The organism is Cognatundibacterium rugosum, from assembly GCF_014284365.1.
Lineage (GTDB): Bacteria > Pseudomonadota > Gammaproteobacteria > Burkholderiales > Burkholderiaceae_D > Undibacterium > Undibacterium rugosum.
In genome coordinates this window covers 1-41,550 of the sequence record NZ_JACOGG010000023.1, presented here as the reverse complement: position 1 = coordinate 41,550, position 41,550 = coordinate 1, and the positions used below count along the sequence as shown (strand labels likewise).

Genomic DNA, 41,550 nt, shown 5'->3' with positions numbered 1-41,550 from the left:
GTAAAGCGAACCCGGAATTCGATGCGCATATATACAAGCAACGCCATTTGGTGGAGAACCTGTTTGCCAGACTGAAGCATTTCCGCAGCATTGCGACCCGCTTTGAGAAACTGGCGCGGAATTTCAAGGCGATGCTTTTTATTGCCTGCACTCTCATCTGGGTTAAATTGAAATGAGGACACGCCCTAGCTCTTCTAAATTTAAGTTTGGTGTCTGCCAAATAGTGTCGTCTGAATCGACAGACGTATATCCGATATTGAATGCGGGAGACTATGTGAGCCGGTATCTTGGAAAGAGCATGGATTTTAGTAATAATCCTGATGGGAGCTTGCGGAAAGACACAACTGTGCGTGTTATTAAACAACCAAAGCATGGTAGATTGGGGCAACCATTTCCAAATGAGAATCGGTTTATAAAATATGACTATAACTACATCCCGGACTTAAAAGAAGATTTTGTAGGAAACGATCAGTTTATAATTGATGTAAGTGCTGACGGAATTACGGTCAGAATTTATTACACTATGTCAGTGGATGTAGGACAACCATATCAACATTTGAACGAAAAAGGTGAAAAAGTTGTTGATGCCCACCGTTGTCCAAAAGATCGGTGGAAAATCTCCTCGAACCTGCCAACGGGCACAGATGACTTCACCAACTGGCAAACCACAGCCAATCTAAACGCCATGCTAGCCAACGCCAGCGGGTCACTGATTAACTTCAGCGACCTGGCAGGTACAGCAGTAGGCCAAACCACAGGCACTGGCAACACCGCCCAAATCACCCTCGACACCAACGCCGCAGGCCACGGCTGGTTCATCGACAGCACGCCAGATCAAAACGACGAGTTCTTGCCAACCTCGAACCCGGATGTCTGGATCGCCAAATCAGGCTCCGCAGCCGATGGCAAGATGGATATGTTCTCTGTGCTCTTGCATGAATATGGGGATGCTTTAGGAGTAGACCACAGCGGCGATGATGGAGATTTCATGGCCACCAGTTTGCAGCCGGGCGAGCGTCGTTTGCCTGGCTCAGAAGAATTGAGCTTGCTGCCAGCCATGTTATGTCGGGTATTTTGTTGAAGAAATAGTTGTTCGGCCACGCAACAAAAAAAGCATAAATGATAGAGAAACACAAGGCGGTAAATCACATGAACAGAGTTTGTCGAGATGTACTGCCAACAGCGGATTGCATCTAAGCCCATTGTTCATTGGCGGTAGCGTTGCATGCTTGCCTTGATCGGTGACCAAGCAATTTTGAAAGCAAAAAAGAGGCATCACTGCCTCTTTTTTTTGTTGCTGAGTAAGCTGAGATTACTTCACAACTGCTTTTTTCAGCAGGGATTGCTGGTAAGCCTGTACTTTTTGCTGTTGCAGGCCGCCGACGATTTGCTGTTTCAACTCTTCCAGGGATGGGAATTTGATTGGGCGTACGTCGTCTACTTTGATGATGTGGAAGCCAGCATCCGTTTTAACTGGCGCTTCTGTAAACTGACCTTTTTGCATGGCGCTCAGAGCCTGTGCGAAAGCAGGTGGGAAGCCAGCTGGTACTGCCCAATCCAGGTCGCCACCGCGGGAAGCAGAGCCAGTATCCTTAGACTGTTTTGCCAGTTCTTCAAATTTAGCGCCGGCTTTCAACTTAGAGATGAGCGCTTTCGCGTCGTCTTCTTTGTCAACCAGGATGTGGTAGACATGGTATTCCTTGTCGCCAGCCTGGGTTTTTGCTTTGTCGTATTCGGCCTGGATGTCGGCATCAGTGATAGGGCTCTTTTTCAGTTGCTCTATCATCAGGGCGCGGATGATCAGGTCCTGGCGTGACATTTCTAATTGTGCTGCGACATCTGCATTTTTAGTGATGCCAGACTTGTCAGCTTCTTGCAGGAATACTTCACGTGCGATCAGTTGTTCTTTGACTGCGGCACGTAATTGTGGCGAATCCTGTTGACCTTGTGCAGTGAGTTGCTTGACAACTGCTTCGATGCGTGCTGCCGGGATTGCTTTGCCATTGACGGTGGCCAGGGTTTGAGCCATCGCTGGCACAGCTGTTGCGAGAAGTACTACCAGCAAATGAGCAGGTTTAAAAGTCATTGTCTGTTCCTAAAATAACAAATATTGAATTGGATGAATAAATGAACTGCTTAGGTCGGTATCTCTGACGGAGCAAGCGCGACTATCGCCAGCGCGTGAACTTCCGTATGCATCATATCGCCAACGGCATCATACACCAGACGATGACGGGATACGCGGTTTAAGCCTTCAAATTGCTGACAAATTATTTTGACACTGTAATGACTGCCACCACCAGCAGCACCGGCATGGCCAGCGTGGGCAGCTGAGTCATCCTGCAAATGACATTCCAGTGGCTGCAAAGTTTCGGTCAGTTTGCAACGGAGCTTTTCAAAACGTGTCATGCCTCAGTATCCTCGATGTATTTAGACAAGAACAGGCTTTGGCCTATGATAAACGCAGGCATGATGCCGACCAGTGAGACCAGCTTAAAGGTGGCCCAGGTAGAGGTGCTGAATTGTTGCGCCACAAACAGGTTAGCCAGCCCCATTAGCGTGAAGTAGGCGATCCAGACCAGGCCCAGTTTGCGCCACACGGTTTCAGGTAATTGCACCTGCGCGGACATCGCCGCTTTAATCAGATTCTTTTTGAACATGAACTGGGACAATAGTAATGCGCCGCCATAGCACCAGTACAGCACGGTGGGTTTGAGCTTGATAAAGGTTTCGCTGTGGAAGTAGATAGTCGCACCACCGAACACCATGATGGTGATGAATGACACCCACAGCATTGCATCGACTTTCACACGTTTCAGCAGCAAATAACTGATTTGTAAAATGGATGCCAGCAAGGTGATTGCAGTGGCAAAGATGACGGCTGCCACTTCTGCAGGTGCCTTGCCGTCCGCGATAAAGCCAGACAGGAAATGCTGCACCCATTCCTGCGCCATAGCCGGGTTGCTTTCACCCCATTTAAACGCGATAAAAAAAAGTAGAACTGGAAATACGTCAAAAAGAAATTTCATGCAATGCTCAGGGTAACGGATCAAAAGTTAAAGAGGCAGAGTTAATGCAATAGCGCAAACCTGTTGGTGGCGGACCATCCGGGAAAACATGACCCAGGTGGGCGTCGCAGATGTTACACAAAATCTCAGTGCGCGTCATGCCAAATGAGTGGTCTTTCTCTTCTCTCACATTGGCTGGGTTCAGCGCACGGAAATAGCTGGGCCAGCCACATCCTGAATCAAATTTAGCATCGGATGCGAATAAGGGCGTCTGGCAGCAAACGCAGGTATAGATGCCAGCTTCATGGTGATCCCAGTATTTGCCAGTGAACGCACGTTCCGTCGCTGCGTGTCGGGTGACCTCAAATTGCATGGGGTCGAGTAAGGCCTTCCATTCGGCTTCAGTTTTTTTGATTTTCATCGTAGTCCTCCTTGTTATTGGGTTCAGGCATTCGGTTCAGGATGAGCAACTGACCTCCAGGTCTGCGGCCCAGTCCGGTGGCAGGGCGGCATAGTGTTCAAATTCTGGCTGTTCTTCAAATGGTGTTTGCAATACATGCAGCAGGTGCTGGATTTCTGAAAAATCCCCTTGTTGAGCCTGTTCTATCGCCTGTTGAGCCAGGTAATTGCGTAACACATACTTAGGGTTAGTCGCGCGCATAGCCGCTTTCCTTGCGGTCTCAGACCGGGTTTCTGCAGCCAGGCGATGACGATAGCGCAGCAGCCACTGCGCCAGGCCGTTGCGGTCAATGAACAGATCACTTAATGGGTGATCAGCCTCACTGGTTTGCAGATTCAGATGGCTCAGTGCTCTGAAGCTATTGGTCATATCAGCATGATTGGCCTGCAATAACTGGAAGAAGTCATCCATCAGAACTTTGTCCTCAGGCTGATTGGACGCTAATCCGAATTTTGCACTGCTCAGTTTGATCCAGTGTTGCTCGAAGCTTGAACGGTAGCTGCTGAGCGCTTGCTCGGTCTGCTCGACCGAACCGATCAGTGGCAGTAAAGCCTGTCCCAGTGCGTACACATTCCAATTGCCTATGCTGGGCTGATTGCGATAAGAATAGCGGCCCTGCTGGTCAGTATGGTTGCAGATATGGCTTTCATCAAAGGCTTCCATGAATCCGAATGGGCCATAATCCAATGTCAGGCCCAGGATCGACATATTATCGGTATTCATCACGCCATGCATAAAGCCGACTGCCTGCCAGTGAGCGATCATTTCAGCAGTGCGTTCACACACTTGTATTAACAACGCCTGATACGGGTTCTCAGCTTGTAGGCAGGCTGGGAAGTAATTTTGTATGACGAAGTCTGCCAGTTGTCTCAGCTCGTCGAAACGGCGCTGGTAATAAAAATGTTCAAATGAGCCAAATCGTATAAAGCTGCTTGCAGTGCGTGTCACGACAGCACTGGTTTCTGGCGTTTCGCGATAAACGCGTTGTGGCGAACCTGTAAGGCAGAGTGCGCGTGAGGTCGGTATGCCTAGTGCTGCCATCGCTTCCGAACATAGAAATTCACGTATCGACGACCGTAACACGGCACGACCATCGCCAGAGCGCGAGTAGGGTGTCAGTCCTGCGCCTTTGAGTTGAATCTCGGTTTCTTGTCCTGCGTTGTCGCGTAGTGCTCCCAGCAGGATGGCTCGGCCATCACCAAGCTGTCCGGCCCAGACCCCAAACTGATGTCCTGAATACACGGCGGCCAGTGGCTGTGCCTGCGCCGGCGTCTGATTGCCAGAGAGCAGGCTGAGGCTGTCTTCGTCTCGCAGCAACTGCTCCGCTATACCTAATTCCTGTGCCAGTTTGCTGCTGTGTGCGATGTAATAGGGCTGGGCTAGTGGTGTGGCTTTCAGTCGCGTGAAAAAAGCATCGCCTAGTTGCGAGAACTGACTGTCCTGTAAACGTTCGCTGAGTCGGGTCATGTCATTTGGGTGAGGTGCGCTCATGGTGGCTAGTGCAGAAGTGAAGCGCATATTGTGACAGACTCAGAAAAAACTGGCTGATGTCGACCAGAAATGAACAGCCCCCTGGCGGAGCAGGGGGCTGGCTCAGACTGATGAGGCTGACAGATCAATCAGGCGGTCATCATTTCGCGCACTTTGCAACCATCGATCAGGAAGGACAGGCTGATCACGAGTACCAGTTCGCCTTCGGCTGAACGTGCAGTTCCGGTAATGCCTGGCGTGGAAATACAGGTCAAAGGCTTAATCACCAGATCTGCTGTGCCATCCACTGCATCCACACTCAGAATGTATGGATTCGGTGCGGCGATGACGATACCAACCCGCTCAGAAGATGGGGTGTAACCCAGTATCCGACCCAGTGATTTCACTGGTAATGGACGTCCCAGATCGCGCAAGACCGGCTGTCCGCCCACACTTTCAAAGGTTTCGGGCAGTTCAACCACGCGCTGTACTGTCGCCATCGGCAAGGCCAGTGATGCGCCGTCGGTTCTGACCAGCATGGTGGGAACGATAGACAACTCGATAGGCAGGCGGATCAGGAAAGTAGTGCCCTTGCCCAGTTCAGACGAAATCCGGATTGCACCACGATGCCGTTCGACCGCAGTTTTGACCACGTCCATGCCTACACCGCGCCCGGAAACGCTGGAAGCAACTTCCTTGGTCGAAAAGCCTGGCAGGAAGACCAGTTGGAAGGCTTCATCATCAGTGCGCGCATCATGGGAATTGATGAGGCCTTTAGAAATCGCCTTTTCACGCAAACGCTGCGCATCCATCCCTTTGCCGTCATCGGATACTTCGATCATGACGCTGCTGGCTTCTTGCCAGGCTTTCAGAGAGATCGTGGCGCGTGGCGATTTGTTGGCACGCAGACGTTCTTCTGAGGTCTCAATGCCATGATCCAGCGCATTCCGCAGCATATGTACCAGCGGATCATATAAGCTATCGACCACAACGCGGTCAACTTCGGTTTCCGCACCGGTAATGTTCAGGTCTACATCTTTACCGAGATCGCGCGCCAGTTCACGCACCAGTCGTGGGAACTTCTGAAACAGACGGCCAACTGGTTGCATGCGCGTTGCCAGCGTTGCGCGTTGCAATTCGGTGGAGTAGCGCGAAGCGCGTGTCAAGGTCTCGGTCAGTGCCGACATGATCGGTGCAGCCTGACCATCAAATTTAAACTGCGCTAATTTTTCCAGCAGCACGGCAGCCTGATTGGCAGCCTGCACTGACTCCCCGGCGACTTCAAGTAAGACGTTAAGCTTAACGGCGTCAATACGGATGCTTTCCTCTTTTGCCGGTGCGTTTTGCTTGATGTCTGCTGCCGACAGCGAAGTTTTGATCGCCTCGGCTTCTTCTTTAATGGAGGCAGGTGGCGCAGCGGTTTCGTTGCTTACCACTGGTGCGGCGGCAACGGCTTCCGGCAGGGTGCCGGGGGGCGTTACGGCGCGGAAGTACGATTCCCAGTCAGGTTCACCATTTGCACCGACGGGCGCTGTGGCGGTGACAGGCGCCGCGACTGCAGTCGGGGCGGCCGCTGCAACTGGTGCTGCTGGCGCTGGCTTGGCAGGCTCTGTTTTTTTGCTGCGCGCACCGCCTTCAATGGCATCGGTCAGCATTTTTTCCAGCGCCTTAGGCATGGTTGAAAGCTGCTCAGGAGGTGTGCCATTATTGAGCGCGGTGAGCTGATCAGCCACGAAGCCACTGGCTTCCAGCGCCGCTTCTATCGCTTCCGGCGTAACCGCTGCCTGCCCGGTACGCAAGGCGTCAAACAGATTTTCAGTCAAATGGCAGGCGGATACCATTGCGGTCAGGTTCATGAATCCAGCACCACCTTTGATGGTATGGAATGAACGGAACACCGCGTTGAGCGTATTCATATCGCCCGGGTTGCGCTCGAGTGAAAGCAGATGTTCTTCTACATTTGTTGCGAGGTCGAGCGCCTCAACAACAAATTCTTTGAGCATGTCATCCATTAGAATCCCAGGCTATCAAGAAGATTGTCGACGTCATCCTGTTCCAGTGCCGCGTTAGGAACAGATGGACCCTCCATCAATTCAACTGCTTTCTCTTTCAGATCAGATGGCGCGTTGTCGAGCAGGATTTGCGCCAGTTCACGTTCTACCGCTTTGTTGATCGCAACTACTTTTTTAATCAGTTGCCCAGTCAGATCCTGGAAGTCCTGCGCCATCATGATATCAAGCAGGCGGGCTTTTTCAGCGTCAGTCGACGTGAGCACAGTATTGGCGAATTCTTTAGAGTCAGCGGCAAGACTCTTGAACTCTTCGACACTCATTTTTCCGTCGAACAAATCGGTCCAGCGCTTGTCCATGGATTTGGCCTTCTTGGCCAGTTCATCCTGTTCAGGCATGCCGAGGTCAGTCGCATTGAGTACTTTATTCGCCGCCTGCTCGGTCAGTGTTGCCACATATTCGAGGCGATCCTGTGCATCTGCAACCTGAATAGCGACATCAGACAGTGAACGGTCGTAGCCAAGTTGACGCATGGAATCATGTAGCATCCTGACAACATTACCCAGGCGGTCGAACATGGGCCGGTTGGCATCCTCTTCAGAACTGCGCAAATTTAATTTGGCAGGCTGATCGCTGACTTGCAGTGTGGCTGGTGTGGTGGATTCCGCTTCCTGGGCGACAGGTGCAGGGGCAACTTCGCTGTCCTGGCGCTGGTTCGCCATTTCTTCAAATAAGGCTTCCAGATCGTCTGCTGAGTCGGTCATTTATTTATTCTCCATAATCGCTGTGACTTTTGTGCAATTTTTCCACAAATATCATGGGCTGGTATTAATTTCTGGCAAAGGGAAAGCAAACTGAGGGCGCCATGATCCTGGATTGGGTTGGAGTCATTCTTTGTCCTTATCGAATTCAACAAGTATGGCGTTCAAGCAAAATAATCTTCACATCATAGTAGCAGGAGTTTATGACAGAGTAACCTACAGCAACAAAAATTATCATGCTTTTGTTGAATAAATACAGTTCAGTTGAGATTTTCCAACCTGCTTTGCAGATATTGCTCAGGAGTTTCGATAGAAAATAGTCCCATTTTGCGTACGCGTTTGGCTAATTTAAGCAGCGCTTTATCTTTAGTGATCAAAACTTTGGCCGCACCATCACGAGCCGATTCAAGAAATTTCTGATCATCTTTATCCTTGCAGACTGGCAGCACAATCTGCGGTGCACTATCTGTTTCTATGATGTGAATGTGCTGATCAAATGCTGCAAGGATGTTGGCGCGGGTGTCTTCAGTAATCGGCAAATGGGGATAGCGTAACACCGCCAGCCATTCATCCTTGCATTCTTGCCTGGCGATCGCCTGAACCCGGTGTGACACCAAATCATCCAGTAAATCCTGCCAGCGCGGATCGCGGAATACAAACAGGTCCAGACAGACATTGGTGTCAATGACGATGCGCTTAGGTATCATGTCGCTCATTTTCTTAATTCAATAAAATTATGTTGATCGTATTATCGCCTGCAAAGAGTCTGGACTTCGAAAAAAAAGCACCTGTCGCGACCATGACTGAACCTCTGTTGCTGGATCAGGCAGAATTGTTGATTCGCCGTATGCGTGAAGTATCTGCTTTGGAATTGCAGCAGTTGATGGCAATTTCCCCGGCGCTGGCCGCATTGAATGTGCAGCGCTTTCAAGATTGGCAGGTACAGCCTGACCAGGCGCGCATTAAGCAGGCCGTGTTTGCGTTCAATGGGGATGTCTATGATGGTTTGTCGGCGGCAAGCTTGCCCGCAGCACGTATGGATTATCTGCAATCGCATGTTCGTATCTTATCTGGCTTATACGGTGTGTTGCAGCCCTTCGATGCATTGCAGCCTTATCGCCTGGAGATGGGAACTGCATTGCAGAATGTGCGTGGTCGCAATCTGTATGCGTTTTGGGGTGACCGTGTCAGTCAGCAGATCAACCACCAGCTTGCACAGCTCAAACTGAAGACAGTACTTAATCTCGCCTCTGAAGAGTATTTTAAGGTCATAAAAAATAAGGCTTTAGACGCAGATGTGCTGACGCCGGTGTTTCAGGACTGGAAGGGCGGGCAGTATAAAGTGATTTCTTTCTTCGCTAAGCGTGCCCGTGGTTTGATGGCGCGTTACTGCGTAGAGCACCGCGTGCAGGATGCGATTGCCTTGCGCGGATTTGATCTGGATGGCTATCGTTTTGTGGAGGAAGAATCCTCTCCGTCACGCATGCTGTTCCGGCGTAAGCGTGATGTTTGAGCGCGCTGGAGAGCTGATGCTGCTTACTGAGTCTGTTATGGTGCTGAAATAAAAATGGCCAGCGGTATTGCTGGCCAATTTTTCTTGTATCAGACGGAATTACCAGAATTTCCACCACGCGGAGCGGTTTTTTGCGTTGCCGGTCAGATAGGCACTTTGTGGAAAGTTCTTCAGGAAGACACGATTAGCATCGTCACGCAGGTCTGTCATGCCTAAAGAATCGTAGGATTTCACCAGAATAAACATCGCTTCTTCGATGGCGGGCGCGTCTGGATACTCAGTAATGGCTGACTGAGCCCGGTTTGCAGCTGCCAGATAGGCGCCACGGCGGTGGTAGTAGCGAGCAACATGTACGTCATACTGAGCGAGCGCATTGACCAGGTACTTCATGCGCGACAGTGCATCCGGTGTGTATTTACTATCCGGGAATTGCGTCACTAACTGTTTAAATGCATCAAACGAATCGCGTGAAGCTTTAGGGTCGCGCTCAGTGATGTCCTGGTTAGCCAGGAAATTCAGCAAGCCTAGCTGATCATTGAAGGTAATCAAGCCACGCAGATAGTACATGTAATCAAGATTGGCATGATTTGGATGCAGCTTGATAAAGCGCTCCACCGCGGCTAATGCCTGGGCCTGATCGCCCTGCTTGTAGTACGCGTAGGCAGTATCCATCTGTGCCTGTTGGGCATAAGTGCCGAAAGGGAAGCGTGATTCCAGCTTTTCAAAGTACTGAATTGCTTTTTCATACGAGCCACTCGCCATTTCATCTTTGGCTTCAGCGTATAATTTTGCTGCTGACCAGGTTTTGGTCTCGTCACCCTTATCACCCAAGGTACCACACCCACTGACAGCCAACGACGTGGCGAGCGCCAGAACCAGCATTTTCAAAGATTTTATGTGCATAAATTTGTGCATGAGCAGGAAAACAATTTACGGATTATAGCCGATGGCAAAAAATGTGAAACAAACTACGACAGTCATTTTGACAGATTCTTCGCTCAATTCCTCTTTTATTGAGGCGATTGAACTCGAAAATGATGAGGAGCTGTCTGCAGACCCGGATGCGGTTGCTGAAACGATAGAACTCAAACTGACTTCAGATGCATGCGGCGAACGCTTGGACAAGACCATCTCTAAACTGGTTCCTGAATATTCGAGAAGTCGTATCCAGCAGTGGATAGAAGCGGGCTTCGTCAGTGTTGACGGGCAGCCTGGTAAAACCAAGATGACCATGCTGGGCGACGAAAAAATCCTGATTCAGCCACAGGCCGCCCCCGATGAGCATGCCTATGCGCCGGAGGTAATTGATCTTGATGTCGTATATGAAGATGAGGCGCTGATCGTGATTAATAAGCCGGCAGGGATGGTGGTGCACCCGGCTGCCGGAAACTGGTCGGGTACTTTGTTGAATGCCTTGCTGTATCGCTGGCCGCAGCTGGCGGGGGTGCCACGTGCCGGTATCGTACATCGACTGGATAAAGACACTTCAGGTTTGATGGTAGTCGCAAAAACGCTTATCGCACACACCGATTTGGTGCGTCAGCTGCAAGAGCGCACCGTGAAACGCGAATATTATGCACTGGTGTGGGGTACGCCGAATTTGTCAGGCACAGTTGATGCTGCTATGGCAAGGCATCCACGTGACCGCATTAAGATGGCTGTCTCGAAAAGCATCGTTGCCAAACCAGCGATTACCCATTATCAGCGCATAGGCGTTGGTATGCTGGAGAAGTTTCCGGTCAGTCTGGTCGCATGCCAGCTTGAGACGGGCCGTACGCATCAGATACGGGTGCATATGCAGTCTTTGGGCTTCGCGCTGGTCGGTGATCCTTTGTACGGCAAACAGCATTTGGCGCGATTCTTTTCCCGCCAGGCGTTGCAAGCCCGCCGCCTGGGTCTGATTCATCCTGTCACCGGTGACGATTGCGAATGGCAAGTCCCTGTCGCTGAGGATTTCTCAGCGTTACTGACACAGGCTGGCATCTCTCTGCCTGAGTAAGACCATGGATATCCTGCGTGACGATCTGATTATTCCTGCATGGCCAGAATTACCTGCTCACATCACCGCGTTCAGTACAACCCGCCGTGGCGGCGTCAGTCTGGGTGCATATAGTGATGTTGCGGGGCAGGGGGGGCTCAACCTGGGTGACCATGTTGGTGACCAGCCCCATGCTGTGATTGAAAACAGAAAACGCCTTTCTGCACATTTTTCATCTGATGTCATATTTTTATCACAAGTTCATGGCATCATTGTTGCTGAAGCGGAATTGTTGCAACCCGGAATGCAAGCCGATGCGGTTATTGCATCGACCAAGGGGCAAGTTTGTGCGGTGATGACGGCAGATTGTCTGCCAGTGTTGTTCTGTGATCAGGCCGGAGCGGTTGTGGCTGCGGCTCATGCGGGATGGCGTGGTCTTGCTGGTGGCATATTGGAGAGAACCGTTGTTGCGATGCGGCAGAAAGGGGCTGGCGACATTTCAGCCTGGTTGGGGCCAGCCATAGGTCCACGCGCATTTGAGGTAGGTCAAGAGGTTGTTGACACATTTACTTTTAAAAATGATCATGCTATACATTGCTTTACTGAAATTTCTCATGGTCCCACTGGACGTAAATATGTAGCCGATATCTACGCACTTGCCCGTCTGGAGTTGGCGTGTAGCGGGGTGAAACAGGTCGCAGGTGGCCAGTGGTGTACGGTTGAAGACGCCGGTCATTTTTATTCTTACCGGCGTGACGGGGTGACTGGGCGGATGGGAAGTTTTATTTCTATCGTTTAAGTACTTATTAAGTGCTTAATTAAGTGTTTAAGGGGGACTTTTACGACGAATGGAAATTGCCATCTTTTTTGTGCTCCGCGGAAATTCTTTGCTGCATTGCAGCTATTCTTTGCTCCTTGGTACGCTTGCGTTGTGGTGAGCGCATCAGGTATAAAAGGATAGAAAGGGGGACAACGCAGTACATGATGAAGGTCATGATGCCGGCGACTATCGATGTCTCCGTCATCGCCATCAAAAGAACGACGTAAATCCAGGCAATAGAAATGATATTGAGCACTGTGTTGTATCCGGAAGCTGAAAATTTTTTGTCGAACATTACCCGAAAATCAGGAGTCACGCATGAAGACCTTTGATCCTCAAGCTATGTACTCCGAATGGATGTCACAGCTAGCGAACCAAAAACCTTGGCAGGAGTGGGTGAAGCCTGCGAATTCATTGACAGATCTGCCTGTCATGGATGTTCTGAAAGAAGCCGGCGCAAAGATAGATCCCGCGTTATTCACCAAGTTGCAATCCCAGTATATGCAGGAATTCGGGCAGCTGTGGCAAGATTTTACGCTGTCTAAGCTCCCGACTTTAAATGACCGTCGTTTCTCAGCGGCAGACTGGCAAAATCATGCAATGCATGCATACAGTGCAGCCAGTTACTTACTGAATGCGCGATTTTTGCTGGCCTTGGCAGAGGCTGTTGATGCGAATCCTAAAACTAAGCAGAAAATAAATTTTGCGGTACAGCAAATGATTGACGCGATGTCGCCCGCCAATTTCCTGGTGACGAATCCGGAAGCGCAAACCAGGCTGATAGAAAGTAAGGGTGAGAGTCTGGCAAAAGGCATCAGTCAGATGTTGGCAGATATGCAGAAGGGGCGCATCTCACAGACCGACGAGTCGGCATTTGAGGTGGGTAAAAATGTAGCGACTACGGAAGGTAACGTCGTCTTTGAAAACCGCCTGTTTCAGCTGATTCAATACACACCGCTGACCAAGACGGTACATCAGCGTCCTTTGCTGATGGTCCCGCCATGCATCAATAAATTTTATATTCTTGATCTCCAGCCTGAAAATTCAGTGGTGCGTTATGCCGTCGAGCAAGGGCACACCGTGTTCCTGGTTTCGTGGGCAAATCCCGATGAACATCTGGATCAGGTGACCTGGGATGACTATATCGAAGAAGGAGCCATCAAGGCTTTGGAAGTCGCATGTGCGATCAGTAAACAAGCTCAGGTCAATGCATTCGGTTTCTGCGTAGGTGGGACTATCGTTTCAACCGCACTGGCTGTGTTGGCTGCGCGAGGCGAGCATCCGGCCAGCAGCCTGACTTTGTTGACGACCTTGCTAGACTTTTCCGAGACCGGTGTGCTGGATGTTTTCGTTGATGAGATGCAGGTCGCGATGCGTGAGCAGACCATAGGTAAGAAAGGTTTGTTGCCAGGACGCGATCTCGCCAGTACCTTCTCCAGCCTGCGCGCAAATGATCTGGTTTGGAATTATGTGCAGTCGAATTACCTGAAAGGTGAGGCGCCGCCGCCATTTGATTTGTTGTACTGGAATTCTGACAGTACCAACTTGCCAGGCCCTATGTTTTGCTGGTATCTCCGCAATACCTATCTTGAAAACAAGCTAAAAGTGCCAAATGCTTTACAGGTCGCTGGTGAACACGTCGATTTAGGTTTGATCGATACCCCATGCTTTATTTATGGTTCGCGTGAAGACCACATCGTGCCCTGGCAGGCAGCGTTTGCTTCTTTAGCCTTACTCAATCCGGCTCAGCGTGAACGCAATGTTTTTGTGTTGGGCGCATCGGGCCATATCGCCGGTGTGGTGAATCCTCCGGCTAAAAAGAAACGTAGCTATTGGCTGAATGAAGATCGTCAGCAAACTGTGGCGGATGCATGGTTGGCTGCCGCAACGGAACATGCCGGCAGTTGGTGGCCGGTTTGGGCAGAGTTTCTGTCTACACATGGTGGCAAGATGGTTAAAGCGCCAGTTCAGCCAGGCAATACGCAATTTAAAGCAATTGAGGCAGCGCCAGGACGTTATGTCAAAGTCCGGGCGGCGTAGGTCAGGGTAGCTATTTAGTGGATGTTTGAGAATTTTATTTATTCAGGAGAACAAAAATGACAAAACGTATTGCGTATGTAACTGGCGGGATGGGTGGGATTGGTACCTCGATTTGCCGTCGTCTGTGTCGCGAAGGTTTTACAGTAGTCGCCGGATGTGGTCCAAATTCTCAGCGTCGTGAAAAATGGCTGGCTGATATGCGCGCCGAGGGGCTCGATATTCATGCGTCTGAAGGAAATGTTTCCGACTGGGACTCCACCAAGGCGGCATTTGATTTGGTAAAAGCGGAAATCGGTGAGATCGACGTGTTGGTGAATAACGCTGGTATCACACGCGATGGTCAGTTCCGCAAGATGAGCAAGGCAGATTGGGATGCGGTGATGGACACTAACCTGAACTCGCTGTTCAACGTCACAAAGCAAGTGATAGAAGGCATGGTAGATCGTGGTTGGGGCCGTATCATTAATATTTCTTCGGTCAATGGCCAGAAGGGACAGTTTGGTCAAACCAATTACTCCACAGCAAAAGCCGGTATTCATGGCTTCTCTATGGCGTTGGCGCAGGAAGTGGCAACAAAAGGTGTGACAGTCAATACTGTTTCGCCTGGCTATGTGGGTACCGATATGGTGCGCGCAATTCGTCCTGACGTACTGGAAAAGATCGTTAGCGGCATCCCGGTGAAACGCCTTGCTGAGCCGGAAGAAATCGCTTCTATCGTGGCGTGGATTGCATCTGATGAGGGCGGCTACGCAACTGGCTCAGACTTCTCCATCAATGGTGGTTTGCATATGGGTTAAGCCTATTGCGGTGTCGCCGCCTGAGTTGTTGTCGTGGCACCGCAGTATGTACGTATATTTTTACAGGTAGTTTGTTGCAATGCGGTAAAATAAGTTAACCAGGCCAATCCGGTGCTGTTGCGCCAGATTGGCCTGACTGAGAAATTTATTTTTTTTAAAAGAATCATAATTTAGGGGACAAACAGAGTGGGCTAGGTTGTGGCAGCTACTCTGCTTGCTGAGTCAAATCCGGTTTCGTTGCAAATGACCGGGAGCCGTTTTATCACTTGAGATTTCAATGAACAGCGCAAAAAAAACCACGCAGCATTTGATCAAGAAATATCCTAACCGCCGTTTGTATGACACACAAACCAGCAGCTATATTACCTTGGTGGATGTTAAGCAGTTTGTATTGGAAAACGATGATTTTGCAGTGGTTGATGCAAAAACCGGTGAGGATTTAACCCGCAGCATATTGTTGCAGATTATTCTGGAGGAAGAGGCCGGTGGTCAGCCTATGTTCTCGAGTGCCGTGCTGTCGCAAATTATTCGCTATTACGGCCATGCCATGCAGGGGATGATGGGATCTTATCTGGAAAAGAACGTACAGGCTTTCATCGATATTCAAAATAAACTGGCGGAAAATTCCAAGGGTATTTATGAAGGTAAGCCGTTCAGCCCGGAAATGTGGACCCAGTTTATGAATGTTCAGGGGCCAATGATGCAGGGCATGATGGGTAACTATATCGAGCAAAGTAAGCACCTGTTCATCCAGATGCAGGAGCAAATGCAGAGTCAGGCCAAGAATATGTTTAATGCATTTCCTTTCAATCCTGAAGACCCAAATAAAAAGTAAAGTATTGGAGTCAGCCCTTAAGCTGCTGATTTTTCAGGAAAAACAGCTCCTGAACGGGTAAATAAATGCGGTAACAGGTACAATAGCGGATTCGCTCTTGTACCTTTTTTGTTTTTAAAGCATTTATGTCTATCACTGAAATTCGTCGTCAGGACGCCGCGTCCAGCCCTAAAGTGGGCTTTGTTAGTCTGGGTTGTCCGAAGGCCTTGGTCGATTCTGAACAGATTCTTACTCAATTACGTGCAGAGGGTTACGATACCGCGAAGTCCTATGACGGTGCTGATCTCGTGATTGTCAATACCTGTGGCTTTATCGATGCTGCGGTTCAGGAGTCGTTGGATGCGATCGGTGAGGCGTTGGCTGAGAACGGCAAGGTGATCGTTACCGGTTGTCTGGGTGCCAAAAAGGATGCAGATGGCAAGGATATGATTCAGTCTGTCCATCCTAAGGTATTGGAAGTTACTGGCCCACACGCTGTGGGCGAAGTGATGGCTGCCGTCCACAAGCATTTGCCTAAACCGCATGAGCCATTTATCGATCTGGTGCCGGCGCAGGGAGTGAAGCTTACGCCTAAACATTTTGCATATCTGAAAATTTCTGAAGGCTGCAACCACCGTTGCAGTTTCTGTATTATCCCTTCTATGCGTGGCGATCTGGTCTCGCGACCTATTGCTGACGTGATGCTGGAGGCGGAAAACCTGTTCAAGGCGGGCGTCAAAGAGTTGCTGGTAATTTCTCAAGACACCAGCGCGTATGGCGTGGATGTGAAATTCCGTACTGGCTTTTGGAATGGCAAGCCAGTTAAAACCCACATGACCCAACTGGTAGAGGCACTGGGTGAACTGGCTAAACAATATGATGCCTGGGTGCGCCTGCATTATGTTTATCCTTACCCACATGTGGATCAGATCATTCCATTCATGAATAATGGCCATGTTTTGCCTTACCTGGACGTGCCTTTACAACATGCCCATCCCGATGTGCTCAAGCGCATGAAGCGTCCGGCCAGTGGTGAAAAAAATATTGAACGCATCAAAGCCTGGCGTGAGATGTGTCCTGAAATCACCATACGCTCGACCTTCATCGCGGGCTTCCCAGGTGAAACGGAAGAAGAGTTTCAATATCTGCTGGATTTCCTGAAAGAAGCGCAAATTGACCGTCTCGGCTGTTTCGCTTACTCCCCCGTAGAAGGTGCAACGGCGAATGAAATCGCTGATCAGTTACCAGATGAAGTACGTGAAGATCGTCGCCGTCGCGTGATGGAATTGCAGGGAGAAATTTCCAAACAACGCTTGCAGGCCAAGGTCGGCAAGACTGTGCGGGTGCTGATTGATGCACTGGATCGTAGTGGCGGTATCGGCCGTAGCGCAGCCGATGCGCCGGAAATTGATGGCGTGGTCTATGTGAAGCCACCATTTGAACCGCATCGTAAGTTGAAAGTCGGCGAATTTGTGGATGTACGCATTACGGCTGCAGATGCGCATGACTTATGGGGTTCAGCGATTTAATGATGCGGGTCATAACAGTCGCTCTTGTGCACCGTCTTTGCGTGCGCCTGATTCTGGGTATGAGTTTCAGCCTTAGCCTCAGCGCATCCGCAATGCCAGCTCAGGCCGCTGCGCCTGAAACTGCTCCGGTCGCCGCAACCGTGCAGCATCCTGTATTCAAACATGCCGTAGAGTTCAGCGGCATGTTGGGGAAGCAAGTGGTACATGTCTTTCTGCGACCTAAAAAAGATGAAATCGATGGGCTGGAAGGGTATTACATTCTGAATTCGGGCAGCAAGACACCAGCAAAACGCATATTGCTGGCTGGTGAGCTCGCTGGTGATCGTATCAGCTTGGAAGAGTCGCAAGATGGCACGGAGGTATCCGGGCAATGGGATGCTGAGCTCAAAGGAGGGCAATTGACAGGAAACTGGTTGTCCGCTGACGGGAACACCAGCCTGGATTTCGTGTTGAAATTACGTAGCCCGCGTCCCGCACGGCAAGTTACAGCCAAATAATTCTGCGGCTGTCGGCGATATGCTTGTCGCAGTTCATTTTTTTTAAATATATCGTCGTTTCTCTTACAGTTTACGCGGATATTGCCGTAACTCCAGATCATGTAGGCGATCTGGAGCTTATGATGCACATTCTCACCTCGCAGGTGGCGCTCGCCACCAGTCAATCTTCCAGCCGTACTGAAGTGCTGCTATCACGTAATGGTGCCAGCGTCAGCGCGCAGGCCGTGCAGAGTCAACAGGCTTTTGCAGCATCAACGGTCCAGATTTCCGATTCAGCACAACAGCTCGCGCAAGCCGAGGCAGGTGCGGCCGCATTGAGCAGTTCTGCACTGGACCCCCATTTGCAGACCATGATTGCGTTATTACGCGAAATGTTCGGGCAAGAAGTGAATTTGCTGCAGCCTATGCAGGCAGTGGCTGCGCAACATGCCAGCTCCAGCCAAAGCTTGCAGGCATCCCAGGGTGTTCGTCAGCGGGTAGAAACGGTTGCTATCCGCGAGACCACAAGTTTGCAATTTGAAGCCAGCGGACAGGTACAGACCGCAGATCACCAGACAATACAATTCCGGTTTTCCTTTGCCTTGCAAACTGAAACCGAGTTGGTCAGGACAGTAAGGACACGTGCTGAAGCAGGTATGCGCGATCCGTTGGTACTGAATTTTTCTGGAAATTCGGTCAGCCTGAATGGCCAAAAATTAAATCTGGATTTATTCAATGATGGTCAGCAAAAAGCGATACCTATGCTGAATAATGGCGGCTATCTGGCGCGTCGCTCACATGCGTCTGATGAGATCAGTAAGGGGGCGCAGTTATTTGGCCCGGCTACTGGCGATGGATTCGCTGAACTCGCCATGCTTGATGCAGATCATAATCAATGGATAGACGCCGCAGATCCGGCTTTTGCCGAGTTGGGCATACTGAGTGCTAATCCGCAAGGAAAAGCACAATTCACACCTTTACAGGAAGCCGGAGTAGGGGCTTTATATCTGGGGCGGCTTGCAACCGAAAAGCTAATCGAGACACCGGATCAGAAACCGGCAGGTAAGCTGGGTGCCAGCGGTGTATGGTTGGGCGAGCATGGGCAGCTTGGTAGTTTGCAGCATATTGATCTGTTGGTTTAGTGCTGCTCCCACAGGTGGTTTGCAGTACAGGCATGCCATGTGTTGCAAGTGCTGTGTCCTACTCGTCTTGCTGTTTCATTTACCCGGCACATACCAGAGCGTTGCATCATTCAATGGCGCGCTTTTCGGAAGCGTTGGATTTTCCAGGCGGATCAGGCGGCGGTTTTTCAGATTCAGTCCATCTATTGCTGCTTTATGGTGTTTGAGGAAAATGGCATCCAGACTGCCGTCTTTTTGCATGATATGTAGACCTAAAGTAATCCGGTTTCTGAGTTCCTTATCCTGATGATTGAAGAAGAAATAATAAGGAAATGGGTAGTACAACAGCAAATTCTTTTCTATCGTCAGGTCAGGATGGTCGCGTTGCTGCACTTCCATTTCCCCAAGAATCTCGCCTGCGCCGCGCGGGAAGGCATCAAAGCGCCGTGCTTCCAGCATTTTAAATAACTGACCGTACGGCCCCTGAATCACGGGTATACCATGGTAATCATAGATTTGGTTATCCACCCAGCCTACACCCTGACCAAATTTCAGGTGTGTCAGATCTTCCAGATTGTGAATCCGATCAAATTTTGCCTGCTGATCTTTACGTATTATGAGTATGCGGTAGCCTAGTAGTCCTTTACGCAAGGGAATGCGGATAGGGTCAAATTCTTGCTCCAGAGCGTGGGTGCTGGGGCTCCAAATGATATTGATTCGTCGCTCATCCTGCGCCAGTTCTTTTAAATAGCGTTTTTTTGGCATCGCAATCACGCTGGGATGGCATTCGTAATCGCCAAAGCGGTAGCGGGTTTTTTCCAAAGCTACCGTTAAGATCTCGATGACATCGTTAAAGCGCGGATCATTAGGGGTTTCACCTGCAGGATAAGTGACTTGTGTGATGGCTGATGCGTACGCTGTATAAGCAGCGAACAGGAATGCGAGCAGAATAGAGATGCCGTTTCGCAGAAAAAAAAGAGGCATAAACACAGTCTGTCGTTAAAAGTGCGGGCGATGGTGGAGTGACACGGGAATTGTGAATGTAAAAATCATTGTTCTTGGAATGTGAATGCCGTTCGACTCTGAATCTGCACTAAAGTTTTAATTATTTTAAGCGGAAATCACCTACACTAGGCTTAAAAAATATAGTTCTGCGGCAATCAGAAATTTTGTCGTTTGGTAAGGGGGAGCGGCACGCGCTCTGGTGCGCGTGTGCGATATCCGGATTTATCCAGCATATAAATAATGATAGAGGAAGGTGGAATATGGATGATCAACATGAGCATGGTACCAATACCCGGCTGGCGCATACCGAATACCAGGCACCCCAGGGATTTTCTGCATTTTCCTGTGGTATACACCATGCGTCGACGGTATTGTTTAAAGACGTAGCAGCGATGCGGGCCCGCAGTTGGCAGGAAAAGACTTCGTATACGTATGGCCTGCATGGAACACCGACCAGTTTTACGCTTGAAGCAAAACTGGCTGAAATCGAAAGCGCTAAACATTGCATATTGGCTCCCAGCGGGTTGGCCGCGATTACCTTGGTCAATTTCAGCTTTCTGAAGCAGGGGGACGACGTACTGATGCCGGACAATGTGTATGGGCCGAATCGCGATCTTGGGATTTGGATGCATAAGCAATACGGCGTGATGGCCAGATTTTACGATCCTATGATAGGCGCTGGTATCTCAGATTTGATACGGGAGAATACGCGCCTGATCTGGGTTGAGGCGCCGGGTTCAGTATCGATGGAAGTGCCTGACGTGCCGGCGATTTGCACTGCTGCACATGCACGTGGCGTGTTGGTTGCACTCGATAATACCTGGTCGGCTGGTCTGGTTTTTCCTGCGTTCGAACGTGGTGTTGATATCGTGATGCAGGCCCTAACTAAATTCCAAAGTGGTGGTTCCGACGTATTGATGGGCGCGGTATTGACGCGTGATGAAGCCTTGTTTCAAAAACTGCAGACCACACATATGCGGCTGGGCTTCGGTGTTGGTATGGACGATGTTTATCTGGTATTACGTAATTTGCCTAGTATGAAGTTGCGGTTTGATGCGCATGACCGCAGTGCACGTGAACTGGCGAGCTGGTTGCAAGCCCGTCCTGAAATCCAAAAAGTATTACATCCTGCCTTACCATCTTGTCCTGGTCACGATGTGTGGAAACGGGATTTCCATGGTGCTGCAGGCTTGTTTTCCGTGCTGTTTGATACGCGTTACAGTGAGGAGCGGACCGATCGCTTCGTCGACAGTCTGAAGTTGTTTGGTATTGGCTTTAGCTGGGGTGGGGCACACAGTCTGTGTATTCCATATCGCATAGAACAGATGCGGGATCGTTGGAAAGAGAAGGGCAATTTAGTCCGTTTTTATGTCGGACTTGAAGATACTCAGGACCTGATCGCGGATGTGGAACAGGCCCTGGCACAGTTGTAACTGATTATTTGCTGGCTGCTGCATCGGATGCGGCAGCAGCTGGCGGCGTGACAACAGGTGCTTCAGCGCTGGCGCTGGCTGACGCTGAATGGACTTCAGTCGGATTGTGTGCACCTGCTTCGCCTTGCATATCGACCTTATCGCCCGCTTTGAAAATCAGAAACAAAGCAGCTGCTGCAAAAACGATAAAACCAACCAGAATTTTCCACATAATAGTCTCCGTATCAGGATATTTGTTCATTGCCCTATCTTGCAACGACACTTGTTGCAAGCGCATGAGTCCAGACTATCCTGAGTTCCTTACAGCTTCCTTGCAACTTGAAAAAGCATATTTGTCAAAGATGCTTATCTCATGCAGCTTAGTCAGCGTAGATGCATTCGTTCGTGAGTAGGTGAAGGATAGGCTTGTCGCTTGGGCATTATCGGTAGCGGCGAAAAAAAACCTCCGCATCGCGGAGGTTTTTAAACTGATATATGAGGCCAATCAGGCGGACAGCAATTGACGCAGGACGAATGGCAGAATACCGCCATGTTTGTAGTGGTCCACTTCAATCGGTGTATCGATGCGCAGCAGAACTTTCACTTCTTGCTTGTCGCCGTTTGCGCGGGTGATCACCAGTGTGACTTCCTGTTGTGGCTTGATGTCGCTTTCTATACCTTTCAGGTCGAAAGTTTCATTGCCAGTGATGCCCAGGGAGTCAACGCTGTCGCTGCCCAGGAATTGCAGCGGCAATACACCCATACCGACCAGATTAGAGCGGTGGATACGTTCGAACGACTTGGCGATCACTGCTTTCACGCCCAGCAATTGCGTACCTTTAGCAGCCCAGTCACGGGAAGAACCGGTACCATATTCTTCGCCACCGAAGATCATGGTTGGTGTACCTTCAGCGATGTATTTCATCGCTGCGTCGTAGATCGACATCTGTTCGCCAGTTGGCTGGAACAATGTTTCGCCGCCTTCGACGCGAGAGCCATCTTCACGCGCAGGTATCATGAGGTTTTTGATACGTACGTTAGCGAAGGTGCCGCGCATCATGATCTCATGGTTGCCACGACGGGAACCGTAAGAGTTGAAGTCTGCTTTCAGTACGCCATTTTCTTTGAGCCATTTACCGGCTGGGCTGGATTCTTTGATCGAGCCTGCTGGGGAGATATGGTCAGTGGTGATGGAGTCGCCGAATACGCCCAATGCACGTGCGCCGGAAATGCCATTTGCCGCTGCTTTTGGTTCCATCGTGAAGTCAGCAAAGAATGGTGGCTCTGCAATGTAAGTGGACGTTGGCCAGTTGTAGACTTCGCCTTCTGCCACGCCTTTGATGTTTTCCCACAGCTTGCCTGGTGCGCCTTTCACATCCGCGTAGTTCTCTTTGAACGTTTTGGAGTTCATCGCGAATTTCATGAGCTTGTTGATTTCTTCGCTGGTTGGCCAGATGTCGCCCAGGAAAATATCCTTGCCTTTGACGCGGCCAACTGGCTCAGTCATCAGGTCTTTTGTGACATTGCCGGCGATCGCGTAAGCAACGACCAGTGGTGGCGATGCCAGGAAGTTGGAGCGGATATTCGGATGAATACGCGCTTCAAAGTTACGGTTACCGGACAACACAGCAGCTGCCACGATATCGTTAGCAACGATCGCTTCGTTCATCGCAGGCGTCAGATCGCCCGCGTTACCGATACAGGTGGTGCAGCCGTAAGCTGTCACGCCGAAGCCCAGTTTTTCCAGGTATGGCAACAGGCCAGCTGCTTCCAGATACTTGGTTACCACGCGCGAGCCAGGAGCCAACGATGTTTTGATATGGGTCGGTACTTTCAGACCGGCTTCAACAGCCTTCTTAGCGACCAGACCTGCTGCCAGCAAGACGCTTGGGTTGGAGGTGTTGGTGCAGGAAGTAATCGCAGCTATCAGTACGTCGCCGTTTTTAACTTTGATACCGTCCGCATTGGTGTATTCTTTAGCCAGATCGTCAGCATTTTTGTTGAAGCCGTTTTCTGCTACCGGTTTAGAGAACAGGTCAGCGAAAGTAGATTTCACATTGCCGATTTCAATACGGTCCTGAGGACGTTTCGGGCCCGCCAGGGAAGGTGCTACTGTGGCCAGATCCAGAGACAATTCTGTGGTGTAGTCGATGTCGCCTTTTTTCGGGATACCGAACATCTTCTGGGCTTTGAAATAGCCTTCGAATGCGTCGATTTCTGCCTTAGTGCGGCCCGTGCCTTTGAAGTAGTCGATCGTTGCTTCATCAACCGGGAAGAAGCCCATGGTTGCGCCGTATTCAGGTGCCATGTTAGCGATGGTTGCGCGATCTGTCAGGGACAGGGAGCGTGTGCCTTCGCCGAAGAATTCAACAAACTTACCAACGACTTTTGCTTTACGCAGTAATTCTGTGATTGTCAGTACCAGATCGGTTGCCGTTACGCCTTCACGCAATGCGCCGGTCAGGTTCACACCAACTACGTCAGGTGTGAGGAAGTAAACTGGCTGACCCAGCATACCGGCTTCCGCCTCGATACCACCAACGCCCCAGCCGACTACGCCGATACCATTGATCATGGTGGTGTGGGAGTCTGTACCGACCAGTGTGTCGGGATAGTAGACGTCGTTTTTCTTCGCATCTTTAACTTTGTGTACGCCACGTGCCAGGTATTCCAGATTGACCTGGTGGACAATACCGAAGCCTGGGGGAACCACGCCGAAAGTGTCGAATGCCTGCATACCCCATTTCATGAACTGATAACGTTCATTGTTACGGGAGAATTCCAGTTTCATGTTCAAGTCCAGCGCTTTCTTTTCGCGGAAATGATCGATCTGAACGGAGTGGTCAACGACCAGATCAACTGGAACCAGTGGTTCGATATTTTTTGGGTTTTTGCCTTGCTTTGCTGCGACGTTACGCATCGCTGCCAGATCTGCCAGCAGAGGAACGCCGGTGAAGTCCTGCAGAACAACGCGGGAAACGACGAAAGGAATTTCGTCAACACGGGCAGCAGTAGCGCCCCAGTTGGCTAATTGCTTGACGTGTTCTTCAGTGACTTTTTTACCGTCGCAGTTACGCAGAACAGATTCCAGAACCACGCGGATAGAAACTGGCAAACGGGAGATTTTAACGCCCAGGGATTTTTCCAGTGCTGGCAAAGAGAAGAACTTGCCTTTCTTCGTGTCTGAAATCTTAAAATCTTTCAGGGTTTTGAATGCATCTTGGTACGCATTTTGGCTCATGGCTGTTCCTTATTTTTACAAATATCAACGATCAAAACATGCTAACTACAGAAAGGCCCTGAATCATGCTGATGTTGAAGTTTCCGTTGATCAGGGCTTAAAACAAAATCGGTACAGCTTATTTCACCTGGGATTGCACTTCGCCGGCCGCAGGTGTGGCGGCAGCAGTTTCTGCCAGTTCCGGGTCCGTCGTTTTGCATTCATTGGCGAGTTGTTGGCCTTTACGTGAATCCAGTAACAAGCCTTTGGATGGAATGCCGATAAATACAAAGCCGGCTTTGCGGTTTTCAAAACGATTGGCGCCGGTCGAGGTTTCAATGCGCTTCATGCGGTACAGTTGTTTTTTCCAACGCAGTGCAACGTGATCCGGATCTTCAGCGTTGGTGTACATGGTCAGACTGTTACCCAGTTCGCACTTATATTCCAGGCTGCGATGAGCAGTAATATCTGGCACGATATCATCTTCATCTTTGACTTCCGGAGCAGCAGCTTCCTTAGCTGCTTTCGCCGGTTTTGCTGCCGCTTTGCTTTTTGCAGGAGCTGTCGTCGCGTTAGCGATTGGTGCACATGCAAGTCCGCCTGCGAGCATCAATCCTGCTACGCGAATCATTAAGTCTTTCATTGAGAGTCTCCTTCAAGTAATACGTGTGCCTGAGCAGGCAATTCTTTGGCACTGAATTGTGCCCGTTTTAACACCGTCCAGTAATAACGATAACTGGCGCGGTCATGTAAGCGGCCTGCATATTGTATCGGTCCCCAGGACGTGGCACGGGCTTGCAGCAGTATGGCGCAAGCCAGTTCTGTTTCCGTGTCGCTGGGGGACATCGCGTTGACAATATGCGGAATCTGGCTTGGGTGTATGCTCCACATTCTGGTATAGCCCAGCTGGCTCAATGCTTGTGCTGCATCGCAGCCTGCGGCTGCAGGTTCGGAGATCGAAGTGCAGACATTGTGTGAGGCGACCTTGCCATAGCGGTGGCAGGCAGCAGCAATTTCCAGCTTGGCGCGCAGAATGAGCGGGTGGCTGAACTGCAGCGGGCTGCGCATGGCGTCGCCCGGTATTGCGCCGTAGTGTGAAGATACAAAATCCATGATGCCGAAAGACAGACATTCCACTTGCGGCAGGGCGGCAATCGCCATCACATCCGCCAAGGCGTCATGGGTTTCGATTAATGCATGGACAGGTAATAATTCAGTACGACCGGACTGTGCGGTGTAATGATTGATTTCAGCGATTGCTTCTGCAACCTGACGTGCTGAGCTGACTTTGGGTAAGACCAGATAGGCGAGTTTTTTCGCGGCTGCTGGCAGGATGAGTTGTAAGTCCTGGCTAAAGGCAGCATGATCTAAGTCGTGAACACGGACGCCGATGCGCTGAAAGCGGTTGTCTTCACTGTTGATCAGTTGTGCGACCAGTTTGGCGTGCGCGGCTTCATTGCCGGCGGCGGCACCATCTTCGCAATCAAACGTAATATCAAAGCAGGGGCCCAGTTCTGACTGTAGCTGCATCGACTTGCGCATCAGTTTTTCAGAGCCGGCGTAATGATCACATACCGGTAACATAACCGGGGTCAGCTGGTCTTGAAATAATACTTGAGATGGATGCATCAGTCGGCGAGGGCGGAAGAAGTTGGGCGACTTCCTGATTGCTGAAGTCGCCCTGATTACGATTAACCTACGAGGTGTTTGACACCGTCACGCTCTTCTTGCAATTCTTTGAGTGTGACGTTGATACGCTCGCGGGAGAATTCGTCGATTTCCAGACCTTGAACAATGGTGTATTCGCCATTGACAGTAGTCACTGGGAAGCCAAACATGGTGCCTTCAGGGATGCCGTAAGAGCCATCAGAAGGGATACCCATGGTAGTCCATTTACCGTTTGTGCCCAGCACCCAGTCACGTACGTGATCGATCGCAGCGTTGGCTGCGGAAGCGGCGGAAGACAAGCCGCGTGCTTCGATGATCGCTGCGCCACGCTTGCCTACTGTAGGCAGGAATACGTCTTTATTCCATTCGTGGTCATTGATCATGTCTTTAACAGATTCGCCACCGATAGTTGCGAAACGGTAGTCTGCATACATGGTTGGAGAGTGGTTACCCCAAACGCACAGTTTTTCGATGTCGGCAACAGCTTTACCTGTTTTAGCAGCGATCTGTGACAGTGCGCGGTTGTGATCCAGGCGCAGCATTGCAGTGAAGTTTTTCGCTGGCAGGCTAGGGGCGGATTTCATGGCGATGTAAGCATTGGTGTTGGCTGGATTGCCGACTACCAGTACTTTGACATTGCGCGACGCAACTGCATCCAGTGCTTTACCTTGTACAGTGAAGATCTGTGCATTGGCTTCCAGCAGGTCTTTACGTTCCATGCCTGGGCCGCGTGGACGTGCACCAACCAACAAAGCAACGTCAGCATCTTTGAATGCTGTCATCGGGTCGCTGTGTGCAGTCATACCAGCCAGCAGTGGGAATGCGCAATCGTCGATTTCCATCATGACGCCTTTGAGCGCTTTTTGCGCTTTTTCGTCTGGGATTTCAAGCAATTGCAGGATGACGGGCTGGTCTTTGCCCAGCATATCGCCGTTGGCAATACGGAACAAAAGGGAATAGCCGATTTGGCCGGCAGCGCCGGTAACCGCTACGCGCATTGGGGATTTCGCCATGATGCTTCTCCGAAGTGGTAAAAAAACGATGTTCAACATGCCGCTGCTTGCGTGCGGCCGGGTGCAAATGCGCAATGATACTGCCGAAATTGCTAACAGTCAGCCGAAATTGATGTGAATCATCTTCTTCAGCCTTTACATTGTACGTCTTCGCGCTATATTGCTCGGTAGGGTTTGACTTCCTTTGGTCCCTGCCTGATTAATCGTACGGGAGTTTAGGTGTTGTGGTCTGCTGTGTCAATCACTATCTTATGTCTTATATAAGACATATCACTTATCAGTTTGCTCTGGACGAAGTGGGTGCTTTTGTGGTGAAATTGCGGACTATGACTTCAACTACGCCAAATGCCAATAGTTATTCCGCCAATGCCGCAAGTTCCGGCGCAGGTGTTGCTGTGTCCACGGCTGGCAATTCACCTACTTTCAGTCCGTTGTATCAGCAGATTAAGGCTTTAATTACGCAGAGCTTGCAATCGGGCGAGTGGAAGCCGGGTGAGTTGATACCCAGTGAGATCGAGCTGGCTGCGCGCTTTAAAGTCAGTCAGGGCACAGTACGTAAGGCGATTGATGAGTTGTCGGCGGAAAATCTGGTTGTGCGGCGGCAGGGTAAGGGTACCTTTGTTGCGACTCACCATGAGGCGCGCGCGCAATTCCGTTTTTTGCGTCTTGCTCCTGATGAAGGTGTTCCGCATTACCCGGAAAATAAAATCATTGAAGTCAAGCGCTTGCGTGCGCCTGCGGAGGTGGCGCGTTTGCTGGAAATTAAATCCGGTGATTCTGTGGTTTTTATTCGTCGCGTGCAGTCCTTTTCCGGTGTGCCCACGATTTTGGATGATTTGTGGTTGCCCGGTTCAATTTTTAAGGGGCTCACGGCTGAGCGCCTGAATGAGTACAAAGGGCCGATGTACGGCTTGTTTGAAACGGAATTTGGCACGCACATGATACGCGCCTCGGAACAGATACGGGCTGTTTGTGCAGATGCAGCAGTGGCTGAGTTGCTGCAGTTGCCGCCTGGCGCTCCGTTGTTGAATGTGGAGCGGGTTTCCTATACCTATGGTGATAAGCCGGTTGAGTTGAGGCGCGGGCTTTATCTGACTCAGCACCATCATTATCGCAATGAATTAAGTTGATTTTGCATATAAGCTTATGTCGTTTTGCATTGCTTCCGGCGGGATCTCGTGAAACGGTTTAAGATAGTGATGTTTTCGTGCAACTCAAGTTTTTCTTGGTGCAATGCACCAAATCGGCGAAAATAAGAAGATTTGTGTAACAGACTAGTTAATGGGGAGATTATTTATGTCTGAAGTAGTGAAAAGTGGGCGACGTCACGGAGTGATGCGCCTGGTTGATGCGACAGGATACCGATTGCCACTCGCTGGCGTTGTATCTATTCTGCATCGTATCAGTGGCATGCTGATGTTCTTTCTGCTGCCGTTTATTCTGTGCCTGCTCGATAAGAGTCTGGCGTCTGAATATGGATTCTACGCAATCCGCAGCCTGACCTCCGGTTGGTTTGTAAAGTTGGTGATATTGGCGCTGGTCTGGGCTTATCTGCACCACTTCTGCGCTGGCGTTCGTCACTTGTTCATGGATTTACACTATGGTCTCGATAAGCATACTGCGCGCAAATCCGCAGCAAGTGTGCTGGCAGTCAGCCTGACTCTGGCTGCGCTGATAGGCTTGAAATTGTTTGGAGTATTCTAAAAATGGCAAATAACAACATCGGCCCGAAACGCCTCGTTGTCGGCGCACATTACGGCTTGCGTGACTGGCTGGCGCAGCGTGTAACGGCAATCGTGATGGCGCTGTATACCGTGCTGTTGCTGGTTCTGTTTCTGACCGGCAGTAATTTTAGCTATGAAGGCTGGGCGGGTATTTTCGCTCATCAGTGGTTCAAGATGGCGACTTTTGCTGTCATCGTTTGCCTGCTGTATCACGCTTGGGTAGGTTTGCGTGATGTATGGATGGATTATGTAACCAGTAACGTATTCGTTCGTCTGGTATTTCAGGTTGCCACCATCTTGTGGCTGGTTGCTTGTGCTGGTTATGCAGCACAGATTTTGTGGAGAGTATAAACGTGGCTGCAATTAAATCCACAATTCCTACCCGTCGTTTTGATGCGGTAATCGTCGGTGCCGGTGGTTCAGGTATGCGTGCCTCGCTGCAATTGGCTGAGGCTGGTCTGAATGTCGCGGTATTGTCTAAAGTATTTCCTACCCGTTCGCACACAGTGGCAGCGCAGGGTGGTATCGGTGCATCACTCGGCAATATGTCCGAGGACAACTGGTACTGGCATATGTTCGACACCGTCAAAGGTGGCGACTACCTGGGCGACCAGGATGCGATCGAATTTATGTGTCGCGAAGCACCGAAAGTGGTCTACGAATTAGAGCATTTCGGTATGCCTTTCGACCGTAATGCGGACGGCACCATTTATCAGCGTCCATTCGGCGGCCATACTGCCAATATGGGTGAAAAACCTGTACAGCGCGCTTGCGCGGCAGCTGACCGTACTGGTCACGCTCTGTTGCATACCCTGTATCAGCGTAACGTACGTGCGCGTACTCACTTCTTTGTGGAGTGGATGGCGATCGATATCATCCGTGATCAGGATGGTGATGTGCTGGGTGTGGTGGCGCTGGAAATGGAAACCGGCGAAGTCATGATGTTGCAAGCAAAAACAACGCTGTTCGCAACGGGCGGTGCTGGTCGTATTTTTGCGGCTTCTACTAATGCCTTCATTAATACCGGTGACGGTATGGGTATGGCAGCACGTGCAGGCTTGCCTTTGCAGGATATGGAATTCTGGCAATTCCACCCAACCGGTGTTTCCGGCGCGGGTGTGTTGATTACCGAAGGTGTGCGCGGTGAGGGCGGTATCCTGATCAATAGTCAGGGTGAACGCTTCATGGAGCGTTATGCACCTACATTGAAAGATCTGGCACCACGTGACTTCGTTTCCCGTTCTATGGATCAGGAAATTAAAGAGGGTCGTGGTTGTGGTCCAAATAAAGATCACGTTCTGCTGGATCTGCGTCACATCGGTGCAGACACCATCAAAAAACGTCTGCCATCCATTTTGGAAATTGGTCATAAGTTTGCTAACGTGGATGCGACTAAAGAACCGATTCCTGTGGTACCAACCATTCACTATCAAATGGGTGGTATTCCTACCAATATTCATGGTCAGGTGGTGGATTTCCGTAATGGTTCCAACCAGATCGTGAATGGTATGTATGCGATCGGTGAATGCGCCTGCGTTTCCGTGCATGGTGCGAACCGTCTTGGTACGAACTCTTTGCTGGATCTGGTGGTATTTGGTCGTGCCGCTGGTAATCACATCGTGGCGCAAAGCCTGAAAGCGAAAGAATTTAAACCTTTGCCGGCAGATGCAGCTGATAAAGCATTGTCCCGTCTGGCTAAGCTGGAATCCTCAACTGGTTCCGAGCGCGTTCAGGACGTGGCAAATGCAATTCGCAGCACCATGCAACAGTATTGTGGCGTGTTCCGTACGGATGAGCTGTTGCAGACTGGCTATCAGAAAATTATGGAAATTAACGAGCGTTGCAAGCACGTTTCTTTCAAAGATAAATCCAAAGTATTCAACACTGCGCGTGTAGAAGCACTGGAGCTGGATAATCTGATCGAAACCGCGAAAGCGACTATCACTTCTGCGGTTGCCCGTAAAGAATCACGCGGAGCGCATGCTCACCGTGATTACGAAAAACGTGATGATGAAAACTGGATGAAGCATACCTTGTGGTACACCGAAGGCAACCGCCTCGACTACAAGCCAGTCAATACCAAACCATTGACTGTTGAGACCTTCAAGCCAAAAGCTCGTACCTTCTAAAGAGAAATTGATATGGCACGTACACTGAAATTTAAAATCTATCGCTACGATCCGGATAAGGATGCAAAGCCTTACATGCAGGATCTGACTGTGACTCTGCAAGACACAGACAAGATGTTGCTCGATGCGCTGCAACGCATCAAGGCTGACGTGGATGATTCCCTGGCCTTGCGTCGTTCTTGCCGTGAAGGTGTTTGCGGCTCCGATGCTATGAATATCAATGGCAAAAACGGCCTGGCATGTACTACTAACCTGAATGAGCTGACCGAGCCTATCGTGTTGCGCCCATTGCCAGGCTTGCCGGTGATCCGTGATCTGATCGTTGATATGACGCAGTTCTTCAAACAGTACCATTCGATCAAGCCTTACCTGATCAATGAGTCCATTCCGCCTGAAAAAGAGCGTCTGCAAACTCCTGCAGAGCGTGAAGAGCTGGATGGTTTGTATGAATGTATTCTGTGCGCATGCTGCTCGACTTCCTGCCCGTCATTCTGGTGGAATCCAGATAAGTTCGTTGGTCCGGCCGGTTTGTTGCAAGCGTACCGTTTCATTGCAGATTCCCGCGATCAGGCAACCGGTGAGCGTCTGGATAATCTGGAAGATCCGTATCGTCTGTTCCGCTGCCATACCATCATGAACTGCGTTGATGTCTGCCCTAAAGGTCTGAATCCTACCCGTGCTATCGGTAAGATCAAAGAGCTGATGGTTCGTCGCGCTGTGTAAGCGGTATTCAGCGTTAATGTAAATAGAGGCGGGTGGTTTCCCGCTTCTATTTCATGCAGCTTTGTGTAGAGCTGCATGAAATAGAAAGCATCAAAAAAGAAAGTAACTATGTCTGAGCTGGCAGGTGGTTCCCATCAGGATGATCCGGTAAAACGTGCGCGACTGCGTTGGCGCGCGCGCCGGGGTTTGTTAGAGAATGATTTGATATTGACGCGTTTTCTGGATGCGCATGAAACAAATCTGAGTGATGAAGAGGTTGATGCCTTTAGTCGTCTCATGGAGTTGTCTGACAATGTGCTGATGGATTTGATTATGGCGAAGAAAGAGCCTGAGGCGGAAGTGGATCTGCCCCATGTGCACGCTTTGCTGGCCCGGCTGCGCAGTGCCTGACGGGATATGATTTTTTTTGTGTTTTTTTGATTAACGACTCACCTCTTATCTGAAGGAAGAGCCATGACTAATTCCGAAACAAAAGCAACCCTCTCATTTTCCGATGGTTCTCCATCGCTGGAAATGCCGATTTACAAAGGATCGATTGGTCCTGATGTCATCGACATCCGTAAGTTGTACGGCTCTACAGGCATGTTCACTTACGACCCAGGCTTCATGTCAACCGCTGCATGTAATTCTTCGATTACTTACATTGATGGTGATAAAGGTGAGTTGCTGTATCGTGGCTACCCAATTGAACAACTCGCAGTAAATGGCGGTGACTTCCTCGAAACCTGCTACTTGTTGTTGAATGGTGAACTGCCGAACGCCGCTGAAAAAGCAAATTTCGTTTCCACAGTGACGCGCCACACCATGGTGCACGAACAGATGCAATTCTTCTTCCGTGGCTTCCGCCGCGATGCGCATCCTATGTCTGTGCTGGTGGGTACGGTTGGTGCGCTGGCTTCGTTCTACCATGATTCTCTGGATATCAATGATGAGCGTCATCGTGAAGTGTCGGCTATCCGCCTGATCGCTAAAATGCCTACCCTGGTTGCGATGGCGTATAAATATTCTATCGGCCAACCTTTCGTGTATCCACGTAACGATCTGTCCTACAGCGCAAACTTCATGCATATGATGTTCTCTACGCCATGCGAAGAGTACAAAGTCAATGAAGTATTGGTACGCGCTTTGGATCGCATCCTGATTTTGCATGCAGATCACGAGCAAAATGCATCCACTTCGACAGTCCGTCTGGCAGGTTCTTCCGGTGCGAATCCGTTTGCATGTATCGCAGCAGGTATCGCCTGTCTGTGGGGTCCTGCTCATGGCGGCGCGAATGAAGCTGCATTGAGTATGCTGGAAGAAATTGGCAGCGTAGACAATATCCCTGAATTCATCGCCCAGGTAAAAGACAAAAACTCTGGCGTGAAGTTGATGGGCTTTGGTCACCGTGTCTACAAAAACTACGACCCGCGTGCCAAACTGATGCGTGAAACCTGCTACGAAGTGTTGAATGAGCTGGGTCTGCAGGATGATCCGCTGTTCAAACTGGCAATGGAGTTGGAACGTATCGCTCTGGAAGACGAGTACTTCGTGTCCCGCAAGCTGTATCCTAACGTTGACTTCTACTCTGGTATCGTTCAGCGCGCTCTGGGTATTCCAACTGCACTGTTCACAGGTATCTTCGCATTGGCACGTACCGTAGGCTGGATCTCTCAGTGGAAAGAAATGATCTCTGACCCTGAGCAAAAAATCGGCCGTCCACGTCAATTGTTCGTGGGCTCACCACGTCGTGACGTGCCTCCTATGGATAAACGTTAATCTTTATTTATCCATGCCGGAAAATAAAAAAGCGAGTCGGTATGACTCGCTTTTTTTTTCTGCGGTAAATATGCTATGCTTCGGCTCGAATGTAAATTTTAGATGTTTTTTCGTTTCAAAATCAAAAAGTATGTTGTTCCCAATATGTGTTTTGACTTCGTAGCGAGAATTGTTTGAAACAAGCCCTTCCCCACAACTTGATGTGCAATCCGCTAACCGGTCAGGCCGTGTCGCGGAAGGTTAGATTAACCCGCTAATCTCGCGAAACGCGAAGAAAGGTGAGCAAGATGATGCAACAATATAACGCTAACTCGTACTTGTTCGGCGGTAATGCGCCGTATGTAGAAGAGCTGTACGAAGCCTATCTGAATAATCCTGGTTCTGTTCCTGAAAACTGGCGCGCCTATTTCGACGCGATGCAGCACGTACCAGCGGTTGATGGCTCCTCCAAACCTGACGTAGCTCACGCACCTGTGGTTGCCTCCTTTGCAGAGCGCGCAAAACAGGGCCCTATCCGTACCGTGAATGCTTCCGCTGATGCAGAAATGGGTCGTAAGCGCGTCGCCGCACAACAACTGATCGCCGCTTACCGCTTCCTGGGTAGCCGTTGGGCCAACCTCGATCCGCTGCAACGCCAGGAGCGTCCAAGCATTCCTGAACTGGAACCTAGTTTTTATGGTTTTACTGATGCGGATATGGACATACAGTTCAATATCAGTAATACCTACTTCGGATCTGAAACTGCATCCTTGCGTGATCTGATTAACTCTCTGAGAGATACTTACTGCCGCTCTATCGGTGCGGAGTTCATGTACATCTCTGATCCAACTGAAAAACGCTGGTTGCAACAAAAGCTGGAATCTATCCGTTCCACACCATCGTTCACACCAGAAAAGAAAAAACATATTCTTGATCGTCTGACCGCAGCTGAAGGTTTGGAGCGCTATCTGCATACCCGTTATGTTGGTCAAAAGCGCTTCTCGCTCGAAGGTGGTGAAAGCTTTATCGCGGCGATGGACGAGACTATCCAGCGCGCCGGTGAGCGCGGTGTACAGGAAATCGTGATCGGTATGGCGCATCGTGGCCGTTTAAACGTGTTGGTGAATACCCTGGGTAAAATGCCTCAGGATTTGTTTGCTGAATTTGAAGGCAAACACGCTGATGACTTGCCAGCCGGTGACGTGAAATACCATCAAGGCTTCTCTTCTGATGTATCAACTCCAGGCGGTCCGGTCCATCTGTCGCTCGCATTTAACCCATCCCATCTGGAAATCGTGAATCCAGTGGTTGAAGGCTCCGTTAAAGCGCGTATGGACCGTCGCGGTGACAAAGACGGCGCACAAGTGTTGCCTATTCTGGTGCACGGTGATGCAGCGTTTGCAGGTCAGGGCGTTGTGATGGAAACCCTGAATCTGGCGCAAACCCGTGGTTACGGTACTGGCGGCACGGTGCATATCGTCATCAATAACCAGATCGGTTTTACGACTTCCGACCCGCGTGATGCGCGTTCCACGACTTACTGCTCCGACGTTGTGAAAATGATCGAAGCACCGGTATTGCACGTGAACGCGGATGATCCTGAGGCGGTGGTTCTGGCGACACAGATCGCGATGGATTATCGTACCGAATTCAAGAAAGACGTTGTTGTTGACATCATCTGCTACCGCAAGCTGGGTCATAATGAACAGGATACGCCTGCATTGACGCAGCCTCTGATGTACAAGAAAATCGGTCAGCATCCTGGTACACGTAAGATGTATGCAGATAAGTTAGCTGCGCAGGGTACCATTCCTGCGGACGGTGGCGATCAGATGGTCAAAGCCTTCCGTGACGCGATGGATGCCGGTAAGCACACGCATGATCCGGTGATCTCTAACTTTAAAAACAAATACGCAGTTGACTGGATTCCTTTCCTGAATCGCAAATGGACTGATGCTGCTGATACAGCGATTCCAGTGACAGAGCTGAAGCGTCTGGCTGAGCGCATTACCGTTGTACCTGAAGGCTTTAAGCCACATAGTCTGGTTGAAAAAGTGCTGGGTGACCGTGCTGCGATGGGTCGTGGCGAGGTTAATCTGGACTGGGGTATGGGGGAGCATCTGGCTTTCGCATCCCTGGTAGCATCTGGCTATCCTATCCGCATCACTGGTCAGGATGCTGGTCGCGGTACATTCGTGCATCGCCACGCGGTATTGCATGATCAAAACCGTGAACGTTGGGATTCAGGTACCTACATCCCACTGCAAAACGTCTCTGACAAACAAGCGCCATTTACTGTCATTGACTCAGTATTGTCTGAAGAAGCTGTTCTGGGCTTTGAATATGGTTACTCGACTGCAGAGCCAAACACACTGACTATCTGGGAAGCGCAGTTCGGCGACTTCGTCAATGGTGCACAGGTTGTTATCGATCAGTTCATCAGTGCCGGCGAAGTGAAGTGGGGTCGTGCTTCCGGTCTGGTCATGATGCTGCCGCATGGTTATGAAGGCCAGGGGCCTGAGCATTCTTCCGCACGTCCTGAGCGTTTCTTGCAACTGTGTGCTGACAACAATATGCAAGTTGTGCAGCCTACGACTGCTGCGCAGATTTTCCATCTGCTGCGCCGTCAAATGATCCGTCAGTTCCGTAAGCCTTTGGTGATCATGACGCCTAAGTCTTTGCTGCGTAACAAAGATGCGGGTTCGCCATTGAATGATCTGGCAAAGGGCAGTTTCCAGACTGTGATCGGTGAAGTGGATGAGAAAATCGACGCGAAAAAAGTGAAACGCGTAATCGCTTGCTCCGGTAAAGTGTACTACGATCTGGTTAATGCTCGTAAAGAACGCGGTCAGACAGATACAGCGATTATTCGTGTTGAACAGTTGTATCCGTTCCCACATAAGAGCTTCGTTGCCGAACTGAAGAAATTCCCGAATATGACGGAATTGGTCTGGACTCAGGATGAGCCACAGAATCAGGGCCCATGGTTCCAGATCCAGCACAATATTTTTGAAAGTCTTGAAGAAGGCCAAAAACTGGCTTACGCGGGCCGCCCAGCCAGCGCATCTCCTGCCGTTGGATACTACGACAAGCACTACGCACAACAAAAAGCACTGCTGGAAACAGCATTTTCCAAACTGAAGGGCTTTGTCCTGACTAAATAATGACGCGGCGCTGCACCAGAAGCTGGTGCAGCGTTTGGCTACCCGTAACGGAGAGTAAAAAATGGCAATTATCGAAGTAAAAGTTCCTCAGTTATCTGAGTCCGTCGCAGAAGCAACTTTGCTGACGTGGCATAAAAAAATTGGCGAAGCAGTGACTCGCGATGAAAATCTGGTGGATGTGGAAACCGATAAAGTTGTGCTGGAATTGCCAGCACCTGATTCCGGTGTCATCACTCAAATCATCAAAGGCGACGGCAGCACCGTTGTTGCTGGCGAAGTGATCGCGATTCTGGACACGGATGCATCTGCAAAAGTCAGCCCATTGGAAGTGTCTGCTGCACCGGTCGTGGTTGCGGCAGCTGCAGCGCCTGCTGACTCCAAATCTGCGGCAGGCGTAGCAATGCCAGCAGCTGCTAAGATTTTGGCAGAAAATGGCTTGTCCGCTGGTCAGGTTGATGGTTCCGGTAAAGATGGTCGCGTGACTAAGGGGGATGCGTTGGCAGCGGTTGCTGGTAAAGCGGCACCTGTGGTCGCTCCTTTAGCAGCGCCAGTTGCGGCTAAGCCAGCTCTGCAACAAGTGGCTGCACCTGCTGTCGCTAACCTGGGTGATCGTCCGGAAGAGCGCGTTCCTATGAGCCGCCTGCGTGCACGTATCGCTGAGCGTCTGGTGCAGTCGCAGTCGACTAACGCGATTCTGACGACATTCAATGAAGTCAACATGGCTCCAGTCATGGAATTGCGCAATAAGTATAAAGATAAGTTCGAAAAAGAACATGGCGTTAAATTGGGCTTCATGTCTTTCTTTGTTAAAGCTGCAGTCGCTGCGTTGAAAAAGTATCCTATCCTGAACGCATCGGTAGACGGTAACGACATCGTTTATCACGGTTACTTTGATATCGGTATCGCGGTTGGTTCGCCACGCGGCTTGGTTGTGCCTATCCTGCGTAACGCAGATCAAATGAGCATTGCTGAAATCGAAAAGAAAATCGGTGAATTCGGTGCTAAGGCTAAAGATGGCAAGCTGACTCTGGACGATCTGTCTGGCGGTACATTCTCTATCTCTAACGGTGGTACTTTCGGCTCTATGTTGTCGACACCGATCATTAACCCGCCACAATCTGCGATTCTGGGTGTGCATGCAACCAAAGACCGCGCTGTTGTTGAAAACGGCCAGATCGTTGTGCGTCCAATGAACTATCTGGCGATGTCTTACGATCACCGTATCATCGACGGTCGTGAAGCGGTTCTGGGTCTGGTAGCGATGAAAGAAGCGCTGGAAGATCCTGCCCGTTTACTGTTGGATCTGTAAGCTAAGCACTGTGAGCATCGCTGAAGAAATCCAGCGTTTGCATCATCTGCATCAGTCGGGGGCACTGACTGATGCAGAGTTCGCTCTTGCGAAAGCAAAGCTTCTGTCTTCCTCGGAGGCAGAAGCTTTTTCGCAATCTGCGGGGCAGCAAACTGGTTCTGGCACAGATACCTCGCTGCAGCAACTGAATCAATTCAGGCGCTTTAAGGCGGATGCCTGGTTTGCCGGCATTTGTGGTGGATTAGCTCGTATGACCGGACTGGATTCCTGGATCTGGCGCTTGCTCTTTGTGTTTTTTTCTTGCTATTTTGGCGCGGGCATATTTGCTTATCTGCTTGCCTGGATATTTATTCCGGAAGAGTAGCGATACCCTGCGCTAAGTATTATTTAATTTTGTATTGTCAGGAATTTTCATGAGTAAACAATTTGACGTTGTTGTTATCGGCGGCGGCCCTGGTGGCTATATTGCAGCGATTCGCGCTGCGCAACTGGGCTTTTCCACGGCTTGTATCGATGCCTGGACCAATGAAAAGGGTGGCCCGGCACCAGGCGGTACATGTACCAATGTTGGTTGCATCCCATCTAAAGCATTGCTGCAATCTTCCGAGCACTTTGAGCATGCGGGACATGCGTTTGCTGATCACGGTATTCAGGTTGGTGAATTGAATATCGACGTCGCCAAAATGTTGGGCCGTAAAAACACAATCGTGAAGCAAAACAATGATGGCATTATTTATCTGTTCAAGAAAAATAAAGTCAGCTTTTTCCACGGTCTGGGTTCTTTCGTCAAAGCGGATGCGGCCGGTTATGAAATCAAGGTGACTGGCAAAGCAGAAGAAACCATCACGGGTAAGCACATCATCGTCGCAACCGGTTCGAATGCCCGCGCATTACCAGGCACACCATTTGACGAGCAGATCGTACTGTCCAATGAAGGTGCATTGAACATCACTGAAGTGCCTAAAAAGCTGGGCGTGATCGGTGCTGGCGTGATTGGTCTGGAAATGGGTAGCGTATGGCGCCGTCTGGGTGCCGACGTTACCGTTCTTGAAGCGCTGCCAACCTTCCTTGGTGCTGTGGATGAACAGATCGCTAAAGAAGCGCACAAACTGTTCGTTAAGCAAGGTCTGTCGATCAATCTGGGCGTTAAGATTGGTGAGATCGTTAATTCTGGCAAGGATGTATCGGTTGCCTACACCGATGACAAAGGCGTTGAGCACAAAGCGGTATTCGACAAACTGATCATTTCCATTGGCCGCACACCAAATACCAATGGTCTGAATGCAGAAGCAGTCGGATTGGCACTGGATGAACGTGGCTTTGTTGCTGTTGATGGCGATTGCAAAACTAATTTGCCTAATGTTTGGGCAGTTGGTGACGTGGTGCGCGGCCCTATGCTGGCTCACAAAGCAGAAGAAGAGGGTGTTGCCGTGGCTGAGCGTATCGCTGGTCAGCATGGTCACGTCAATTTCAATACTATCCCTTGGGTTATTTACACTTCACCTGAAATCGCTTGGGTCGGTCGTACCGAGCAGCAGCTGAAAGCTGATGGCGTTGCTTATAAGGCGGGCACTTTCCCGTTCATGGCAAATGGTCGTGCGCGTGCTTTGGGTGATACGTCGGGCATGGTGAAATTCCTTGCCGATGCAAGCACGGATGAAATCCTGGGCGTACATATCGTGGGTCCTATGGCATCTGAATTGATTTCTGAAGCCGTGGTGGCGATGGAGTTCCGCGCATCTTCCGAAGATATCGCACGTATTTGCCATGCCCATCCTTCCTTGTCTGAAGCAACGAAGGAAGCCGCATTGGCAGTTGATAAGCGTTCCCTGAACTTCTGATAGTCTGGCAAACTAAAGCGGTTTGCCTATTATCTCTATATCCCGCTGTGCTTGTGGAAATAAGCAGTTTGGCGGGATTTTTTGTTTTCGCTGCTCTCATGTGAGGTAGCTTGCTCTAATTGTTGACTATGAATGTACAAGAGTTTTATCAAAACGCACTGGATGAGCGCGGGTTTCAAGCCGATGATGCACAGCGCAACGCTGTTTCTCGGTTGCAGGTCGCATATGATGATTGGGTGGGCTACAAAGCGAAGCGTGCAAACAAGTTCACGCGCTTGTTGACGCGTCCAGAAGTCCCTCGTGGCGTGTATATGTGGGGTGGGGTGGGGCGCGGAAAATCTTTTTTGATGGATAGTTTTTTTTCTGTGGTGCCTGTGGTGCGTAAAACCCGTTTGCATTTTCATGAATTCATGCGCGGCGTACATCGTCAGCTGGATGAGTTAAAAGGTGTCGCAGATCCCTTGGATGAGGTGGCCAAGCGAGTCGCCAAAAAATACCGTTTAATTTGCTTTGATGAATTCCATGTGTCCGATGTCGCTGACGCAATGTTGCTGTACAACTTACTCAAGGCACTATTTGATAATGGAGTCTCTTTTGTGATGACTTCTAACTACCATCCGGACACGCTTTATCCGGAAGGTTTGCACAGAGACAGAATGTTGCCGACTATCGCGCTGCTGAAGGAAAAGCTGGATGTGCTGAACGTTGATTCCGGCAATGATTACCGCAAACGCGCGCTGGAGCAGGTGCAGGCTTATCTGACTCCGCTTGGAGCGGAGACTGACGCCAGTTTGCGTGAAGTATTTACCCGTTTGTCGGATGCGAGAGAAGAGGATGCGAAAATTGAAGTAGAGGGACGTGTCTTAAAATGCCTGCGTCGTGCTGGCAGTATTATTTGGTTTGATTTTCAGGTGTTGTGTGGCGGTCCTCGCTCCCAAAATGATTACCTCGACATAGCCAGCCGGTTCCATACTGTGATTCTGTCCTCAGTGCCTTGCATGTCTGCAGCGATGTCTTCTGAGGCGCGGCGTTTTACTTGGTTGATAGACGTATTCTATGATAACAAAGTGAAATTAATTATTTCCGCAGAAGTGGCACCTGAACTGCTATACACGCAAGGTGTGTTGTCCAATGAGTTCCATCGTACGGTTTCCCGTATCATAGAAATGCAATCGCAGGAATACATGGATGCAGATCAGCGTCAGGTTGTTAATTCTATTATTTAGGGAAGAATGTGAGTACCTCTGTTTATCTTAATCGCGCATCGCTTGTGGTGCTGTTTGTTGGGTTCTCCTCACTTAATTGCGTTGCTGCAGTCGGGGATGAGCTGAAATTGATCGCTGAAAAAGTCAATGCACTGAATGCCCACTTTCCGGTGAATTCGATTACAACGAATGATGTCGCCGTTGTCGCACTGGACGAGACGCAGCGCCTGGATCAGGAGTTGCAGACTTGGTATGTCAGTGCGGGGAGGGATTGTCGTCAGCGTTTTTTTGTTAACGATTGTTTGAAGAAGATTCAGCTGGAAAGGCGTGAGTACCTGCCTGTGATTCGGCGAGTGAGTCAGGAGGCCAAGGCTCTGCAGCGCCAATTGCGGGTATTGGCTGCAGACGAGCGGCTCGCTAAAGAACAAATTAAAGAAAAGTAATTTTGAAATTTTTAGTGGGGGGTGTTGACACAAACGTGGCTAGGCTTCATAATCTCGTTTCTCTGCTGCTGACGAACAAAACGATTCGAAGCAAAAGCCGGAAGGCAAGCAGAAAAAAGAATTCAATATTCTGTGATCTTTAACAATTAACAGTCAATAAA

At 50.1% G+C, this 41,550-nt stretch carries 41 protein-coding genes; 25 read left to right on the top strand and 16 right to left on the bottom strand.

The genetic code is table 11. The annotated features are described in order from the left end of the window. Both H8K47_RS16175 and H8K47_RS16170 read left to right on the top strand, forming a co-directional pair. A partial coding sequence (locus H8K47_RS16175; protein ID WP_186882430.1) for a transposase occupies window positions 1-176 on the top strand: 176 nt, incomplete at its 5' end. Window positions 177-298: 122 nt separating this feature from the next. Continuing rightward, window positions 299-1,081, top strand: a complete 783-nt coding sequence (locus H8K47_RS16170; RefSeq protein WP_186882429.1) for a matrixin family metalloprotease — start codon at window positions 299-301, stop codon at window positions 1,079-1,081. Between the two features lie 231 nt (window positions 1,082-1,312). Here the strand turns inward: H8K47_RS16170 and H8K47_RS16165 are convergent, their stop codons facing one another. The 8 genes from H8K47_RS16165 to H8K47_RS16130 all read right to left on the bottom strand — a co-directional run bounded on the left by H8K47_RS16165 (window position 1,313) and on the right by H8K47_RS16130 (window position 8,424). Further along, the gene (locus H8K47_RS16165; RefSeq protein WP_186882428.1) at window positions 1,313-2,086 is read right to left on the bottom strand and encodes a peptidylprolyl isomerase; all 774 of its coding nucleotides are present in this window, start codon (window positions 2,084-2,086) and stop codon (window positions 1,313-1,315) included. Window positions 2,087-2,136: 50 nt separating this feature from the next. Further along, window positions 2,137-2,409: a BolA family protein gene (locus H8K47_RS16160; protein WP_186882427.1), complete on the bottom strand. Its 273-nt coding sequence runs from the start codon at window positions 2,407-2,409 to the stop codon at window positions 2,137-2,139. Continuing rightward, window positions 2,406-3,029, bottom strand: coding sequence for a septation protein A (locus H8K47_RS16155; RefSeq protein WP_186882426.1), 624 nt, complete (start codon window positions 3,027-3,029; stop codon window positions 2,406-2,408). Before H8K47_RS16155 ends, H8K47_RS16160 begins: the two co-directional genes overlap by 4 nt. Before the next feature lie 7 nt (window positions 3,030-3,036). Continuing rightward, window positions 3,037-3,429 carry a peptide-methionine (R)-S-oxide reductase MsrB gene (msrB, locus tag H8K47_RS16150; RefSeq protein WP_162020877.1) on the bottom strand — a complete coding sequence of 131 codons (393 nt, stop codon included), beginning with the start codon at window positions 3,427-3,429 and terminating at the stop codon, window positions 3,037-3,039. A gap of 36 nt (window positions 3,430-3,465) precedes the next feature. After that, the gene (locus tag H8K47_RS16145; protein WP_186882425.1) at window positions 3,466-4,986 is read right to left on the bottom strand and encodes a protein adenylyltransferase SelO; all 1,521 of its coding nucleotides are present in this window, start codon (window positions 4,984-4,986) and stop codon (window positions 3,466-3,468) included. A 101-nt stretch (window positions 4,987-5,087) separates the two neighbouring features. Next, entirely contained in the window at window positions 5,088-6,950 is a 1,863-nt protein-coding gene (locus H8K47_RS16140) for a chemotaxis protein CheA (RefSeq protein ID WP_186882424.1), read from the bottom strand. Then, a complete protein-coding gene (locus H8K47_RS16135) occupies window positions 6,950-7,711 on the bottom strand; it encodes a protein phosphatase CheZ (RefSeq protein ID WP_186882423.1) in 762 nt (253 codons plus the stop codon). Before H8K47_RS16135 ends, H8K47_RS16140 begins: the two co-directional genes overlap by 1 nt. 257 nt (window positions 7,712-7,968) lie before the next feature. After that, on the bottom strand, window positions 7,969-8,424 hold the full coding sequence (locus H8K47_RS16130) for a putative toxin-antitoxin system toxin component, PIN family (RefSeq protein WP_329604181.1): 456 nt from the start codon (window positions 8,422-8,424) through the stop codon (window positions 7,969-7,971). A 20-nt stretch (window positions 8,425-8,444) separates the two neighbouring features. Between H8K47_RS16130 and yaaA the strand changes: the two genes are divergently transcribed. After that, window positions 8,445-9,221: a peroxide stress protein YaaA gene (yaaA, locus tag H8K47_RS16125; protein WP_186882422.1), complete on the top strand. Its 777-nt coding sequence runs from the start codon at window positions 8,445-8,447 to the stop codon at window positions 9,219-9,221. A gap of 99 nt (window positions 9,222-9,320) precedes the next feature. Here the strand turns inward: yaaA and H8K47_RS16120 are convergent, their stop codons facing one another. Beyond that, window positions 9,321-10,124 (bottom strand): outer membrane protein assembly factor BamD, encoded by an 804-nt coding sequence (locus H8K47_RS16120; protein WP_230405278.1) that lies wholly within the window; start codon window positions 10,122-10,124, stop codon window positions 9,321-9,323. Between the two features lie 43 nt (window positions 10,125-10,167). Here H8K47_RS16120 and H8K47_RS16115 point away from each other — a divergent pair, with 43 nt between their 5' ends. Next, window positions 10,168-11,220, top strand: a complete 1,053-nt coding sequence (locus tag H8K47_RS16115; RefSeq protein ID WP_186882420.1) for an RluA family pseudouridine synthase — start codon at window positions 10,168-10,170, stop codon at window positions 11,218-11,220. 4 nt (window positions 11,221-11,224) lie between these two features. Further along, on the top strand, window positions 11,225-11,998 hold the full coding sequence (gene pgeF, locus H8K47_RS16110) for a peptidoglycan editing factor PgeF (protein WP_186882419.1): 774 nt from the start codon (window positions 11,225-11,227) through the stop codon (window positions 11,996-11,998). A 40-nt stretch (window positions 11,999-12,038) separates the two neighbouring features. On the opposite strand, the gene H8K47_RS16105 is transcribed toward pgeF, so the two are convergent. Beyond that, window positions 12,039-12,314 carry a hypothetical protein gene (locus tag H8K47_RS16105; RefSeq protein ID WP_186882418.1) on the bottom strand — a complete coding sequence of 92 codons (276 nt, stop codon included), beginning with the start codon at window positions 12,312-12,314 and terminating at the stop codon, window positions 12,039-12,041. 23 nt (window positions 12,315-12,337) lie between these two features. On the opposite strand from H8K47_RS16105, the gene phaC reads away from it, so the two are divergent. The 6 genes from phaC to H8K47_RS16075 all read left to right on the top strand — a co-directional run bounded on the left by phaC (window position 12,338) and on the right by H8K47_RS16075 (window position 18,817). Beyond that, window positions 12,338-14,059 (top strand): class I poly(R)-hydroxyalkanoic acid synthase, encoded by a 1,722-nt coding sequence (gene phaC / locus H8K47_RS16100; protein ID WP_186882417.1) that lies wholly within the window; start codon window positions 12,338-12,340, stop codon window positions 14,057-14,059. A 56-nt stretch (window positions 14,060-14,115) separates the two neighbouring features. After that, window positions 14,116-14,856, top strand: coding sequence for a 3-ketoacyl-ACP reductase (locus tag H8K47_RS16095; RefSeq protein WP_186882416.1), 741 nt, complete (start codon window positions 14,116-14,118; stop codon window positions 14,854-14,856). 277 nt (window positions 14,857-15,133) lie between these two features. Then, window positions 15,134-15,691, top strand: coding sequence for a polyhydroxyalkanoate synthesis repressor PhaR (phaR, locus tag H8K47_RS16090; protein WP_186882415.1), 558 nt, complete (start codon window positions 15,134-15,136; stop codon window positions 15,689-15,691). Between the two features lie 125 nt (window positions 15,692-15,816). Next, window positions 15,817-17,199: a 30S ribosomal protein S12 methylthiotransferase RimO gene (gene rimO, locus H8K47_RS16085; protein ID WP_186882414.1), complete on the top strand. Its 1,383-nt coding sequence runs from the start codon at window positions 15,817-15,819 to the stop codon at window positions 17,197-17,199. 59 nt (window positions 17,200-17,258) lie between these two features. Next, on the top strand, window positions 17,259-17,696 hold the full coding sequence (locus tag H8K47_RS16080) for a hypothetical protein (protein ID WP_186882413.1): 438 nt from the start codon (window positions 17,259-17,261) through the stop codon (window positions 17,694-17,696). A 119-nt stretch (window positions 17,697-17,815) separates the two neighbouring features. Continuing rightward, a complete protein-coding gene (locus H8K47_RS16075) occupies window positions 17,816-18,817 on the top strand; it encodes a hypothetical protein (RefSeq protein WP_186882412.1) in 1,002 nt (333 codons plus the stop codon). Window positions 18,818-18,892: 75 nt separating this feature from the next. Here the strand turns inward: H8K47_RS16075 and H8K47_RS16070 are convergent, their stop codons facing one another. Then, on the bottom strand, window positions 18,893-19,780 hold the full coding sequence (locus tag H8K47_RS16070) for a type 2 periplasmic-binding domain-containing protein (protein WP_186882411.1): 888 nt from the start codon (window positions 19,778-19,780) through the stop codon (window positions 18,893-18,895). Between the two features lie 281 nt (window positions 19,781-20,061). Between H8K47_RS16070 and H8K47_RS16065 the strand changes: the two genes are divergently transcribed. Continuing rightward, entirely contained in the window at window positions 20,062-21,234 is a 1,173-nt protein-coding gene (locus tag H8K47_RS16065; protein ID WP_186882410.1) for a cystathionine beta-lyase, read from the top strand. 4 nt (window positions 21,235-21,238) lie between these two features. Here the strand turns inward: H8K47_RS16065 and H8K47_RS16060 are convergent, their stop codons facing one another. The 5 genes from H8K47_RS16060 to H8K47_RS16040 form a co-directional block, all read right to left on the bottom strand. Continuing rightward, a complete protein-coding gene (locus H8K47_RS16060; protein ID WP_408057909.1) occupies window positions 21,239-21,475 on the bottom strand; it encodes a hypothetical protein in 237 nt (78 codons plus the stop codon). A 243-nt stretch (window positions 21,476-21,718) separates the two neighbouring features. Next, window positions 21,719-24,454, bottom strand: coding sequence for an aconitate hydratase AcnA (gene acnA, locus H8K47_RS16055; protein ID WP_186882409.1), 2,736 nt, complete (start codon window positions 24,452-24,454; stop codon window positions 21,719-21,721). Between the two features lie 118 nt (window positions 24,455-24,572). Further along, a complete protein-coding gene (locus H8K47_RS16050; RefSeq protein ID WP_186882408.1) occupies window positions 24,573-25,076 on the bottom strand; it encodes a hypothetical protein in 504 nt (167 codons plus the stop codon). Further along, on the bottom strand, window positions 25,073-26,062 hold the full coding sequence (locus tag H8K47_RS16045) for an HpcH/HpaI aldolase/citrate lyase family protein (protein ID WP_186882407.1): 990 nt from the start codon (window positions 26,060-26,062) through the stop codon (window positions 25,073-25,075). Before H8K47_RS16045 ends, H8K47_RS16050 begins: the two co-directional genes overlap by 4 nt. 62 nt (window positions 26,063-26,124) lie before the next feature. Next, window positions 26,125-27,114, bottom strand: a complete 990-nt coding sequence (locus H8K47_RS16040; protein WP_162020858.1) for a malate dehydrogenase — start codon at window positions 27,112-27,114, stop codon at window positions 26,125-26,127. A gap of 326 nt (window positions 27,115-27,440) precedes the next feature. Between H8K47_RS16040 and H8K47_RS16035 the strand changes: the two genes are divergently transcribed. The 13 genes from H8K47_RS16035 (at window position 27,441) to H8K47_RS15975 (ending at window position 41,389) form a co-directional block, all read left to right on the top strand. After that, complete coding sequence (locus H8K47_RS16035; RefSeq protein WP_408057910.1) at window positions 27,441-28,244, top strand: GntR family transcriptional regulator; 804 nt, start codon at window positions 27,441-27,443, stop codon at window positions 28,242-28,244. A gap of 166 nt (window positions 28,245-28,410) precedes the next feature. After that, the gene (gene sdhC, locus H8K47_RS16030; protein WP_408057908.1) at window positions 28,411-28,818 is read left to right on the top strand and encodes a succinate dehydrogenase, cytochrome b556 subunit; all 408 of its coding nucleotides are present in this window, start codon (window positions 28,411-28,413) and stop codon (window positions 28,816-28,818) included. A 2-nt stretch (window positions 28,819-28,820) separates the two neighbouring features. Beyond that, entirely contained in the window at window positions 28,821-29,189 is a 369-nt protein-coding gene (gene sdhD, locus H8K47_RS16025) for a succinate dehydrogenase, hydrophobic membrane anchor protein (RefSeq protein ID WP_186882404.1), read from the top strand. A gap of 2 nt (window positions 29,190-29,191) precedes the next feature. Continuing rightward, entirely contained in the window at window positions 29,192-30,967 is a 1,776-nt protein-coding gene (sdhA, locus tag H8K47_RS16020) for a succinate dehydrogenase flavoprotein subunit (RefSeq protein ID WP_186882403.1), read from the top strand. A gap of 12 nt (window positions 30,968-30,979) precedes the next feature. Next, entirely contained in the window at window positions 30,980-31,690 is a 711-nt protein-coding gene (locus H8K47_RS16015) for a succinate dehydrogenase iron-sulfur subunit (RefSeq protein ID WP_162020853.1), read from the top strand. 108 nt (window positions 31,691-31,798) lie between these two features. Continuing rightward, window positions 31,799-32,080, top strand: coding sequence for an FAD assembly factor SdhE (locus tag H8K47_RS16010; RefSeq protein WP_162020852.1), 282 nt, complete (start codon window positions 31,799-31,801; stop codon window positions 32,078-32,080). A gap of 63 nt (window positions 32,081-32,143) precedes the next feature. Beyond that, complete coding sequence (gene gltA, locus H8K47_RS16005) at window positions 32,144-33,448, top strand: citrate synthase (RefSeq protein ID WP_186882402.1); 1,305 nt, start codon at window positions 32,144-32,146, stop codon at window positions 33,446-33,448. 287 nt (window positions 33,449-33,735) lie between these two features. After that, window positions 33,736-36,591: a 2-oxoglutarate dehydrogenase E1 component gene (locus H8K47_RS16000; protein WP_186882401.1), complete on the top strand. Its 2,856-nt coding sequence runs from the start codon at window positions 33,736-33,738 to the stop codon at window positions 36,589-36,591. A gap of 61 nt (window positions 36,592-36,652) precedes the next feature. After that, window positions 36,653-37,900, top strand: a complete 1,248-nt coding sequence (odhB, locus tag H8K47_RS15995) for a 2-oxoglutarate dehydrogenase complex dihydrolipoyllysine-residue succinyltransferase (protein WP_162020849.1) — start codon at window positions 36,653-36,655, stop codon at window positions 37,898-37,900. Between the two features lie 10 nt (window positions 37,901-37,910). After that, a complete protein-coding gene (locus H8K47_RS15990) occupies window positions 37,911-38,264 on the top strand; it encodes a PspC domain-containing protein (protein WP_186882400.1) in 354 nt (117 codons plus the stop codon). Between the two features lie 49 nt (window positions 38,265-38,313). Then, entirely contained in the window at window positions 38,314-39,741 is a 1,428-nt protein-coding gene (gene lpdA / locus H8K47_RS15985; protein ID WP_186882399.1) for a dihydrolipoyl dehydrogenase, read from the top strand. 128 nt (window positions 39,742-39,869) lie between these two features. Beyond that, complete coding sequence (gene zapE, locus H8K47_RS15980; RefSeq protein WP_186882398.1) at window positions 39,870-40,967, top strand: cell division protein ZapE; 1,098 nt, start codon at window positions 39,870-39,872, stop codon at window positions 40,965-40,967. Between the two features lie 8 nt (window positions 40,968-40,975). Beyond that, a complete protein-coding gene (locus tag H8K47_RS15975; RefSeq protein WP_186882397.1) occupies window positions 40,976-41,389 on the top strand; it encodes a hypothetical protein in 414 nt (137 codons plus the stop codon). The last annotated feature ends 161 nt before the right edge of the window (window positions 41,390-41,550 follow it).

Coding starts and splice junctions, on each gene's coding strand:
- H8K47_RS16170 (WP_186882429.1), top strand. CDS start 299: ATGGATTTTAGTAATAATCCTGATGGGAGCTTGCGGAAAGACACAACT.
- H8K47_RS16165 (WP_186882428.1), bottom strand. CDS start 2,086: ATGACTTTTAAACCTGCTCATTTGCTGGTAGTACTTCTCGCAACAGCT.
- H8K47_RS16160 (WP_186882427.1), bottom strand. CDS start 2,409: ATGACACGTTTTGAAAAGCTCCGTTGCAAACTGACCGAAACTTTGCAG.
- H8K47_RS16155 (WP_186882426.1), bottom strand. CDS start 3,029: ATGAAATTTCTTTTTGACGTATTTCCAGTTCTACTTTTTTTTATCGCG.
- msrB (WP_162020877.1), bottom strand. CDS start 3,429: ATGAAAATCAAAAAAACTGAAGCCGAATGGAAGGCCTTACTCGACCCC.
- H8K47_RS16145 (WP_186882425.1), bottom strand. CDS start 4,986: ATGCGCTTCACTTCTGCACTAGCCACCATGAGCGCACCTCACCCAAAT.
- H8K47_RS16140 (WP_186882424.1), bottom strand. CDS start 6,950: ATGGATGACATGCTCAAAGAATTTGTTGTTGAGGCGCTCGACCTCGCA.
- H8K47_RS16135 (WP_186882423.1), bottom strand. CDS start 7,711: ATGACCGACTCAGCAGACGATCTGGAAGCCTTATTTGAAGAAATGGCG.
- H8K47_RS16130 (WP_329604181.1), bottom strand. CDS start 8,424: ATGAGCGACATGATACCTAAGCGCATCGTCATTGACACCAATGTCTGT.
- yaaA (WP_186882422.1), top strand. CDS start 8,445: ATGTTGATCGTATTATCGCCTGCAAAGAGTCTGGACTTCGAAAAAAAA.
- H8K47_RS16120 (WP_230405278.1), bottom strand. CDS start 10,124: ATGCACATAAAATCTTTGAAAATGCTGGTTCTGGCGCTCGCCACGTCG.
- H8K47_RS16115 (WP_186882420.1), top strand. CDS start 10,168: ATGGCAAAAAATGTGAAACAAACTACGACAGTCATTTTGACAGATTCT.
- pgeF (WP_186882419.1), top strand. CDS start 11,225: ATGGATATCCTGCGTGACGATCTGATTATTCCTGCATGGCCAGAATTA.
- H8K47_RS16105 (WP_186882418.1), bottom strand. CDS start 12,314: ATGTTCGACAAAAAATTTTCAGCTTCCGGATACAACACAGTGCTCAAT.
- phaC (WP_186882417.1), top strand. CDS start 12,338: ATGAAGACCTTTGATCCTCAAGCTATGTACTCCGAATGGATGTCACAG.
- H8K47_RS16095 (WP_186882416.1), top strand. CDS start 14,116: ATGACAAAACGTATTGCGTATGTAACTGGCGGGATGGGTGGGATTGGT.
- phaR (WP_186882415.1), top strand. CDS start 15,134: ATGAACAGCGCAAAAAAAACCACGCAGCATTTGATCAAGAAATATCCT.
- rimO (WP_186882414.1), top strand. CDS start 15,817: ATGTCTATCACTGAAATTCGTCGTCAGGACGCCGCGTCCAGCCCTAAA.
- H8K47_RS16080 (WP_186882413.1), top strand. CDS start 17,259: ATGAGTTTCAGCCTTAGCCTCAGCGCATCCGCAATGCCAGCTCAGGCC.
- H8K47_RS16075 (WP_186882412.1), top strand. CDS start 17,816: ATGATGCACATTCTCACCTCGCAGGTGGCGCTCGCCACCAGTCAATCT.
- H8K47_RS16070 (WP_186882411.1), bottom strand. CDS start 19,780: ATGCCTCTTTTTTTTCTGCGAAACGGCATCTCTATTCTGCTCGCATTC.
- H8K47_RS16065 (WP_186882410.1), top strand. CDS start 20,062: ATGGATGATCAACATGAGCATGGTACCAATACCCGGCTGGCGCATACC.
- H8K47_RS16060 (WP_408057909.1), bottom strand. CDS start 21,475: ATGAACAAATATCCTGATACGGAGACTATTATGTGGAAAATTCTGGTT.
- acnA (WP_186882409.1), bottom strand. CDS start 24,454: ATGAGCCAAAATGCGTACCAAGATGCATTCAAAACCCTGAAAGATTTT.
- H8K47_RS16050 (WP_186882408.1), bottom strand. CDS start 25,076: ATGAAAGACTTAATGATTCGCGTAGCAGGATTGATGCTCGCAGGCGGA.
- H8K47_RS16045 (WP_186882407.1), bottom strand. CDS start 26,062: ATGCATCCATCTCAAGTATTATTTCAAGACCAGCTGACCCCGGTTATG.
- H8K47_RS16040 (WP_162020858.1), bottom strand. CDS start 27,114: ATGGCGAAATCCCCAATGCGCGTAGCGGTTACCGGCGCTGCCGGCCAA.
- H8K47_RS16035 (WP_408057910.1), top strand. CDS start 27,441: ATGACTTCAACTACGCCAAATGCCAATAGTTATTCCGCCAATGCCGCA.
- sdhC (WP_408057908.1), top strand. CDS start 28,411: ATGTCTGAAGTAGTGAAAAGTGGGCGACGTCACGGAGTGATGCGCCTG.
- sdhD (WP_186882404.1), top strand. CDS start 28,821: ATGGCAAATAACAACATCGGCCCGAAACGCCTCGTTGTCGGCGCACAT.
- H8K47_RS16015 (WP_162020853.1), top strand. CDS start 30,980: ATGGCACGTACACTGAAATTTAAAATCTATCGCTACGATCCGGATAAG.
- H8K47_RS16010 (WP_162020852.1), top strand. CDS start 31,799: ATGTCTGAGCTGGCAGGTGGTTCCCATCAGGATGATCCGGTAAAACGT.
- gltA (WP_186882402.1), top strand. CDS start 32,144: ATGACTAATTCCGAAACAAAAGCAACCCTCTCATTTTCCGATGGTTCT.
- H8K47_RS16000 (WP_186882401.1), top strand. CDS start 33,736: ATGATGCAACAATATAACGCTAACTCGTACTTGTTCGGCGGTAATGCG.
- odhB (WP_162020849.1), top strand. CDS start 36,653: ATGGCAATTATCGAAGTAAAAGTTCCTCAGTTATCTGAGTCCGTCGCA.
- lpdA (WP_186882399.1), top strand. CDS start 38,314: ATGAGTAAACAATTTGACGTTGTTGTTATCGGCGGCGGCCCTGGTGGC.
- zapE (WP_186882398.1), top strand. CDS start 39,870: ATGAATGTACAAGAGTTTTATCAAAACGCACTGGATGAGCGCGGGTTT.